The organism is Pseudoalteromonas sp. 2CM28B, assembly GCF_023161935.1.
The window spans coordinates 1-57,671 of record NZ_JALNTH010000019.1 but is presented as its reverse complement, the minus strand read 5'-3'; the positions used below and the strand labels follow the sequence as shown (position 1 = coordinate 57,671).

59 protein-coding genes and 1 riboswitch (1 of these 60 running past the window's edge) are annotated in these 57,671 nt (G+C 40.0%); of the genes, 17 read left to right on the top strand and 42 right to left on the bottom strand.

Annotated features, from left to right (window positions below; all coding sequences use genetic code 11):
* Together MTN96_RS21605 and MTN96_RS21600 are read right to left on the bottom strand one after the other, a co-directional pair.
* Positions 1–142: the 5' portion of a TonB-dependent receptor domain-containing protein gene (locus tag MTN96_RS21605; RefSeq protein WP_248532721.1), read on the bottom strand. Its footprint begins 1,685 nt before the window's first position; 142 of the gene's 1,827 nt are visible here — the first part of the coding sequence; it begins with the start codon at positions 140–142; its stop codon lies beyond the left edge, outside the window.
* A gap of 36 nt (positions 143–178) precedes the next feature.
* Positions 179–344: riboswitch (cobalamin riboswitch) on the bottom strand.
* Between the two features lie 231 nt (positions 345–575).
* Positions 576–1,058 carry a YajQ family cyclic di-GMP-binding protein gene (locus tag MTN96_RS21600; protein WP_008466001.1) on the bottom strand — a complete coding sequence of 161 codons (483 nt, stop codon included), beginning with the start codon at positions 1,056–1,058 and terminating at the stop codon, positions 576–578.
* Positions 1,059–1,209: 151 nt separating this feature from the next.
* On the opposite strand from MTN96_RS21600, the gene MTN96_RS21595 reads away from it, so the two are divergent.
* Both MTN96_RS21595 and MTN96_RS21590 read left to right on the top strand, forming a co-directional pair.
* Entirely contained in the window at positions 1,210–1,560 is a 351-nt protein-coding gene (locus tag MTN96_RS21595; protein ID WP_008113182.1) for a VanZ family protein, read from the top strand.
* Positions 1,553–2,455 carry a ketopantoate reductase family protein gene (locus MTN96_RS21590; protein ID WP_248532720.1) on the top strand — a complete coding sequence of 301 codons (903 nt, stop codon included), beginning with the start codon at positions 1,553–1,555 and terminating at the stop codon, positions 2,453–2,455. The genes MTN96_RS21595 and MTN96_RS21590 overlap by 8 nt, the downstream gene beginning before the upstream one ends.
* A gap of 26 nt (positions 2,456–2,481) precedes the next feature.
* Here MTN96_RS21590 and thiI read toward each other — a convergent pair whose 3' ends face one another.
* Both thiI and MTN96_RS21580 read right to left on the bottom strand, forming a co-directional pair.
* Complete coding sequence (gene thiI / locus MTN96_RS21585; RefSeq protein ID WP_036979733.1) at positions 2,482–3,939, bottom strand: tRNA uracil 4-sulfurtransferase ThiI; 1,458 nt, start codon at positions 3,937–3,939, stop codon at positions 2,482–2,484.
* A 100-nt stretch (positions 3,940–4,039) separates the two neighbouring features.
* Positions 4,040–4,693, bottom strand: coding sequence for a TetR/AcrR family transcriptional regulator (locus MTN96_RS21580; RefSeq protein ID WP_036979735.1), 654 nt, complete (start codon positions 4,691–4,693; stop codon positions 4,040–4,042).
* Positions 4,694–4,871: 178 nt separating this feature from the next.
* Here MTN96_RS21580 and coaD point away from each other — a divergent pair, with 178 nt between their 5' ends.
* Positions 4,872–5,363, top strand: coding sequence for a pantetheine-phosphate adenylyltransferase (gene coaD / locus MTN96_RS21575; RefSeq protein WP_024601870.1), 492 nt, complete (start codon positions 4,872–4,874; stop codon positions 5,361–5,363).
* A 20-nt stretch (positions 5,364–5,383) separates the two neighbouring features.
* Here the strand turns inward: coaD and MTN96_RS21570 are convergent, their stop codons facing one another.
* From MTN96_RS21570 to argC, 9 genes are all read right to left on the bottom strand, one after another.
* The gene (locus MTN96_RS21570) at positions 5,384–5,905 is read right to left on the bottom strand and encodes a hypothetical protein (protein ID WP_248532719.1); all 522 of its coding nucleotides are present in this window, start codon (positions 5,903–5,905) and stop codon (positions 5,384–5,386) included.
* Positions 5,905–6,414 (bottom strand): hypothetical protein, encoded by a 510-nt coding sequence (locus MTN96_RS21565; RefSeq protein WP_024601869.1) that lies wholly within the window; start codon positions 6,412–6,414, stop codon positions 5,905–5,907. The genes MTN96_RS21570 and MTN96_RS21565 overlap by 1 nt, the downstream gene beginning before the upstream one ends.
* A 1-nt stretch (position 6,415) precedes the next feature.
* Positions 6,416–6,949 carry a hypothetical protein gene (locus MTN96_RS21560; RefSeq protein WP_024601868.1) on the bottom strand — a complete coding sequence of 178 codons (534 nt, stop codon included), beginning with the start codon at positions 6,947–6,949 and terminating at the stop codon, positions 6,416–6,418.
* A 14-nt stretch (positions 6,950–6,963) separates the two neighbouring features.
* On the bottom strand, positions 6,964–7,164 hold the full coding sequence (locus MTN96_RS21555) for a hypothetical protein (RefSeq protein WP_008112648.1): 201 nt from the start codon (positions 7,162–7,164) through the stop codon (positions 6,964–6,966).
* A 252-nt stretch (positions 7,165–7,416) separates the two neighbouring features.
* Positions 7,417–9,282 (bottom strand): argininosuccinate lyase, encoded by a 1,866-nt coding sequence (gene argH, locus MTN96_RS21550; protein ID WP_248532718.1) that lies wholly within the window; start codon positions 9,280–9,282, stop codon positions 7,417–7,419.
* A gap of 52 nt (positions 9,283–9,334) precedes the next feature.
* A complete protein-coding gene (locus MTN96_RS21545; RefSeq protein ID WP_036979753.1) occupies positions 9,335–10,537 on the bottom strand; it encodes an argininosuccinate synthase in 1,203 nt (400 codons plus the stop codon).
* The gene (locus MTN96_RS21540) at positions 10,534–11,466 is read right to left on the bottom strand and encodes an ornithine carbamoyltransferase (RefSeq protein WP_248532717.1); all 933 of its coding nucleotides are present in this window, start codon (positions 11,464–11,466) and stop codon (positions 10,534–10,536) included. Before MTN96_RS21540 ends, MTN96_RS21545 begins: the two co-directional genes overlap by 4 nt.
* Positions 11,467–11,473: 7 nt before the next feature.
* A complete protein-coding gene (gene argB, locus MTN96_RS21535; protein ID WP_036979757.1) occupies positions 11,474–12,241 on the bottom strand; it encodes an acetylglutamate kinase in 768 nt (255 codons plus the stop codon).
* Positions 12,238–13,251, bottom strand: a complete 1,014-nt coding sequence (argC, locus tag MTN96_RS21530) for an N-acetyl-gamma-glutamyl-phosphate reductase (RefSeq protein ID WP_069438539.1) — start codon at positions 13,249–13,251, stop codon at positions 12,238–12,240. The genes argB and argC overlap by 4 nt, the downstream gene beginning before the upstream one ends.
* 221 nt (positions 13,252–13,472) lie before the next feature.
* Here argC and argE point away from each other — a divergent pair, with 221 nt between their 5' ends.
* On the top strand, positions 13,473–14,618 hold the full coding sequence (gene argE, locus MTN96_RS21525) for an acetylornithine deacetylase (protein WP_248532716.1): 1,146 nt from the start codon (positions 13,473–13,475) through the stop codon (positions 14,616–14,618).
* Between the two features lie 49 nt (positions 14,619–14,667).
* Here the strand turns inward: argE and panP are convergent, their stop codons facing one another.
* Positions 14,668–16,293, bottom strand: a complete 1,626-nt coding sequence (panP, locus tag MTN96_RS21520) for a pyridoxal-dependent aspartate 1-decarboxylase PanP (RefSeq protein WP_036979765.1) — start codon at positions 16,291–16,293, stop codon at positions 14,668–14,670.
* A 259-nt stretch (positions 16,294–16,552) separates the two neighbouring features.
* Here panP and MTN96_RS21515 point away from each other — a divergent pair, with 259 nt between their 5' ends.
* On the top strand, positions 16,553–18,424 hold the full coding sequence (locus MTN96_RS21515) for a GGDEF domain-containing protein (RefSeq protein WP_248532715.1): 1,872 nt from the start codon (positions 16,553–16,555) through the stop codon (positions 18,422–18,424).
* Here the strand turns inward: MTN96_RS21515 and MTN96_RS21510 are convergent.
* The 8 genes from MTN96_RS21510 to folB form a co-directional block, all read right to left on the bottom strand.
* Positions 18,417–19,085 carry a tRNA (guanosine(46)-N(7))-methyltransferase TrmB gene (locus MTN96_RS21510; protein WP_214552940.1) on the bottom strand — a complete coding sequence of 223 codons (669 nt, stop codon included), beginning with the start codon at positions 19,083–19,085 and terminating at the stop codon, positions 18,417–18,419. The two genes, MTN96_RS21515 and MTN96_RS21510, sit on opposite strands and share 8 nt — an antisense overlap.
* Complete coding sequence (locus MTN96_RS21505) at positions 19,085–19,852, bottom strand: ABC transporter permease (RefSeq protein WP_008466038.1); 768 nt, start codon at positions 19,850–19,852, stop codon at positions 19,085–19,087. The genes MTN96_RS21510 and MTN96_RS21505 overlap by 1 nt, the downstream gene beginning before the upstream one ends.
* Entirely contained in the window at positions 19,853–20,782 is a 930-nt protein-coding gene (locus tag MTN96_RS21500; RefSeq protein ID WP_069438536.1) for an ABC transporter ATP-binding protein, read from the bottom strand.
* Positions 20,779–21,402, bottom strand: a complete 624-nt coding sequence (locus MTN96_RS21495; protein WP_248532714.1) for a flavin prenyltransferase UbiX — start codon at positions 21,400–21,402, stop codon at positions 20,779–20,781. The genes MTN96_RS21500 and MTN96_RS21495 overlap by 4 nt, the downstream gene beginning before the upstream one ends.
* A gap of 1 nt (position 21,403) precedes the next feature.
* On the bottom strand, positions 21,404–22,759 hold the full coding sequence (mpl, locus tag MTN96_RS21490; protein WP_248532713.1) for a UDP-N-acetylmuramate:L-alanyl-gamma-D-glutamyl-meso-diaminopimelate ligase: 1,356 nt from the start codon (positions 22,757–22,759) through the stop codon (positions 21,404–21,406).
* Positions 22,760–22,932: 173 nt separating this feature from the next.
* On the bottom strand, positions 22,933–23,733 hold the full coding sequence (locus tag MTN96_RS21485) for an undecaprenyl-diphosphate phosphatase (RefSeq protein ID WP_138626534.1): 801 nt from the start codon (positions 23,731–23,733) through the stop codon (positions 22,933–22,935).
* The gene (gene folK / locus MTN96_RS21480; RefSeq protein ID WP_138626533.1) at positions 23,730–24,218 is read right to left on the bottom strand and encodes a 2-amino-4-hydroxy-6-hydroxymethyldihydropteridine diphosphokinase; all 489 of its coding nucleotides are present in this window, start codon (positions 24,216–24,218) and stop codon (positions 23,730–23,732) included. Before folK ends, MTN96_RS21485 begins: the two co-directional genes overlap by 4 nt.
* Complete coding sequence (gene folB, locus MTN96_RS21475; protein WP_036979785.1) at positions 24,219–24,578, bottom strand: dihydroneopterin aldolase; 360 nt, start codon at positions 24,576–24,578, stop codon at positions 24,219–24,221.
* A gap of 207 nt (positions 24,579–24,785) precedes the next feature.
* Between folB and plsY the strand changes: the two genes are divergently transcribed.
* Entirely contained in the window at positions 24,786–25,391 is a 606-nt protein-coding gene (plsY, locus tag MTN96_RS21470; protein WP_069438532.1) for a glycerol-3-phosphate 1-O-acyltransferase PlsY, read from the top strand.
* A 23-nt stretch (positions 25,392–25,414) separates the two neighbouring features.
* Here plsY and tsaD read toward each other — a convergent pair whose 3' ends face one another.
* Genes tsaD through MTN96_RS21455 form a run of 3 tightly spaced genes read right to left on the bottom strand, consistent with a single transcriptional unit; the run spans position 25,415 to position 27,421 of the window.
* Positions 25,415–26,428: a tRNA (adenosine(37)-N6)-threonylcarbamoyltransferase complex transferase subunit TsaD gene (tsaD, locus tag MTN96_RS21465; RefSeq protein ID WP_036979790.1), complete on the bottom strand. Its 1,014-nt coding sequence runs from the start codon at positions 26,426–26,428 to the stop codon at positions 25,415–25,417.
* Between the two features lie 44 nt (positions 26,429–26,472).
* Entirely contained in the window at positions 26,473–27,063 is a 591-nt protein-coding gene (locus tag MTN96_RS21460) for a YjaG family protein (RefSeq protein WP_036979791.1), read from the bottom strand.
* A complete protein-coding gene (locus MTN96_RS21455; protein ID WP_374275697.1) occupies positions 27,047–27,421 on the bottom strand; it encodes a DUF2007 domain-containing protein in 375 nt (124 codons plus the stop codon). The genes MTN96_RS21460 and MTN96_RS21455 overlap by 17 nt, the downstream gene beginning before the upstream one ends.
* A 63-nt stretch (positions 27,422–27,484) precedes the next feature.
* Between MTN96_RS21455 and MTN96_RS21450 the strand changes: the two genes are divergently transcribed.
* From MTN96_RS21450 to MTN96_RS21440, 3 genes are all read left to right on the top strand, one after another.
* Positions 27,485–27,934: a DUF2721 domain-containing protein gene (locus MTN96_RS21450; RefSeq protein WP_054201982.1), complete on the top strand. Its 450-nt coding sequence runs from the start codon at positions 27,485–27,487 to the stop codon at positions 27,932–27,934.
* Positions 27,935–28,177: 243 nt separating this feature from the next.
* Entirely contained in the window at positions 28,178–29,056 is an 879-nt protein-coding gene (locus tag MTN96_RS21445) for a LysR family transcriptional regulator (protein WP_138626531.1), read from the top strand.
* 95 nt (positions 29,057–29,151) lie between these two features.
* Positions 29,152–29,772: a 2OG-Fe(II) oxygenase gene (locus MTN96_RS21440; protein WP_069438529.1), complete on the top strand. Its 621-nt coding sequence runs from the start codon at positions 29,152–29,154 to the stop codon at positions 29,770–29,772.
* Here MTN96_RS21440 and ubiA read toward each other — a convergent pair.
* Together ubiA and MTN96_RS21430 are read right to left on the bottom strand one after the other, a co-directional pair.
* Positions 29,769–30,647 (bottom strand): 4-hydroxybenzoate octaprenyltransferase, encoded by an 879-nt coding sequence (gene ubiA, locus MTN96_RS21435; protein ID WP_138626530.1) that lies wholly within the window; start codon positions 30,645–30,647, stop codon positions 29,769–29,771. The genes MTN96_RS21440 and ubiA overlap by 4 nt on opposite strands.
* The gene (locus MTN96_RS21430; RefSeq protein WP_036979802.1) at positions 30,644–31,189 is read right to left on the bottom strand and encodes a chorismate lyase; all 546 of its coding nucleotides are present in this window, start codon (positions 31,187–31,189) and stop codon (positions 30,644–30,646) included. The genes ubiA and MTN96_RS21430 overlap by 4 nt, the downstream gene beginning before the upstream one ends.
* A 250-nt stretch (positions 31,190–31,439) precedes the next feature.
* Here MTN96_RS21430 and MTN96_RS21425 point away from each other — a divergent pair, with 250 nt between their 5' ends.
* Complete coding sequence (locus MTN96_RS21425) at positions 31,440–31,838, top strand: flagellar basal body-associated protein FliL (protein WP_138626529.1); 399 nt, start codon at positions 31,440–31,442, stop codon at positions 31,836–31,838.
* On the opposite strand, the gene glpG is transcribed toward MTN96_RS21425, so the two are convergent.
* The 6 genes from glpG to MTN96_RS21395 all read right to left on the bottom strand — a co-directional run bounded on the left by glpG (position 31,835) and on the right by MTN96_RS21395 (position 37,102).
* Positions 31,835–32,656: a rhomboid family intramembrane serine protease GlpG gene (gene glpG, locus MTN96_RS21420; RefSeq protein ID WP_138626528.1), complete on the bottom strand. Its 822-nt coding sequence runs from the start codon at positions 32,654–32,656 to the stop codon at positions 31,835–31,837. The genes MTN96_RS21425 and glpG overlap by 4 nt on opposite strands.
* A complete protein-coding gene (glpE, locus tag MTN96_RS21415; protein ID WP_138626527.1) occupies positions 32,653–32,970 on the bottom strand; it encodes a thiosulfate sulfurtransferase GlpE in 318 nt (105 codons plus the stop codon). The genes glpG and glpE overlap by 4 nt, the downstream gene beginning before the upstream one ends.
* A 66-nt stretch (positions 32,971–33,036) precedes the next feature.
* Entirely contained in the window at positions 33,037–34,062 is a 1,026-nt protein-coding gene (gene tdh, locus MTN96_RS21410) for an L-threonine 3-dehydrogenase (RefSeq protein WP_013464286.1), read from the bottom strand.
* 52 nt (positions 34,063–34,114) lie between these two features.
* On the bottom strand, positions 34,115–35,311 hold the full coding sequence (locus tag MTN96_RS21405; protein WP_036979809.1) for a glycine C-acetyltransferase: 1,197 nt from the start codon (positions 35,309–35,311) through the stop codon (positions 34,115–34,117).
* A 163-nt stretch (positions 35,312–35,474) separates the two neighbouring features.
* Complete coding sequence (gene gmhB, locus MTN96_RS21400; RefSeq protein WP_248532712.1) at positions 35,475–36,044, bottom strand: D-glycero-beta-D-manno-heptose 1,7-bisphosphate 7-phosphatase; 570 nt, start codon at positions 36,042–36,044, stop codon at positions 35,475–35,477.
* Entirely contained in the window at positions 36,041–37,102 is a 1,062-nt protein-coding gene (locus MTN96_RS21395; RefSeq protein WP_248532711.1) for a glycosyltransferase family 9 protein, read from the bottom strand. Before MTN96_RS21395 ends, gmhB begins: the two co-directional genes overlap by 4 nt.
* Before the next feature lie 123 nt (positions 37,103–37,225).
* Between MTN96_RS21395 and MTN96_RS21390 the strand changes: the two genes are divergently transcribed.
* Positions 37,226–37,948 (top strand): 3-deoxy-D-manno-octulosonic acid kinase, encoded by a 723-nt coding sequence (locus MTN96_RS21390; protein ID WP_248532710.1) that lies wholly within the window; start codon positions 37,226–37,228, stop codon positions 37,946–37,948.
* A gap of 43 nt (positions 37,949–37,991) precedes the next feature.
* Here the strand turns inward: MTN96_RS21390 and MTN96_RS21385 are convergent, their stop codons facing one another.
* On the bottom strand, positions 37,992–39,065 hold the full coding sequence (locus MTN96_RS21385; protein ID WP_248532709.1) for a glycosyltransferase family 1 protein: 1,074 nt from the start codon (positions 39,063–39,065) through the stop codon (positions 37,992–37,994).
* A gap of 175 nt (positions 39,066–39,240) precedes the next feature.
* Between MTN96_RS21385 and MTN96_RS21380 the strand changes: the two genes are divergently transcribed.
* On the top strand, positions 39,241–40,788 hold the full coding sequence (locus tag MTN96_RS21380; protein WP_138626522.1) for a capsule assembly Wzi family protein: 1,548 nt from the start codon (positions 39,241–39,243) through the stop codon (positions 40,786–40,788).
* 66 nt (positions 40,789–40,854) lie between these two features.
* Here the strand turns inward: MTN96_RS21380 and hldE are convergent, their stop codons facing one another.
* Both hldE and MTN96_RS21370 read right to left on the bottom strand, forming a co-directional pair.
* Positions 40,855–42,294, bottom strand: coding sequence for a bifunctional D-glycero-beta-D-manno-heptose-7-phosphate kinase/D-glycero-beta-D-manno-heptose 1-phosphate adenylyltransferase HldE (hldE, locus tag MTN96_RS21375; RefSeq protein ID WP_248532708.1), 1,440 nt, complete (start codon positions 42,292–42,294; stop codon positions 40,855–40,857).
* Entirely contained in the window at positions 42,294–42,884 is a 591-nt protein-coding gene (locus MTN96_RS21370) for an SIS domain-containing protein (RefSeq protein ID WP_008115583.1), read from the bottom strand. The genes hldE and MTN96_RS21370 overlap by 1 nt, the downstream gene beginning before the upstream one ends.
* 233 nt (positions 42,885–43,117) lie before the next feature.
* Here MTN96_RS21370 and waaA point away from each other — a divergent pair, with 233 nt between their 5' ends.
* Together waaA and MTN96_RS21360 are read left to right on the top strand one after the other, a co-directional pair.
* The gene (gene waaA / locus MTN96_RS21365) at positions 43,118–44,401 is read left to right on the top strand and encodes a lipid IV(A) 3-deoxy-D-manno-octulosonic acid transferase (RefSeq protein WP_248532706.1); all 1,284 of its coding nucleotides are present in this window, start codon (positions 43,118–43,120) and stop codon (positions 44,399–44,401) included.
* Positions 44,398–44,946 (top strand): DUF1415 domain-containing protein, encoded by a 549-nt coding sequence (locus MTN96_RS21360; protein ID WP_069438518.1) that lies wholly within the window; start codon positions 44,398–44,400, stop codon positions 44,944–44,946. The genes waaA and MTN96_RS21360 overlap by 4 nt, the downstream gene beginning before the upstream one ends.
* 32 nt (positions 44,947–44,978) lie before the next feature.
* On the opposite strand, the gene MTN96_RS21355 is transcribed toward MTN96_RS21360, so the two are convergent.
* The 4 genes from MTN96_RS21355 to purL form a co-directional block, all read right to left on the bottom strand.
* Positions 44,979–45,308 (bottom strand): YdbL family protein, encoded by a 330-nt coding sequence (locus MTN96_RS21355; protein ID WP_248532705.1) that lies wholly within the window; start codon positions 45,306–45,308, stop codon positions 44,979–44,981.
* A gap of 11 nt (positions 45,309–45,319) precedes the next feature.
* Positions 45,320–45,502 (bottom strand): YnbE family lipoprotein, encoded by a 183-nt coding sequence (locus MTN96_RS21350; protein WP_008115575.1) that lies wholly within the window; start codon positions 45,500–45,502, stop codon positions 45,320–45,322.
* Complete coding sequence (locus MTN96_RS21345; protein WP_248532704.1) at positions 45,495–47,936, bottom strand: YdbH domain-containing protein; 2,442 nt, start codon at positions 47,934–47,936, stop codon at positions 45,495–45,497. The genes MTN96_RS21350 and MTN96_RS21345 overlap by 8 nt, the downstream gene beginning before the upstream one ends.
* A 167-nt stretch (positions 47,937–48,103) precedes the next feature.
* Entirely contained in the window at positions 48,104–51,994 is a 3,891-nt protein-coding gene (gene purL / locus MTN96_RS21340; RefSeq protein ID WP_248532703.1) for a phosphoribosylformylglycinamidine synthase, read from the bottom strand.
* Between the two features lie 211 nt (positions 51,995–52,205).
* On the opposite strand from purL, the gene mltF reads away from it, so the two are divergent.
* On the top strand, positions 52,206–53,669 hold the full coding sequence (gene mltF / locus MTN96_RS21335; protein WP_248532702.1) for a membrane-bound lytic murein transglycosylase MltF: 1,464 nt from the start codon (positions 52,206–52,208) through the stop codon (positions 53,667–53,669).
* Between the two features lie 106 nt (positions 53,670–53,775).
* The gene (locus tag MTN96_RS21330; RefSeq protein WP_008468235.1) at positions 53,776–53,946 is read left to right on the top strand and encodes a hypothetical protein; all 171 of its coding nucleotides are present in this window, start codon (positions 53,776–53,778) and stop codon (positions 53,944–53,946) included.
* Here the strand turns inward: MTN96_RS21330 and tadA are convergent.
* Entirely contained in the window at positions 53,943–54,449 is a 507-nt protein-coding gene (gene tadA, locus MTN96_RS21325) for a tRNA adenosine(34) deaminase TadA (RefSeq protein WP_036979847.1), read from the bottom strand. The genes MTN96_RS21330 and tadA overlap by 4 nt on opposite strands.
* 177 nt (positions 54,450–54,626) lie before the next feature.
* Here tadA and MTN96_RS21320 point away from each other — a divergent pair, with 177 nt between their 5' ends.
* Positions 54,627–55,931, top strand: coding sequence for an inosine/guanosine kinase (locus tag MTN96_RS21320; RefSeq protein ID WP_248532701.1), 1,305 nt, complete (start codon positions 54,627–54,629; stop codon positions 55,929–55,931).
* A 21-nt stretch (positions 55,932–55,952) separates the two neighbouring features.
* On the opposite strand, the gene glsB is transcribed toward MTN96_RS21320, so the two are convergent.
* Positions 55,953–56,876, bottom strand: coding sequence for a glutaminase B (glsB, locus tag MTN96_RS21315; protein WP_028835530.1), 924 nt, complete (start codon positions 56,874–56,876; stop codon positions 55,953–55,955).
* Positions 56,877–57,671 lie beyond the last annotated feature (795 nt).

Genomic DNA, 57,671 nt, shown 5'->3' with positions numbered 1-57,671 from the left:
CATTAACACTGGCAAGTACATTATTGATTGATTGTTCAAATTTATTTGCAGTAACGGTTATTCTTTCAATGGTTTGTTCTGCAGATGCAGAAAAAGACAGCGCAGCAGAAATAGCCACACCCAATGCAGTTTTATTTATCATGATGTTCCCTATCTCTGCCCACCGCAAAGATGTTAGTAAGTAAGATTAAATCAAGGCCGGTCTCCGGACTCAGTTACCATAATTTAATACAGCATAACTTTACCGTTGCGGGGGCAGTGTTGGGATTGACTTCATCAATGAAAACGCACCAACTTCCCGATTATCCTACTAAAAAAATCACACCATTGAAGTGTTTAGCAAGCACCTTGAAAATAGGCAGCTATTGTTATCTGTTTACTAAAAAATGTCAACGGACGTCTAAACATCTACAAATCGGGGTTCGGTGCTCGATGCTCGATGCTCGATGCTCGATGCTCGATGCTCGATAATTATCATAGATTCAAAAATAAAAAAGCCAAACAATATAGCGTGTTTGGCTAAATACATGTTGCTTTGAACTAAGCGCCTATAGTGCCTAGCTCGAAACAATAAATTAATCGCGGAAGTTTTTAAACTGAAATGGCTGACCTAAATCGGCAGTGCGTACAACTTGCATAGCAGCTTGTAAGTCATCACGCTTTTTGCCCGTTACGCGTACTTCTTCGCCTTGAATAGCCGCTTGCACTTTTACTTTAGAATCTTTAATGGCTTTTACTACTTTTTTAGCCATATCTTTTTCGATACCCTGCTTTAGTGCAACGTTACGAAAAACATTTTTGCCTGCGCGAGAAATATCTTGTAGTTCTAGGCTCGCAACGTCCATTCCACGCTTTGAAACCTTCCCAGCTAAAATATCAAACAACTGCATAACCTGAGCATCTGCTTCAGCTTTTAATTTAATTGTTTTATCGTTTAATTCAATTGAGGCATCGACCCCTCTAAAATCAAATCGTGTCTCTAATTCACGATTGGCATTATCAACCGCGTTTTGTGCTTCGTTCATTTCTACTTCAGATACAATATCAAATGAAGGCATGATGTTCTCCTAACTAGCTAATCTTAATTTTATGCGGCAATTATAACGTTAAAATGATAAATCTTTACACTTTTCTGCATCTTGTTCAGGTGCGATACTAATTTAGTTTGATATACTGAGGCTTCTTTTTTATACGATTTTAGGATTCTTCGTGACAAGGCGTGTTTACCAAGCTATTTTTTTGATTAGTATTGTCGCATTTACCTTCTTATTTGCTAAAGAGGTAAAAGGCGCTGCAAACTTATTTCCGCATGTAGATAAAGTGGCGCATTTTGGTATTTTCTTTTTACTTGCCATTATTATGGATAAAGCCTTTAAACTACCTTTATATGCACAAATATTACTGTTAGCCGGTTATGGTGCCGCAATAGAAATTATGCAAGATAGCCTTCCTTACAGACAAGCATCACTGGCCGATTTTGTTGCCGATTTTATTGGTGCGGCGAGCTATTTTTTAGCTAAAGCCCTATTAACACTACGTAAAAAGAAGCGTTATGGCTAACATACTTGTTGTTGGTGATGGTGCTATAGGCTTGTTATTTAGCCATTTTTTAGGTAAATATCACACAGTTTATGTTCTTACCAAAAAAGGCACAGTAAATACTCGCTTTTACAGCCACAGTAACGCTGCGTCTGAAAAAATCAACGCCACTTTTATCTCACAACAGCAATTAGCCCAAGCTCCCGAGTTTGACATTGTTTTATTCACTGTTAAAGCGTTTGCAGTGCAACAAGCCTATGCCCAAGTAAAGCCTTATCTTGGTAATAATACCCATATTGTACTGAGTCATAATGGCATGGGTAATGTTGAACAATTAAATGCACAGTTAACACAGCAGCAATCGTTGTACTTTTTAACCACTAGCATGGCTGGATTTAAGTCAAACCCTAATATTGTGCAGCATACCGGAAACGGGCAAAGTGTATTAGGGGGCTGTAATCAACTGGCTATTCAAAATATTCAACAGCTTAGTGCGCAATTACACACTATTCCGCAATTAATTGTCAGCAACAATATTGAGCAACTACGGTTTGAAAAGCTACTAGTTAATATTGCCATAAATCCATTAACCGCTCTGTACAATATAAAAAATGGCCAGTTACGTGCGCCACAGTTCAATAGCTCAATTATTAATTTATTAACAGAGGCGTGCCATATTGCGACCGCGCTTAAACTTAATATTAAGCTTATCGATGCCCTCGAGCGCGCCTATAAGGTGATGAGTTTAACCGCAGAGAATTACTCATCTATGCATCAAGACGTTTTGCACAATAGGCAAACTGAGATCATGGCAATTTGTGGCTATATAAGTGAGCAAGGAAAACTGCACCATATTGCAACACCTTATAATGACGCCTTACTTGCTAAAATTTTGGCAAAAAAAAGCGCGGACTAAATCCGCGCATCTAATATATTAAGCCATTAAGGACGATATACTCTAACAGTGGTAAAGCCTTCTTCGTGAAGAATAAGCGCTTGTAATTGGCTCATTACTCCTTTTTGGCAATATAAGTAATAATCTTTACCTTTAGGTAAATCGCCAAACTTTGTTGCTAAGCGGAAAAACGGTAAGTGGATAACTTCAATACCTTCAATTTCCAGCGGCGCCGCATCTTCTTCTTCAGGCGAGCGAATATCAACAACAACCGCTCCCTCTGGTAACTCTGTAACTGATTCTGCCTCTTTAAGCTCTTGCTTAGCCTCAACATCAATATCGCGCACATCCATAACACGGGCGTTATCAATAACGGTATCTAACACATCAAAGTCAAACTTTTCTTCTTCTGCTTTAATTACTTCAATTTTGGCTTTAACTGTCGGCTTTTTAGAAATCACACCGCAGTATTCGGGCATCGTCTCTGCCATTTCTGCAGTGCCTATTTGGCGCGCTATATTGATGATTTCTTGCTTATCATGTTGGATAAGTGGGCGTAAAATGAGCGTTTCGGTTACGCGGTCAATCACACTTAAGTTAGCTAAGGTTTGACTAGACACCTGACCTATACTTTCACCCGTAACCAATGCTTGAATATTTAGTTTTTCAGCGACGGCACTACCCGCTCGCATCATCATACGTTTAAGGACAACGCCCATTTGGCTGTTCTCAACATTTTCTAAGATTTCAGCAACCACTGGCTCAAAATCAACAGTAATAAACTTAACTTTATGCGTAGAGCTATATTGTTTCCATAGATAGTAACTCGCTTGTTTAACCCCAATTTCATGAGCAGCGCCACCTAAATTAAAGAATAAAAAGTGCGTGCGAGCCCCTTTGCGGATCATTTGATAACTGGCAACGCCAGAATCAAAACCACCAGACATAAGCGATAATACATCGTCTTGTGTTGGCAGTGGGAAGCCCGCCATCCCTAAATGGGTTTGCGTTACTATGTAGGCTTTTTCGTCTTTAATTTCTAAACGAATAGTCACTTCTGGGCGACTTAGCTTTACTCGAGCCCCTTCAACATGTTGATTAAGCCCACCACCGACGTAACGCTCTAGTTCAGTTGAAGTAAAATCATGTTGACCTATGCGCTTAGCACGCACACAAAAGGTTTTACCAATAATAGTGTGGCCAACTAACGCAATGGTTTTTTGATAAATGTCATCAAGGGTTTTAAAGTCTGTTTCGGTCACTTCAATAAACTGTACGATGCCGGGAATACGCTGCAAGCTATCAATAAAATCAATACGAGTTTGAGCATCGTCAAGTTTTGTAACAACTGAAATGTTATCCCAGTTATTACGCACTTGTACTTTTTCGTCAACACGACGCAATACAATTTTAATGTTATTTTCTAACACTTTGGTAAAGCGTTTACGGACTGAACGGCTTTTGATGGCTATTTCAGGGTGAAGTTTGACGATAAATTTAAGCATAGTTCAACTCTTAGACTGCGGGAATTCGCGCACCCAGGCATTGGGCGCGGCGGATTATAGCAAAAAATTTAACGCCTAGGAACTAACCAACCCGATGGGGCTAAGGATTCTGGGGGGCAGCATTTGCTAAAAGTGCGTACTTGTCTCTTAACTGATTAATTTTATTTGCGCTTTTTTCTGTACTGTAAGCCTTAAATAAAGTCAGTACTTTTACAATGCCAGGGTAAATATCTTGCTCAACCAGCACACCACTTAGTCTTCTTGCTTTCATATAGGGTGTCCAAAAGCTAACCGTTAATTTTAGCGTATGAGCAAGTTCAATGGCATCTTGTTCATCAATGGCAATAATTTCACTATCCCGCAAGGCCAAAATGATGTTACGTACCTGCTCAAGTAATTCCTGCTGAAAATCAATGTACCCCTGTTTTAAATGGCTATCGCGAGCAAGAATATCACCAAGGTTGTCGTAAAAAAAATGATAGCGCCACATTAATTCAAATAGCGAATCTAAATAAGGACCTAGGCGTTCAAAAGCATCGTCGCCTTGATCGACCGGCTTAAAATGGGTGCTTAAATGATCACGATAAAGTGCAAATATATGACGAATAATGTCTTCTTTATTTTTAAAGTGGTAGTACAGATTACCCGGACTCATGCCCAAACTCGATGCGATATGATTAGTAGATATTGCTCTTTCACCATGTTCATTAAACAATGAAATACTGGTTTGAATTATTTTATCCTTGGTATTCATATACTCATTACTCAATTTTCGAAAATACGATGCTGCATTAAAATAATCCGCCTAGTATAAACAAATCATTGCATTTGTAACACTGCGCAGCTGCAGTTATATACAATTTACTTACAAGGCTGCTTTACACACTAAACACTGCTACACTACGGCTAAAAATAATAACACAGTAAATATTATGAAAGTGACCGCAATCTACCCAGGCACATTTGACCCTCTTACCAACGGCCACACTGATTTAATTCAGCGTGCGGCTAAGATGTTTGATACCGTTATTGTGGCTATTGCTCATAACCCAAGTAAAAAACCGTGTTTTACTTTAGAAGAACGCGTTGATTTAGCAAATGAAATTTTAAGCCATTTAGATAATGTAAAAGTCATTGGCTTTTCGGGGCTGCTAGCAGATCTGGCTCGTGACCATAACGCAAATGTATTGATTAGAGGTATAAGAGCGGTTTCTGATTTTGATTACGAGTTTCAGCTCGCGAATATGAACCGTCGTTTAAACCCTGATTTAGAAAGCGTATTTTTAACGCCCGCCGAGCGCAATACTTTTATATCATCTACACTAGTAAAAGAAGTAGCACGCCATAACGGGGATGTGAGTGAGTTTGTTGACACCATAGTAATGAAAGCATTGCAGTCGAGGCTAGGTAAAACCAAGCATTAAAAATAACACCTAGCGTATCATTACATTGCGCTAGGTAGCTTCGCTCTTGCTGGAAACAGAACGTTCTTAAGCCTCACTAAACCTAAAAAATCTTTATTGATAAATAGTGCCAATGCCATTATAAAATCAAAGAGAATAACGCCAAACCCGTATGCAGCCCAATACCACCAGTAATCAATGTTCCCTTTAACTTGAACATCATAATGCATCCCCAAAAATAAACAGGTATTAGCCCCTAACCCCAGCATTAAGTAATAAAAAGCAATAGGCGTGTTTTGCAACGTTATTTTTCGCCACAAAAAAAGAATCAAAATAGTTGTGAGATCAAATATGAAATAATCTTTATAAGTAGAAGTTTCGAGGCTTAAAAATGCACTTAGAAAATACGAGATCATCATTATTAATGAAATATGCAGTAAGCTTTTATCTTGTTTATTAATGCTCGAAGAAAGGTTGAATAGAAAAGCGATTAAAAATAGCCACAATATAAAATTACCTAAATTTTCGCCAACTTTAACAAGCAGCCATAATAGATCTGTCATTATAGGCTTTTAAACTCAGTGCGTGATCTAAATAAACGACCTTTAAGTTTCATTAGCCCTAAAAAGTCTTTATTGATAAAAATAGCTATAATCATCAGTAAATCAACAACATTAACCCCCATGGAGTATAGACTCCATAACCACCAAGGCTCTGAATTCCAGTTTATATAAAGATCTACATAAATAGCATAAGTTAAACATGCATTTATAATTAAACCACTTACAATATAGTTTTTAGCTACAGAGCTTTGAAAACTTGAAACCTGTAATGCTAAAAAAATGATTAGGATTGTGGCAAAATCAAAAAAAATCCAGTTCAAGTAAACGTTTTTAAAAATGTAAAGGAAGTCACTTAGAAGGTAAGAAAAGAACATTATTGAGGCTAAATAGACCAGTAATTTATTAGCTGTATTTATACTCGATACAAATGTGTACAACAAAGCCATTAAAAAGCCCCATTGTATAAATGCATCAATATAATCTGCTAAAAATAAGTCTACATAATACATTCTAAGATATTTGATTAGCTTTTGAAGAAATACAAAAAGTTTGAATTGTGTTTTTTAATTTATTTAAACCAAGAAAGTCACGGTCAACTATCAAAGCAACTATCATTATTAAATCGATTATGTTGACGCTAAAAGTATAAATATCCCAAAAAACCCATGGTTCCGTATTTTTAATCACATATAAATCGTAGTACATTGATAAAAAAAACAATGAATTAATTGATAAACCGGTGATCAAATATGCAAAAGAAGGAGTTGTTTTTTTTATAAAAAAAGCAACTATTAACAAGGCGATAATAGTAAAAATATCATATAACGCCCAATCTAACAGGAAGCCATTTTGTATTGACAACCAAGTGTAAAAATAATCAGATGATGAATATGAAACCATCATAACAAATGAACTGAGTAATAAGGTAGATTCCCTTTTAATTCCAAGTGAAAAAACAAAAGCATTGAAGAAGAATGCCATTAGAAATCCCCACATCATATATGCGGATAAAGAGAATAAACCAAAAAACTCAGTTAAAAACATGCATAACCTTTAAATTACTTAGGCTTGATAGGAGGAACAACTCCACCACCACGTTGAAGATCCGTTCCACTTGCCGCAGCCATCGCCTCTTGAGAGATACTTACTGTATCAGATTGTAGGGTTTTAGGGCTAGCAGTTTGTTCCATTGCAGGCTTTAATTGTTGCGTTTTATTGTATGCTTGCATTTGTACTTGGCTGTTCGCTGAAATTTGCATGTGATTAATCCTTTTGAGTATTAAATTTTTATTATTGGCGTAAATTTAAATCACACCATCTGGAGCAGTTACTAAATAACTGCTGTAACGTATTGCCTTCGTTGGTTAATTGACTCAACAACTCGCTTCAGAATAATAAATGCAAACGATATGCCAACTTTAAATTAATAGCATGTTAATTTAAAAATTATTTTATTTTACTCAAAAAAAAACGCATCGGGGTCACCGTGCGTTTTTTATCCTAGGGATTGCTCAAGCCACGTTTTTACAGGGGATCTCCATGCTATTACTTGGCTTTAACATATATTCCATTGCGACTTCATCACAGTTTTCTTTGCGTAAACATAGCTCGCAATCTTTCATTACTTTTTCAGGTAGGCTCTCTTTATTACAGAAACTAAACCGCTGATTTTCGAAAAAGTCAGGTACACGAGTCAGAACGATGACACGGTTGAGTGCCAATTTTTTGGCTTTCACTAATAAGTGTTCAACCAGTTCTCGTCCCTGCCCCGTTACTGCGCTTTTAGGATCAATACCTAATGAACGTATTTCAGCTAATCCTGTGTCGTAAATATAAAGTGAAGCACAACCCGATACCTGACCGTCTATCTCGGTTACGGCAAACTCATTAATTGAGTGCACCATGTCACTTTTAGCGCGCGGTAAGTTTTCGCCGACTGTTGCCCAGTGTTGTACGAGTTTAGCGATTGCTTCCACGTCATCTAGGTTTGCATCACGAACTGTTATTTGCTGTTTTTTTTTCGCGTCTTTCACCGCTTTACTTACTTGTTCTAATGAGGTTCCACCAAGTGCTTGACGTGCTTTAATACAGGCATCAATTTCAAGTACCGGATACACATCATCTTCAAACACTGGATTTACTGATTTATATTGCTCAAGTGAAAGCTCCTCTAACGTTTTACCTTCACTAATAGCTAATTGCACCAACACCCCAACAATATGATGCCCTTCTCTAAACGGTACACCTTTAGCGACTAAGTAATCAGCAAGTTCGGTTGCATTAGCGTGGCCACCTTTTGCCGCTGCAAGGGTTTTATCTGCTTTCACTTTTATGCCTTTAATACACGCTTGTGCCATATGAATACACGCAAGCCATGTTGGCATGGCATCAAAAATGCCTTCTTTGTCTTCTTGCATGTCTTTATTATAAGCAAGAGGCAGTGCTTTTAAGGTCATCATCATTGCGCTAAACGCACCAAACACCCGGCCAGTTTTACCACGAATTAGCTCTAATGCATCTGGGTTTTTTTTCTGTGGCATCAAAGATGAGCCCGATGTAACATTATCGGCCAGTTCAATAAAGCCAGCTTCTCCCGAGTTATAAAAAATCAGGTCTTCAGACATGCGCGATAAGTGGATCATAGAGATAGACGCACAGCTTAATAGCTCAACCACAAAGTCACGATCAGATACGCCATCTAAACTATTTTTAGTCGCGCCTGTAAACCCTAACCCTTGTGCAAGTGCGTGACGGTCAATCGGGTATGCAGTGCCTGCAAGAGCGCCACTGCCGAGTGGGCAGTAGTTCATTCTTGCTTGGGCATCTTGTAATCGGCTTTCATCACGCTCAAGCATTTCTACATAAGCCATACACCAATGGCTAAATAACACCGGTTGTGCACGTTGTAAGTGGGTATAACCTGGTAATATTGTGCCAAGCTCACGTTCAGCCAAGCGAATAAATTCAGCTTTTAGTTGTGCAATCGCTTTTAAGATATGATCGGCAGTATCGCGACACCATAATCTAAAGTCGGTAGCAACTTGGTCGTTACGGCTTCGGCCTGTGTGTAATTTTTTAGCTAAATCACCCACTTTTTCAATTAGCGCGGCTTCAACATGTGAGTGAATATCCTCAGCACCTGAGGTGGCAACAGCGTGTGGATCTGCTTTTACCTCTTCAAGTAATTCATATAATGCCGATACCAGCTTTTGGTGTTCGTCATTAGATAACACGTTCACTTGTTCAAGTGCGCTAGCCCATGCAACAGAGCCAATAATATCTTGCTCTGCTAATTGATAATCGAAGGGAAGTGAATCGTTAAACTGTTTAAACGCTTCATCTGGACCCGTAGAAAAACGTCCGCCCCATAATGCCATGAAATTTCTCCAAACCCGATAATAGCCCCTTAATTCCAAGGGGCATAAAAAATTACTTTTTAGCTAATGCTGAAATTCTGCTTGATAGTGAGAATAAACGAATAAAGCCTTCTGCGTGCGATTGGTCATAAACATCGTCTTCACCAAAAGTAGCAAAATCTTCGCTGTATAAACTGTTAGGTGACTTTTTCTGAACCGCTGTTACTTGCCCTTTGTAAAGTTTAAGTACCACTTCACCTGTCGCTAACGTAGAAAGCGCTTCTGCACCGGCTAAAATAGAATCTTTAAGCGGCGTAAACCAACGACCGTCGTAGACTAAATGCGAAAATTCACCACCGAGCACCTCTTTCCATTTACGGCTCGCTTTATCAAGAACGAGCTCATCAATTGCTTGCAGCGCAGCCATGATCACTGTACCGCCTGGTGTTTCGTAACAACCGCGTGATTTCATGCCCACTAAACGGTTTTCTACAATATCAACACGACCAACACCATGCGGGGCAGCTATGTCGTTTAGTTTAACTAAACAGTCGTAAGGCTTTAATTGTTCGCCGTTCACAGCAACCACTTCACCTTCTACAACTGATAAAGTGACATGCTCAGCTTTATCGGGCGCTTGCTCTGGTGAATTAGTCCAGGTCCATACTTGCTCACTTGGCTCACACCAAGGGTCTTCAAGCTCGCCGCCTTCGTGGGAGATATGCCATGCGTTAGCATCACGACTGTAAATTTTAGTTGCTGATGCAGAACACGGAATATCACGCTCGGCTAGGTAATCAAGCAATGATTCACGACTTGATAAATCCCACTCACGCCATGGCGCTATCACCTTTAAATCAGGAGCCAGTGCGGCAAAACATGACTCAAAACGTACTTGGTCGTTACCTTTACCCGTACAGCCATGAGAAAGTGCATCTGCCCCCACTTTACGGGCAATTTCAACTTGGGCTTTAGCGATGATTGGACGTGCCATAGAAGTACCTAGCAAGTAGGTTCCTTCGTATATAGAGCCTGTTTTAAGTGTTGGGTAAATGTAATCACTTACCATTTCATCTTTCAAATCAACCACGTAACACTCAGATGCACCCGATGCAATGGCTTTCGCTTCTACGCCTTCAAGTTCTTCTGCGCCCTGGCCAACATCGGCAACAAAGGCAATAACTTCACAGCCGTAGTTTTCTTTTAACCATGGCACGATAGCTGATGTATCAAGACCACCTGAATAGGCTAAAACGACTTTTTTAATTGAACTCATAGGTGTTCCTTAACAAAATTTGGATTTAACAATGTAACTAATAGCGCATTTTGCGCATGCATACGGTTTTCTGCTTGCTGTATAATTTTTGATGCAGGACCATCCATTACCTCAGAAGTAATTTCAAACTCACGGTGTGCCGGTTGGCAATGTAATACCGTAGTTGCACCGGTTTTTTCTAACAATGCCTGGTTTAATTGATAAGGCATGTATTTTTCTTTCACTTGCTCAAGAGGAGTTGTATCCCCCATAGATACCCAGGTATCGGCGTAAACAACATTAGCGCCTACTGCAGCCTCAACCCTGTCACTTACCATTACAGAAGCGCCATTCATAGCTGCTATTTGCTCTGCTTGTTTAAGTATTTGCGAATCAGGTGAGCTGCCTTTTGGTGTTACAGCGACAAAGTCTGTTCCTAAAGTAGCGGCTAATAGCATTAATGAGTGCGTTACATTATTGCCCTCACCTAGGTAGGCAAGCTTTAACTGGCTAACATCACCGTGTACTTCTTGTAGCGTTAAAAAATCAGCTAATGCTTGGCATGGATGATATAAATCACACAAACTATTAATCACAGGAACGGATGAATACTCACCGAGTGTCGTTAACGTACTGTGCTGATTAACGCGGGCAACAATCCCATCGGCCCAAGTCGAAATATTTAAGGCAAAATCTTTTATTGATTCGCGGGCGCCCATTGCACCATTTTGTTGGTCAAGGTAAACCGCATGGCCTCCTAAACGGTTTATACCAATATCAAATGAAAGGCGAGTACGTAAACTTTGCTTTTCGAACAGAGTAACCACTGACTTACCAGCTAACACTTGGCTATACTTTGCAGGGCTTTCTTTAATATCTTGCGCTAATTTTAATAAATTAAGGGCGCCTTGTTGGTCTAATTCTAGACCCGTTATAAAATCTTTAAACATGTTCAACCTATGGTGTTACTTTAGTTCCGACATGCTCGCCTTGCAGCAAAGCAGTTAAGTTTTCTGGCTTTTGCCAGCTGGAAATGTACACACCGCGTCGTAAATGTTGGGCAGCGTGAAGACTGGTCTTAACTTTGACCTCCATCCCACCCACAATTACTCCCTCTGTAATTAAAGTATCAATGTGTTTTGTGTCAAGTTGATGTAAAGGCTGCTTATTGGCATCAAGTACCGCCTCTACGTCCGTCATAAAAATAAGTTCTGCATTTAAATTATTTGCCATTGCGGCGGCTGCTTCATCGGCATTAACGTTGTACCAAAGCCCTTGCTCATCAAAACCGATGGAGCTGACTATAGGTAAACGCCCGCCACTGAGTAATTCATTAATAATAGAATCATTATTACTATGGCATTGACCTACTTGCCCTAGCGCTTTTAATTTTTGTGATGCTGTTATTCCTGCTTCATATAAACTCAAGCCAACAGGTTTGTGCCCAGCAGTCATTGCTTGCGCCATTAATTGTTTGTTTGCTGCTCCCGCTAATGCTCCTACAATATAAGGCATCTGTTCTTTAGGGCTGATTCGCAAACCTTGGTGTTTAGCACTGGCAAAACCGGCTTCTGCTAGCCAATGGTCAACTAATGAGCCACCGCCATGAACAATGACAAATTGTGCATCATGTTGTTCATTAAGAACCTCAAAAAGCGCTTTAGCGGCATTTTCAGTATTGAGTACTGCGCCACCGAGTTTAATAACCCACGTTTTACTGCTCATTTAAACGCTCCTACTAGACCTGTAGTGTGAGGCAAGCCCATTGACAAATTAATGCATTGCAGAGCCTGACCAGCCGCCCCTTTTAGTAAATTGTCAATCGCTGCCATCACTATTAATTGTGAGTCTTGCTGCTGCCACGCAATATCTACATAAGGTTGTTTGGCCACCCCTTTAATCGAGGGGATTTTGCCACCAAGCAATCGAATTAACGGCTCATCCGCTAATACTTGATACGCTTTAGTTACTTGCTCACTGGTCACACCCGGTTTTAGCTGTACATAAATGGTTTCTAAAATACCGCGAGGAAAATTACCTAAATGAGGGGTAAATAATACGTTATGACCAAGATGCTGCTGTATTTCAGGCCCATGACGATGGTTAAACAAACCATAGGGTGCAAGTGATACCTCGCAAAAATGCGTGCCAATACTTGCTTTACGACCAGCCCCTGTTACTCCCGATACAGCATTAATAATAATCCGCTCGTCACTAAGTAACCCAGCTTGCTGAAGAGGCTTTAATGCGTTTAATGCGGCAGTTGGGTAGCAGCCAGCTACAGCAACTAACTGCGCCTTTGCAATGGCCTCGCTATTCCACTCTGCAAGGCCATATGCAGCTTCTTTGAGGAGCTCTGGATGCTGGTGTTCAAAACCATAATAAGTGACGTAATCTTCATTACTTTCAAGACGGTAACCACCAGAGAGGTCAAATACCTTTTTGCCCATCGCTAAAAACTGAGGGGCTAAATCAACACTTACTTTATGGTCAGTGCATAAACACACATAGTCTGCTGAATGAGCTATATCACTCAATGCACTCTCATTAAGTGGTTGCAAAGGTAAGTCAAGTAACCCTAAGTGCTCAGGGTATAATTCACTGAGCAGTTTATGTTTATCTAAGCTTTGCGCTGATACATAACATGCTGATAATGTTAATGCTGGATGTTTGGCAATTAAGCTAGCCAATTCTGCGCCGCTGTAACCGCTGGCACCTATAATTACTACGTTCATTATTTACTCTTTATCTAAAATTAGTGACTACATTCCATGTTATTTACTTACACTAGGTTGCAACCTAGCTAAACTGATTAAATTAATGAGTGATAACTATCGTCGTATTATTTTCATGGCGTAACTTTAATATATTTATGCTTAAAAAGTGAATTGATATTCATCATAAATACTTTTATATTGTTATGCAATTAAATTGAATACTTATTTTGGATTTTTTTATGTCTCTGCCGTCATTTATCTCGATGTATCAGCAATTGATTGCTGCCCCCTCAATTAGCGCTATTGAAGAGCATTTGTGTATGAGCAATAAAAGCGTTATTGAACTACTCGCTCAGTGGTGTGAAAGCTTAGGTTTTACCTGTGAAATAATAGAGTTAGAAGGTGGTAAAGGCCGCTACAACTTATTAGCAAAACGCGGACAAGGCGATGGCGGGTTAATGCTTGCGGGGCACACCGATACAGTGCCATTTGATGATAGCCGCTGGAATCAAAACCCATTTAAATTAACTGAACTTGATAACAAATTATATGGTTTAGGCAGTATTGATATGAAAGGCTTTTTTGCTTTTGTACTGCAAGCTATTAGTGAGCTTGATGAAAAGCAACAAACTCAACCTATTTTAATATTAGCGACCGCCGATGAAGAAACCACTATGGCTGGCGCACAGCAAATTTGTAAGCACCCAAATTTAAAGCCAAGTCGCTGTATTATTGGTGAGCCAACAGATATGACCCCCGTATTTACCCATAAAGGTCATATGAGTACAACAATCAGAGTCGTTGGTCGCTCAGGACATAGCTCTGATCCCGAACGGGGTCTTAATGCCATCGAAGTAATGCATAAAGTAATTACAAAATTACTGATCTTAAAAGAACAACTCAAGAATAAATATTCAATAAATCACTTTAAAATTCCTTATCCAACACTCAACTTAGGCAATATTCATGGGGGTGACAATGCCAACCGAATTTGTGGCTGCTGTGAAATGCACATTGATATGCGCCCTCTCCCCGGTTTAAGCGTGCAAGAGCTTCAAGCACTGGTACTTGATGCAACTTACGATATAAACCAGCAATACCCTAACTCTGTGAGCGTAATTGATTTGCATGAGCCAATTCCAGCATTTACGGGAAGCACAGATAGCGCGTTAGTCAAATTAGCCGAAAATATAGCAGGGCAAAAAGCAGTGGCTGTTAACTACTGTACCGAAGCGCCATTTATACAGCAACTCGGTTGTGAAACCATCGTAATGGGACCAGGCTCTATTAACCAAGCGCATCAGCCCGATGAGTTTTTAGCAATGGAAAAAATCAAACCTTCTCAACAAATTATCAGCAACCTTATAAAGGCGAGTTGCTTTTAATCAGCAACAAAAAAGACGCTTAATCGCGTCTTTTTTATAGCATTTATGGTTACATATATTTTCGTAAATACTTTTTAAATACAGGGTCGGTTTGAGCTAGTTCTTTCTGCTCTTCTAATATCTCTTTTAATATTGCACCTGATGTAAGCGGATTTGCAAGTACCACTCTAAATACCACGGTTGGTTGGTTATCATATTGAACTGGCGTTAAACGTGTACGCGATACAAACGATCGACCTGATTCACGCTGACGTTTTTGCATGCTTGCAGTAAAACGATTAAGCGCGGCAAAAATGTCTAAACGGGTTTGTGCATCAGCTTGGGCTATCGCGTGTTTAATTTGTTTTGGTACATAGCGATAGGTCAGTAAGCAAAGTTCTGGCTCTGATATTAACTCAAAATCTTCATCTGCATTTATCAAATCAGCAAAGTAACGGGCTTTTTTAATACTGCGATCGATAAGCATTTCATAGCCTTTACGACCAATAACACGTAAGCAAGCATGCACTAACATCGCCATTCCAGGGCGACTCCCCTCAAGCGTATGGCTACCTAAGTCTTTAGAGCCTTTACGTAAAATATATTCAGCATGATGCTCTATGGCATCGGTAGCAGCAGGGTCTTTAAATAAGACTAAACCGGCCCCCATCGGCACATACATTTGCTTATGCGCATCAATGGTGATTGAATCTGCATGCTCAATACCTTTTAATAAATGCCTATGGGTATTAGACAGTAAGGTGGCTCCCCCCCATGCCGCATCAACATGAAAGTGACAATTAATTTCTTGTGCTAAATTAGCCATGTCTTCAAGTGGGTCAATATTACCGGTTTCTGTGGTTCCTGCGACCCCAACAATTGCCATCACTTTAATGCCTTGCGCTTCAAGCTCTAGCGCTTTTTCTCGCATAGCATCTACATCTACTTTATTATCAGCCGATGTTTTAATACCAATTAAATTCTCACGGCCAATACCTAGTAAATCTACCGATTTGCCTAACGAGTAATGACCTCGCTCAGAGATTAAAACCGCCAGTCCTTTGTAACCATAGTGGAGCATTCCCGCCACTAAACCTTGTGCAGCAATGCCTTTAAAGTTGCCATCCGCTTTTAATAAGCGGTTGCGGGCTATCCAAAGTGCAGTAATATTCGCCACGGTGCCGCCAGAGCAAAATGCCCCTAACGAAGTTTTTGCACTGTGCATCCATTTAGAATAAAAACCATCACTTTGGCCATAAGCTAAATGATGCATCATCCCTAAAACTTGACGTTCTAATGGGGTAAACGCTTTCGAGGTTTCAATTTTTACTAGGTTTTGATTTAACCCAACCATTAATTTCGATAACGGTAGTAAAAAATGAGGCAGAGCCGATGTCATATGGCCAATAAAGCTTGGCGCTGCGGTATGAACAGAATGAGCAACCAGCTGCTCCATAATATCTTGAGCATAGCAAGACACAAACGTCGGTTCTTCAGGGATTGCCGCCGATTGAAAATCTTTTTCTATTTCATGTAATGGTTTTTCAATTGCCGCGATATTTTCGTTTAAGAAACCTGCTAAATTACTCGAAATTTCAAGCTCTATTTTGCTCAAAGTTGAGTCTGGCGCCTCTGGAACGGTGAATATCCGTTTAAGGCTTTCTTTAGAGGCGACGGCACAACGCTTTTGATCCATCTTCATACCTAGTGTGTGACTAAAACACCTGTTAGTTTGTAAAACACGCTAAATTTAAGTTGTTTTTAAGTAACGGCATTTCTAAAAAATTGCGCTAACTTTACTGCAATATGACAAAAATGTCTCGTTTTAAGCCATAAAAGACAATACTAAATAGATAACATTTCACTATTTTTTAAATTTAGTACAAAGGGTAATTAAAATATTGGGCATTTATAATTTTTAAGTATAATAAAATCAACAAAAATAAGGATAATACATGCTCAAAGGAAATCTAAAATTAACACGGTTGGCACTTGGGACCGTCTTTTTTTTGGTTAGCTTAATCATTTATGGTTACTACACTTACTCTTCCATTCAAAGTGATGTAATGCGCAGCATTGACAATCGCTTAATAAATGCCGCCACCAGCGTAAAGTATATTTTAGGTAGTGATTACCACGACAAAACACCGCAAGAAATCAGCTTTGCAAGCTATCAAAATAAGGCCGAGCAACTTTCTGCTTTAGCCAATGATTTAAATATAAATTCTTTATATTCAATGATATTAATTGATGAAAATATTTATTTTACTGCCTCCAGTTACACCCAAGATGATCAAAATAACGGTAAAGTCACCCAGTATTTAGATCTTTACCCTGAAGCGACGCCAATTAATATGGCGGCATTTTTATCAACGGCCCCTATTTTTGAAGTGTCAACGGCGCATCGAGGTCATTCTAAAACGGTGTATATTCCTCATATAGCAAAAAATGGCAGAACCTATTTAACTGCAGCTGATATTAGCGTCGATAAAATCAATACGGCTTTAATAACACGTTTGAATCAAGCCCTGCTTCATTTTAGTTGCGTACTGTTCATATTGTTACTGGTTTATATTCTTTATTGTTTTGGGGTACGCCGCTCACTAATGAGGGATCATGCTACGGGGTTTGAAAATCATATTGCCTTGGAAAAGCAGCTAAAAAAAAGTAATGAGCATCATCTACAAATCGCGATTATTTTGGTTAACGAAATTGATAGTATCAGTCGCTTTTTTGGCACAAAAACAGCCGATGAAGTGATGAAAAAACTACTCAGTCACTTTAAGCAGCAAAACCGTCTGCAATCACGTATTTATCGTATTGCGACCAACAAGCTGGCCATTTTAACCAGTAAAGAAACACCTTTTGATGAGCTTTACAGCATTATTCAATCCCATAATAAAAATACACCTTTTATTACAGGCCCATTTATTTATATTACGCTCAACGCTGGAGTGGCAAGAGGGAATAAGTCATTACTGCTTAAGAATGCCCACATTGCTTTACTGCAATCAAGGCAAGGCGTTCAACCAATAGTTAACTACTCAGAAGCGATTAACGACGCTAAATCTCTGTATTTATACAATGTAGAAATAGCAAAAGAAATTCGTGAAGCATTTGATGCCCATCGCGTTGTTCCTTATTTTCAACCTGTTATAGATACCAATACCAATGCCATTATTAGGTATGACTGCTCACCAAGAATAGTGACCTCACATGGGGAGATTTTAACCCCTGATACCTTTTCTAATGCAGTAAATAGGCTGCGTATGGATGGGGTGTTAACACGTACCTTATTTACTCAATGCATTTCGCGCTTTCGCAAATCAGCAATCAGCTGGGGGTTAACTGTGTGCGCTGAAAATATTGCAGATCCCACTATTTATGATCACATAGCGTATGAGCTTCATCGCTACCCCAACCCTGAAAACATTACTATTTCAATATTAGAGTCGCAGGTCATTACACACTACTATGAAATAAAATCATTTATTGCGATGGTGAAAAGTAAAGGGGCAAAAATAGTGATGCATTGTTGGGGTAATGAGTTTATTAATACGCTCAATACGTTAAAGATTGAGGTAGATGGCATTAAACTCGATGGTGCGATCACCAAGCAGCTGGTGAATGATGAAAATACGTCGCCATTTATTGCCTATATTGCTGATATAGCCCAGCAGCTTGAACTTGAATTGGTTGTTGAAGCGGTAGAAAATAACACGATTGCCGAACTACTTAATAAACTAAATGTGACGCTGATGCAAGGTAGTTACCTTGGTAAACCAACGCCACATGTGACTCACTTTAAACAGCAATTAGCTATTTAAGATTTATAACAAGCCGGTGGCTTTGCTGGCCACTGGCCCAGTACTTACGTTCAAAAGGGGTAATTGCTTCGTCTGACTCAAACAATTCGGTTTGACATGGATGCCCCGCTAATTCAAGCGCTCTGGCAAACTCTTTAACATAAATATCCCAATTACTGCGCACCTCAAGTAAACCGCCTAACTTTACAATAAATGGGAATATAGCCGCCCCATGCCAGCGCCTCTGTATGTGTTTAGACTTAGGCCAAGGGTTAGGGTAAAGCAAATAGTGATGCGTAGGCTGCCAATTAGCAGCCACCGCTAAACGCCAAAAGTCATTTAAGTCAGCTTGCACTAAAATGTATTGACCACTTTCACTTTGTTTATATTCAACATCATGCTTATCAAGTCGATGAGATGACTTATCAATGCCTATGACTAACGCTTCAGGATGACGTTTTGCTAAATTAGCGGTGCTCTCTCCGACCCCACAACAGGAGTCTAAAATAAGCGGCCCATTAAAGGCTTGCACTTTAGCATTAACTTCATCAAATGCGGTTTGCGTATGCGTTGCAATTGGCTTTTTAAACTCAGCCTGTAAGTGTTTATTAACTATTTCATCAAGCTTTTCATGAAGTCCCGCTTGATTAGATACAATACTACGTGAATTTGCATCGCTCATTAGTGTCTTAGCCCCACACCTTTTTTAATTAGCGTCAGTGCTAAAGTAAATAGGACACTGATAAACACTAACAACACACCCATTGCGACCGATAAATCTACATCCGAAACACCTAAAAACCCATATCTAAATGCGTTAACCATATAAATAATTGGGTTTATTTGCGACACCATTTGCCAAAAATCAGGCAGTAAAGTGATTGAATAAAACACCCCGCCTAAATAGGTCAACGGCGTTAAAATAAAGGTCGGGATAATACTTATGTCATCAAAGCTGTTTGCATAAATAGCGTTAATTAACCCGCCTAAGGCAAACACCGCCGAGGTGAGAATAACAGTGGCTATAATCACAAAAATATTATGTATTTGTATATCTACAAAAAATAAAGAAACGCACGTTACGATAAAACCAACCATAATGCCACGGGTCATACCTCCGCCCATATAACCCAGTACAATGATGTAATTAGGCACAGGTGCAACTAATAACTCTTCAATACTTTTTTGAAACTTAGTTGAGTAAAAGCTCGAAGCCACATTCGAGTAAGAGTTTGTTATAACTGACATCATAATAAGGCCAGGAACAATAAACTCCATATAACTAAAGCCGCCCATATCGCCAATACGCGAGCCAATTAAATTCCCAAAAATAACAAAATATAAACTCATAGTAATCGCTGGCGGCACTAAGGTTTGCACCCAAATACGCAAAAAGCGAATACACTCTTTAATCCAAATACTTTTTAAGGCTACGCCATATTTAAACATTTATTCGCCCCGCCCTTGCTCTAGTAATCCTACAAATAACTCTTCTAATCTGTTTGCTTTATTACGCATACTCAATACAGTATTACCTTGTTCGGTTAACGCGCTAAATACAGCATTGAGCCCTTGTGATTTAGCCACCTCAACTTCAATGGTGTGATCATCAGTCATGGTGAAATTATACCCTTCAAGCGCCACCGGATTGGTAGGCTGTTTTAAATCCAATACAAAGGTTTCTTTGTCTAATTTAGCTAACAAGGCTTTTATGGTGGTATTTTCAACTATGCGACCGGTATCAATTATAGCGATGTTTTTACACAGTAATTCGGCTTCTTCAAGGTAGTGAGTGGTTAAAATAATGGTCACACCTTGTTCGTTAATTTGCCTTAAAAAGTCCCACATTGATCGGCGAAGCTCTATATCAACCCCCGCTGTTGGCTCATCTAAAATAAGTAATTTGGGCTCATGCATTAAGGCGCGTGCAATCATTAAACGGCGTTTCATACCACCAGACAAGGTACGCGCTTGCTTATCTTTTTTCTCGATTAATCCAAGCTGCGCTAAGTATTTATCTGCACGTTTATGTGCTTCGCCGCGAGGAACACCATAATAACCTGCTTGATTAACGAGTATTTGGCTCAGCGTTTCAAACTGGCTAAAGTTAAACTCTTGCGGCACTAAACCTAAGTTAGCTTTCGCTGCTTCTAGGTCGGTATCAATATTGTGGCCAAATACTTCAACTTTACCTTTGGTCTTATTTACCAGTGAAGAAATTACCCCAATAGTGGTTGATTTACCCGCTCCATTCGGGCCCAGTAATGCAAAAAAGTCACCTTCGTGAACTTGTAAATCAACGCCTTTTACTGCCTCAACCCCATTTTTGTAAACCTTGGTAAGGCCTTCAATATTTAAAGCAATATTTTGCTTATTCATTTTTTACCCTCACCATAACCCCAGCGCTTTGTGAGGTTATGTTCAATATTTAAATGATCTAAAATTCGCGCCACCATAAAGTCAACCAAGTCTTCTATGCTTTGTGGTTGATGATAAAACCCAGGTGCTGCAGGCATAATTGTTACACCTAAACGCGATAATTTAAGCATGTTTTCTAAATGAATTTCGCTAAATGGCGTTTCGCGTGGCACTAAAATAAGCTGGCCTCGCTCCTTTATCACCACATCGGCGGCGCGCTCTAATAAATTATCTGATGCGCCGACTGCAATCGCAGACACAGATCCTGCGCTACATGGACATACTATCATTTTTTTCGGTGCTGCTGAGCCCGAAGCCACAGGACTAAACCAGTTATCTTTGCCAAATACCTTTAACTGCCCGGGTTTTGCGTTATATAACAGGCTTAATTGCTCTGTGGCCTTGTCTTCATTTGCTGATAGTTTAACATTTGATTCGGTATCAAAGACTACCCGCGCGGCACTTGAAATAAGCACATACACTTGAAACTGCTGCTCAAGCAACACCTCTAATAACCTTAGTCCGTAAGGCGCGCCTGATGCACCACTAAATGCTAAGGTGATTTTATCTTTAAATTGCACATTATTCTCCGCTGTATTTATTGGCCAAGCCATCAACAAGTTGTTGATGAAGGCCATTAAAACCACCATTACTCATAATTAAAACATGTTGATTTGGCTCAATACTTTCAAGCACTGTTTCGATAATGGCGATTGTAGAATCAAAACACTGCATACCGGCTTTTTCTGCTTGCTCCTTGAGCGACCAGCTTAAGTTTTCTGGTTCAAACAGTAGCACCTCATCCGCATCGCGTAATGAGTCTAGCAATGTAAATTGATGAACTCCCATTTTCATGGTGTTAGAACGCGGCTCTAAAATCGCAATAATTTTGTCATTGCCCACTTTGGCGCGCAGCCCCGCAAGCGTTGTTTGTATCGCGGTAGGATGATGGGCAAAATCATCATACACTTTAATGTTATTTATATCCGCTTTAAGCTCCATACGCCTTTTTGGGCTGATAAATTCGCCTAAAGCCGCAATACTGTGCTCAATAGCAATTCCTACATGGCGCGCTGCTGCAATGGCCATCATGGCATTTTTAACGTTATGCTCACCAATTGCCTGCCAGTTAACTACACCTTGCAGCTGAGTGTTTAATAACACATTAAATTGAGAACCATCCGCTTTAAGTAGCTGATAATCCCAATCATTGCCTAATGTTTCGCTCTCGCTCCACAGCCCTTTTGCTATAACATCGCTCAGAGCCTCATCATCTTTTGGCCACAATACTTTCCCGCTTTGCGGTAGTGTACGTATCAAATGGTGAAATTGTTTTTTAATCGCATTTAAATCTTCAAAAATATCAGCATGATCAAATTCTAAATTATTTAAAATCAGTGTACGCGGCAGGTAATGAACAAACTTACTGCGTTTATCAAAAAATGCAGTGTCGTATTCATCGGCTTCTATTACAAAAAATGGCGTTTCACCGACTCGAGCAGACAGGCCAAAATTTTGCACAATACCACCAATTAAAAACCCTGGCTTTAAGCCCGCATATTCTAATATCCATGCAAGCATACTTGCTGTGGTCGTTTTTCCATGAGTACCTGCTACAGCGAGTACCCAAGAGTCTTGTAATAAGTTATGTTTTAGCCACTCAGGTCCTGAAGTATAAGGCAGGCTCTTATCGAGTACATATTCAACACACGGGTTACCACGGCTCATAGCATTACCAATAACCACCATATCAGGCGTAGGCTCTAACTGTTTTATGTCGTAACCTTGGGTTAGCTCAATGCCTAACTGTTCAAGTTGAGTGCTCATCGGTGGGTAAACATTTTGATCTGAGCCTGTCACTTTATGACCAAGCGATTTAGCAATGGCCGCAATACCGCCCATAAAGGTGCCGCAAATGCCTAATATATGAATATGCATAACTTTTTAATCCTTTGGTACTTCGCACGTCTGTGAAGTTTAATGGCGTTATAATGCCAAATTTTAGGCTTGATGACTATGTGCGTCTCGTCAATTCATTGATGCTAAAACAGCGCTAAAAAATAAAAAAGCCCTCCTACCTAAGTAGGAGGGCTTGCTGGTAATAAGCTAAATTACAGCGTCAAAAATACAATTAAGCCAACACCAAGTAAAAGTCTGTAAATTACAAACGGCAGCATACCCATTCGTTCAATCACTTTTAAGAACATGAATATACAAGCGTACGCTGATAAAAATGAAAGGACGACACCTAAAATTAAAGTGTTCCAATCAACTACATGGTCGCCTAAAGCCAACTCTATTGTGTAGTAAAGACCCATCATAGAAATAATAGGGATTGCGAGTAAAAACGAAAAGCGCGCAGCGCTTTGTTTATTCATGCCCAGCAATAAGCCCGCTGTCATGGTAATGCCTGAGCGAGACGTTCCTGGGATCATAGCCACCGCTTGAGCAAAGCCAATAAGCAACGCTGTTTTCCAGTTAAGCTGGTAAATTGTTTTCATTTGCTTACCTTTGGCATCAGCGTACCAAAGTAATAAACCAAAAATAATAGTCGTAGCAGCTATAACCCAGGCACTGCGCAGGTACAGCTCAACAACATCTTTTAGTAATAAGCCTAATAACGCTGCAGGTACAGTGCCCAGTATAATCCACCAGCCTAGTTTGCTGTCATCTGTTGCACCTTGTTGGCCAAATGATTTAAACCACGCACTCAATATATCGACAACTTCTTTTCTAAAATAAATGACAACAGCGATTAAAGTGCCAACGTGCACTGCGACATCAAAGGCTAAACCTTGATCTTGCCAACCTAAGATTTGTGAAGGAAGAATTAAGTGGGCTGAACTTGAAATAGGTAAAAACTCTGTAAATCCTTGTATCAAGGCTAAAACAATTATTTCTATAATACTCATGGGTTAGTAAACTCCACCTTCCATAGTTTTTGTTGAGGGTTGTTATATGCATTCCATATTTGGGCAATCGTTTGTTTTGCTACCGGATGATAAAAATCAGGAGCTACCTCTGCTAAAGGCTGTAATACAAAGGCATTTTTGGTAATTTCGTTACGTGGTAGTTGAGCTGGGCTCTCGCAAATGACATCATCGTAAAAGAGTAAATCGAGATCCAAGGTGCGCGGGCTAAATTTTTTATCATTTGCTTTGCGACCATTATCGCGCTCTATTTGTTTTAATAACGCACACACATCTTCAAGCGCCATATCGGTAGTGGCAGCAAGTACGGAGTTGTAAAAGTTATTACCGGCAAAACCCACCGCTTCACTTTCAAATACCGAAGAATGTTGGGGATTTTTAAAGTGTTTATTTAACGCCACTAAAGCACGCCTGATATGCTCTGCTTTATTAATATTTGACCCTAAACTAATAAATATTTGCGCCATTTAAGCAATAGCCTTGTTACGCGTTATTTCTACACCGACGGTTTGCGCTTGTGCAACTGCAGCGGGCTTACTTACTTTTATTGTCACTTGCGGGGTATTAAATTCGGTTAAAATGATTTGCGCTAATTGCTCTACCAGTGTTTCTAAAAGCTCTACCGGTTTAGCCGTACTGTGTTCGATAACACGCTCACTTACCTTAGCGTAATCCAGTGCCAAGTTAATATCGTCGTTTTGCGCTGCGGGCTTGATGTCGCTTAGCATTTCAATATCAAAGTACAGGCTTTGTTTACTTTTCTTTTCAAAATCATACACCCCGATAATCGTTTCGACATGCAATTGTGATATAAATACCTTGTCCATTGATACTCCAAATGACTGTAACAAGTCACTGAGTTAATTACATATTGTATCAATCAAATTAATACTGTATATACTTTAATCAGTGTTTAAATATACTAAAATTACTTCTACAATAGAATAATTACAAAATTGCGAGTAATTTAAGAAGCCCGTAAATTTTGACGCCAATAATAGCTTAAAAGTAATGATTAAAAAATAAGGAAGCGCGTGTTAGTCATTTTAATGTTTGTTTTAGCCTATTTGCTCGGCTCGATTTCATCGGCCATTTTAGTGTCGCGGCTATTCAAACTCCCCGATCCACGCACGCATGGCTCCAATAATCCAGGGGCAACCAATGTTTACCGCTCAGGCGGGTCACTTCCTGCATGCTTAGTTTTAGTCTTCGATATTTTAAAGGGCACAATCCCTGTTTGGGGCGCTTATTTTTTAAAACTTGAGCCATTAGAGCTTGGTTTAATCGCCGTTGCAGCATGCTTAGGGCACATGTACCCGTTATTCTTTAGTTTTAAGGGCGGTAAGGCGGTTGCAACTGCATTTGGCTCGTTACTACCGATAGGGCTTTCTTTAGGAGGGTTATTGATTGGTACTTGGTTGCTGATTGTCGCAATTACTCGTTACTCATCACTTGCCGCGTTAGTGGCCGTTACGCTAGCCCCTTTATACACATGGTGGATAAAACCGTTATATACCTTACCGGTAACCTTTATTACGCTACTGATCATTATTAGGCATCGCACTAATATTGTGCGTTTATTTAAGGGGGAAGAACCAAAAGTAGGAACTAAACAAGCCCCTACAGATGATAAGAAGTAATAAATAACCTAAGTTCTGGTTAACTATATTGCTTCTAGGCTATCGATTGGCCAGCGCGGTTTAGTTTTCATATCAAGCGAAGCAAACTGCCCTGCTTTTAAACGCTGCATACCAGCATAAGCAATCATTGCACCATTGTCAGTACAAAACTCAGTACGAGGGTAATACACTTCGCCCTTCATACCTTGCATCACACGCTCTAGTTGCAAACGTAGTTGCGTATTAGCACTTACACCACCGGCTATTACTAAGCGCTTAATACCGGTTTGTTTTAATGCGCGCTTACACTTAATTACTAAAGTATCTATAACGGCTGTTTGAAATGCATGAGCAATATCTGCTTTAGTTTGCTCGTCACTGTCGTTTTCACGAATAGCAATTGAAGCGGCGGTTTTTAGGCCACTAAAGCTAAAATCCAAGCCAGGTTTGTCTGTCATCGGACGCGGAAAAACAAACCGCTTAGCAACACCCTGTTCAGCCATTTTAGCTAAACGAGGACCGCCAGGGTAATCAAGCCCAAGTAATTTAGCCGTTTTATCAAATGCTTCACCTGCAGCATCATCTACCGACTCACCCAATACTTCGTATTGACCAATACCAGCAACTTTTACCATCATGGTATGACCGCCAGAAACCAGTAAGGCAATAAATGGAAACTCGGGGACGTTTTCCTCAAGCATTGGCGCTAATAAATGCCCTTCCATATGGTGCACTGCAACCGCTGGGATATCCCAGCCATACGCTAAAGATCGACCAATTGAGGTACCTACTAACAAAGCCCCTACTAAACCTGGCCCTGCCGTGTAGGCAATACCGTCTAAATCTTCAGGTCCACAACCCGCTTGTGCAAATGCCGCATCAATAAGCGGCAATGTTTTACGTACATGATCGCGAGATGCAAGCTCAGGTACTACACCACCATAGTCTGCATGTACTTTTACTTGGCTATATAATTGATGGGCTAGCAGCCCTTTTTCGTCATCATAAATAGCAATACCAGTTTCATCGCATGATGATTCAATGCCTAAAATTCGCATTGTTGATTCTCCTGCCACCTAACAAGGTGTTTAAAACAAATAACTTAAAGTGCTAAACCAATGTTAGTTTGGCCATCAGCAAGGACATGCTTTTTCAATGCTTTTACATTTTCAGCAGTAATACGCCCCATTGCCTCTACAAAATCAATTAGTTCACCTAATACCTCTATTTCGTATTGCATTAGTGGGTGTTCACGCACTGCTTTATTATCAGCAACATCCCCTTCAACCGTCATTTGATACTCAATAAAGCGAGCCACAGTAGCCTGCGATATTTTACTCACATTAACAAACTCTTGCTCATCTTGTGCTAAAAGGCCATGCATTAAGCTCAATAATGAAGTTGCAGCGTCAATGGCAGGGTAAGTACCAAACATATCAAAATCAGCAAGTTCAGGTACATTAGGCTCTATTTTTTCAACTTGCTTTTCTAAGTCAATTTTACTTTTAGGAAAGAGTATTTTTTCCCAACATACATTTAAAGCATTGCGTAAAATAACCTCATCGCCAAAGCCGGTAGCCTCACTAAATAGCCCATAATTAGGCAACATACGCTCTATTAACGCACTGGCCAATACCGCTTTTTGTAGGTAATTTAATTCTCTAATACGCTGAAAATTATTCGCTTTTGTCATTCTTTAAAGTCCCACATGACCAACAAAAATCAAATGTTGATCCATTATGCTCATTACAGTTAGGGCACACCCAATCTGGAGCGGATTGTTTTACTTGCTGATAGTTTACCAATATTTCACGTGCATGGCGCTCTTTTATCGCATAAACCTGCACACTTACTTGTGTTTGCTCAAACGGGATCTCGCCAATAGCACCCTGCAGCATTTCACCTTTAATTTGACACTCAATTCCCGCATTAAGAATCAGTCCTTTTATTATATTGGCCTCTAAACTATTTTCTGCGTTATAAAGCGTAACCCAATCAAATGATGTTATATTTGAATCGCTATTATTAATATTTTGCAATATCCACCTCATTTACTTTATGTGTACAATTTGCCTGCGTAACCTAAAGCAAATAATATGATTTAAGGACACATTATGACGCTAACTACCCCAGGTTTACTTTTTCCAGCAATCTCGTTGTTGTTACTCGCCTATACAAACCGATTTTTAGTGCTAGCGCAACTAATACGAGAACTGAATGCCCGTGAAGGTGAGTCTATTCGTCCTGTTGTGGTGGCGCAAATAACCAACCTTAGAAAGCGAATAAAACTAATAAGGACCATGCAAGTATACGGAGTGGCTGCTTTTTTATTATGTACGCTATCTATGTTTGCATTATTTATAGAATTTAATACCACGGGTATTATTTTATTTGGGGTCAGTTTAAGCTGCTTGAGCTTATCTTTGCTTACTTCATTATTTGAAATTCATATTTCTTGTGATGCCATAGAAATTGAATTACAAAACATTGAAAATAAGCCTTTAAGTAACCGAGTTAGTAAAAACTTTATTGAGCCTAACCCTAAAAGCAAAAACAGCAATTAACCAATCGAGACTTTAGTAAAGTTGTTATAAAATTGCATAAACTTGGTCAATAATAAAACCCTACAGTTATTTAACATTACCCAAAGGTATAACAACTTTTAGCAACTATTCTCTTTAAATACGATGAAAAGAAAGTTAATCTAAGGAGGTGGTTAAAAACATTATTTCAACTGATCTGTAGGGATATAAAGTCAGTATTTAATCTGCAATTCCCCTAGCTTACCTATAAAAAAGGACTGTATAGTGAGATTTGAACAATTAGAACAGTTTGTAGCGCTTGGCCTACTTCGTCATTTTAGGCAAGCTGCAGAACAAACCCAAATTAGCACATCTGCGTTAACTCGTAGTATTCAAACTCTTGAAACAGAGCTTGGCTACGAACTTGTTACCCGCTCTACTCGCTCGGTTAAATTAACTCAAGCAGGCGAACTTTTCCTCGACTTTGCAAAAAATACCCTCAATGAGCTAGAGCAAATAAAGCATCGCGCTTTTCAGTCAATTAATGGCACTGAAGAGAAAAAGTTAGTTATTGGTTACACCACAACAACCAGCAGCATAGTACCAATTACCTGCGGTGAATTTTTAAGCCAATATCCTCACATTAAAATCGAAATGCAGCTACAAAATAAAACTGAGCTTCATAGAAAGTTACTTCAAGGTGAAATAGACATTAGTGTATGCTCGCAAATAGTCAATAGTATTGGTAGCGACATACAATTACCTGATCAGCTTATTTTATTTTGTTCAAAACAACATCCTTTAGCAAATAAAAGCGATATTAGTAAAAAAGAGCTCGAAAGCTATCCAATGTTCAGTTGTTTTTCACAGTCAAAACAAGTGCAATCAATGCTTAATGAAGTAATAGACTCGCTAAATAAAGCTTCAACGATTAAAGTAGGTAGTATTGCTCAGGTAATGGCTGGACTTGAAAAGTCAGATCATTTTGCCATTGCCGGTATTGAACACACCAGCTCTGTGGCAGAAAACCATAACTTAATCCAGCTTAAAACGAATAACGATATTAGCCATGAACAACTTGTGGTGCAAACAAGCCAGCAGATAGAGGCAGGTGAGCATGTTGACCACCTACTCTCGCTAATTAAGAAAGTTTCTAGAGCATAAAAAATGACTCCATGCGTTTTATAACAACTATAAATTAGTGGCATTAAAGTTTTTTTTCACTACACTAACGCTCCCTTATATTATGACTAGCGTTAATGAAAAACTTTACAGCTGCTGAAATTTACCTAGAGCACATTGAAACGCATGGCTATGCCATTATTGAAAACGCCATTGATAGTGACTTAATATCCGAGTTGATGGCTGATTGCTATAGAATAAATCCTCACTTTAGCCTTGCCGGTATTGGACGATTAAACAATTTACAAATTGATGACTCCGTTCGTAAAGATAAAACCTACTGGTTTGATGGCAGCTCAAATGCACAGCTTAGCTATCAACAAATAATGGAAGCTGTTCGCACTACCCTTAATCGTAACTTTTTCATGGGCTTGTTTGATTATGAGTGTCACTATGCAAAGTATACGCAGGGTGATTTTTACAAAAAACATGTAGATGCGTTCAAAGGTCGTTCAAATCGAGTTTTTACCACCGTATTGTACTTAAACTCTCCTAAGAAAGGCGGGGAGCTGGTTATTTACAAGCCTAAAAGTAAAGAAATAGAAGTGGTTATAAAACCCACGGCAGGCACTTTGGTATTATTTGAAAGCGAACGCTTTGTGCATGAAGTACTTCCGGCTTTTGATAACCGCTATTCGATTGCTGGTTGGTTCAGAAAAAATGCGTCAATTAGTGGTATTATCGACCCACCCCGTTAAGAAAAAACGGGGTAAGAAAATAATAAGCCTATAAATACAGTAAGTCCCACATAATGATTATTCAAAAACGCTTTAAAACAGGCATCTCGTTGACGTAAATGAATCAAACGCTGTTGATACAATAATAAAGCCGCAGCAACCGCTAACCCTAGCCAAAAGCTTGCTCCAACTTGGTTAATAAAGCCGATCAATGTCATTAATACTAAGAATATAATGTTAAGCAACCCAATAATATGGCGGTCATAACTGGCGAATAAAATAGCGGTTGATTTTACTCCTATTTTTAAATCATCATCTCTATCAACCATGGCGTACATAGTGTCGTAAGCCACCGTCCAGCAAATATTGGCAATAAATAGCAGCCATGCCTGCACAGGCAACGAGTTTGTTGATGCCATAAATGCCATAGGAATTGCCCAACCAAAAGCAGCCCCTAATACAACCTGTGGAAGTTGTGTGTAACGTTTCATAAAGGGATAACAAAACGCGAGCCCAAGCGCCCCAAACGATAACAAGATAGTATTGGTATTTAGCATTATTACTAAAATAAAAGCGATGCTAACCAGCAGCAAAAACAAACTAATTGCTTCCCCACTACTCACAGCCCCAGTTGCTAAAGGGCGCTGACAGGTTCGTTTTACTGAGCCATCTATTTTTCTGTCAGCAAAATCATTGATAACGCATCCTGCGCTGCGCATAACTATTACCCCAAGGGTAAACACAATGAAGTTTGTTAGGCTTGGTATCCCCTCATTTGCTATCCACAGCGCCCAATAAGTTGGCCAAAGTAATAATAAGGTGCCTATGGGCTTATCTATTCGCATTAACTGAACGTAATACGGTACATGGTTTACCGATAAAGGGGCTAGTTTCATGAGTATAAATAGGCTCCTGGTAAAAAAACTTCACAAACTAAAAATTTGTAGTCATGCAAAGAGAACACGCTTCGTCGCCCTAATAATATGTGTATGGGTAAATTAAGTTCGCTCACCAGTGATTGCAATGAGTGGTTATCATCAAAGCGAGCAATTTCAATATCAGTACGCTTTAACGCAGGGTCTTGAAATATAACATCACCCAACGGACGTTCACCCATATTATGCAGCTGATTATTTGTATTGTTGTTTGATATTGGCAACCAGCTTTGAGCATATACAACCGGTTTGTCATCACACAACAATAAAACTTCACGGTTAAGTACAGTGTTCACCTCATTACTTAATAAAGCTTGCTGAGGTTGCGAGAGGTTAACTTTTTGCTCACTCAACACTTTTACAGCAAAACGCTGAGACTGGCTTTTTAATTTAGCCGTTAAAGAATGCGGTTCAAATAACCACTCTTGCTCAGCGCTAGATAAGCCACTGACTTGAGCGGTACTCTGCCAATCAGCAGATAAAGAAAGAGGAAACGTAATCACAATAGCTCTACTTGATAAAAATCAGCAAGATCATAACATTGCTAAGAGATTTGAAAAAGCGCGATTTACTTACTACCAAGCACACCCTGTTATTATAAAAAGCTAATCAACATTTGACTCTCGCTATTGCCTATCCCAAACTTGAGTATAGAGGGCCTTTACATAGCTCAACAAATAACAGCATCTTGCTGTATCTTATTTATTAATAAGTATAAACTATTTGTAACCAGTTTACGGAAACGCTTTTGAAATGAAAAAAACAGTATTTACAGGCCTTTTTATTCTTTTAGTCAGCCTAACTAGCTTATCAGCACGTGCTGAGTCTACTGTGGGTTATTTTGGGTTTGAGCCAGACATTATTACTAATTACATTGGTCCATCGAGTAAAAAAATGGGTTACGTTCGCGTCACGGTAGATTTAATGCTAAATAAAACATCAGATATTGCAATCGTGGAACACCACACGCCGTTACTTCGTGATGCGTTAGTTGAGATATTATCTAAAGAGCATGAAAACAAAATAAAGTCTTTAACAGGACGCGAGCAAATACGCCTTAAAAGCGCAGAAAAACTAAAAAGCTTACTTAAGGAAGAAACAGGCCAAGAAATAATCCGAGACCTGTTATTTACTAAATATTTATATCATTAGGCACTTTTTGTTTTAAAAAGCTGAGCGGTATAGGCAAAAGCCATACCGCTAACGAGCCCACCTAAGTGTGCCCAATTAGCCATTCCAACAAATAATACATCTGCAAAACCAAGTACTAACCATACCAGCATAAATCCAACAATTGCGGTTGTAACCAGTGCAGGCTGTTTAGGGTTAAGGGTGCTGTAAATCCAACAAAAGCCTAACAACCCATATACAACACCGCTAAGCCCACCAAAGTTAGGACCGACCATTAAGTACTGTGCCCAATTACTTATTAAAGCGGTAACTAAAAAAAGTCCGATTAGACTCGATTTACCACATTGCTTTTCAATGTTATCACCCAGCGATACCCACCAGATTAAGTTAAACACAATATGCATAGCGCTAAAATGCACAATAGCAGGTGTTAACCAGGTAAGTGGTGACGCAGGATTGAACTGCAACGCCATATAAATAGGCTCAAACGCACCAAATAAAAAGGCAACATAAACAACGATACTGAGAATACTAATACCTTGATTAAGCCAGCTTAAGGCTTTAAAACGGGCAACTAAATTAAGCGACTGCCCTTGATACTTTAACGGTGACTGCGTAGTACCTACTTGCCATGATGCTTGTTGATAACGTTCATGATTAGGGTTTTTAGCAAATTCGTTCCATAAAGGCTGCACTGCATGAAAGTCTTCAGGTGCCACACTAATAACAAGCGTATGGCCATCCTCAGTACGAATTTGCCCTGAAAGCCCTTGGCTTTTTAGGTAATCTATAAAGCCCTGTGCAGCACGGGGGTTAGTTAGACTGCCTAGCTCTATCATCGTGCTACTTTATCCTTGTAAGCGGCTTCCCATGCAGTAAAACCACCATCCATGCTGTAAACATCTTCAAAGCCTTGCTCTACTAAGTAGCTGGCAGCACCTTGTGAACTCATGCCGTGATAACAAACAATAATAATCGGCTGGTCAAACTCTTTTTCCATCATAAATTGGGCGATATTTGCATTTGAAAGTGCTTCAGAACCTGGAATGTGCCCTGCCTGATACGAATTAGGATCGCGAATATCGGCAATCACTACATCCTCTTTGTCTAGTAGTTTGAGGGTTTGTGCGATTGATATATGTTTAAATGCCATAGTACTCTCTTATAATTACAAAAAAGGCGACAAATGCCGCCTTTAATTCTCTTAACAAGGGGATAATTAATCCCAGTTAAGAATTACTTTACCCGATTGGCCTGAAATCATCATATCAAAGCCAGCTTGGAAGTCATCAATTGAATACTGATGAGTAATAATTGGTTTTAAATCAAGTCCTGATTGAATCAAGCTGGCCATTTTGTACCAAGTTTCAAACATCTCACGACCGTAAATACCTTTGATCACTAAGCCTTTAAAAATTACTTGATTCCAATCGACCGCCATATCTGAAGGTGGAATACCTAACATGGCAATTTTGCCGCCATGATTCATGTTATTTAACATGGCATTAAATGCACTAGGAACACCTGACATCTCTAAGCCAATATCAAAGCCTTCGGTCATACCTAGATCTTTAGCTACATCTTCAAGCTTTTCATTTGCAACGTTTACAGCACGCGTTGCGCCCATTTTACGCGCTAAGTCTAGGCGGTATTCATTTACGTCGGTAATAACCACATGACGTGCACCTACATGTTTAGCTACAGCTGCAGCCATAATACCAATAGGGCCTGCACCGGTGATTAATACATCTTCACCCACTAAATCAAACGATAAAGCCGTGTGTACTGCATTACCAAACGGGTCAAAAATAGAGGCAAGTTCATCGCTAATGTTATCTGGAATTTTAAATGCATTAAATGCTGGGATCACTAAGTACTCAGCAAATGCACCTTCGCGATTAACACCCACACCGGTTGTATTACGGCATAAGTGAACGCGTCCAGCACGACAGTTACGACAATGACCACAGGTTATATGACCTTCACCCGAAACACGGTCGCCAACTTCAAAACCGCGAACTTCTTGGCCCATGTCAATTACTTCACCCACGTATTCGTGGCCAACCACCATAGGCGTAGGAATAGTGTTTTGTGCCCACTCATCCCACTTATAAATATGAACATCGGTACCACAAATGGCTGTTTTACGAATTTTAATTAACAGATCGTTATGACCCACTTCAGGCTTTGGCGCATCTGTCATCCAAATGCCCGGCTCTGCTTTTAACTTTGATAATGCTTTCATAATCCACACTCAATTAAAAAATCGCGACTTTAGCCGCGATTTAACAAGAAAATTAAATAACACCAATCTCTTTACCAATACGGGTAAAGGCTGCAATGGCTGTATCAAGCTGTTCCTTGCTATGCGCTGCAGAAATTTGGGTACGAATACGTGCCTGACCTTTTGGTACAACAGGGAATGAAAAGCCAGTTACATAAATCCCTTCGGCCAAAAGCTTATCAGCCATAAGTGACGCTACTTTGGCGTCTCCCAGCATCACAGGAATAATCGCATGATCTTTACCTGCACAAGTAAAGCCTGCCGCTTCCATCTGCTCGCGGAAGTATTTAGCGTTTGACCATAGCTTAGCGCGAAGCTCACCGCCATTTTCAAGCATTTCTAACACTTTGATTGACGCCGTTACGATTGAAGGCGCCAATGAATTTGAGAATAAGTATGGACGTGAACGCTGACGAAGCCACTCAACAATTTCTTTTTTACCTGAAGTGTAACCACCAGAAGCTCCACCAAGCGCTTTACCTAAGGTACCGGTAATAATATCGACACGGTCGAGTACATTACAGTACTCAGGTGTACCTTTACCATTTTCGCCAACAAAACCAACGGCATGTGAGTCATCAACCATAACAAGCGCGTCATATTTATCGGCTAAATCACACACGGCTTCTAAATTACAAATAACGCCATCCATTGAGAACACGCCATCAGTAGCAATTAGTTTAGTTTTAGCTCCAGCTTCATCGGCTGCAATTAATTGCTTTTCTAAATCTGCCATATCATTATTTGCATAACGGAAACGCTTTGCTTTACATAAACGTACACCATCAATAATAGAAGCATGATTTAATGAATCAGAAATAATCGCATCGTCTGCACCTAGAATAGTTTCAAACAAGCCCGTATTCGCATCAAAACATGATGAATACAAAATGGTGTCTTCAGTTTCTAAAAATTGACTGATTTTTTTCTCAAGCGTTTTATGAATATCTTGGGTACCACAAATAAAACGCACAGACGCAACACCAAAACCATGGTCATCTAAGCCTTGTTGGGCAGCTGCAATTAGCTCTGGGCTATTAGCTAAACCTAAGTAGTTGTTAGCACAAAAGTTAATAACCTTATCACCTGATGCCACTTCAATTTGAGCTTGCTGCTGTGAAGTGATAACACGTTCATTTTTGTACAAACCTTCCGCTTTAACGTCTTCGATTTGCTGTTGTAATTGGCTAAAAAAAGCAGATGCTCTCATCTGTGATCTCCATTTGGTTGAACGGGTTAAACAGCAGACACGTTGCTGCTATTTATAATGCGAGTATTGTAAAAGTTTAAGCGCCAAATTGCACTGTTTGTCATTCGTCGTAAATTAGCTAACTGGCAGGAAAAGCTGCCAGTTTACGGGCATGAGGTATGCACTAAATCAGACCAGCAAGCAGAACAGGAAGCTCCTTGATTGAATCACAAACATAGTCAGCAGACTTTACGGCTTGCTCATCAACTGTTTTCCCAGAACGTACCAATATTTTAGTCCGTATATTGGCGCTTATAGCAGCTTGCATATCACCTCGTTTGTCCCCCACCATCACACTAAGTGCAGGGTCAATATGATGATCTTTTATTCCTTGCAGTAACATTCCTGGCGCTGGCTTTCTGCAATCGCACTCTTTTAAATAATCTGGTAATGCATTTTTAGGATGATGAGGACAAAAATAAACATCAGTAATTTCAATTTGATGATGACTAAACTGCGCTTTCATCCATGTGCTAAGGGCAAAAAAATCAGCTTCTGAGTAATAACCTCGACCAATACCTGATTGGTTGGTTACAACAATTATTTTATAGCCCGCGTCATAAAATACTTTACACGTTGAAAACACACCCTCTATAAATTCAAACTCTTCGCTTTTAAATACATAGCCATGATCAACATTTACTACACCATCGCGGTCTAAAAAAAGCGCCTTATTTGTGTGTTTATCATTCATAATAACGACTCTTTTTTAACAACATGGTCAAACATTTCTTTTACTGCATCCATAGTTATTTGACTCATTAAATCATCGCCCTTAACCCGAGTGCCCCAAGGTAATTGCTCGGCGGTTTTACCAGTTTGCTTTAATAAGTTTTGGTGATAAACCTCAACCACGTAATCTTGGTATAAATAGGGCCCCGTTCGCGCTGGGTTTGAATGCGCATATAAGCCAATAACCGGTGTGCCCACGGTCACCGCCATATGAGCTGGGCCTGTGTCAGGTGCCAGTACTAAGTCTGCACGCTTAAGTACGCACAATAATTCTTTGAGTTTTGTTTTACCCACCAAGTTCAGAATGGGTGAATCAGAGTGTTTAATGATGTTATTTGCTAAATTAATTTCCAGCTCAGTAGGCCCACCGGTTAGCACCACTTTAAAACCTTGCGCATTAGCATAATCCGCAAGCGCAGCATAGCGTTCGGCTAACCAGTTACGCTGTGCTTTACTTGCTGCTGGCGAAATAACAAATAGCTTAGTTGATAAATAATCGTCACCTAACAGCTCATCAGCTTTAGCTTGATCTTTGTCGGTGTAGGGCATATTCCAAACAGGGACATAATCATCAACACCAATCGCTTGAGCAAAGCCTTTAAAACCCTCTAAAACATGCGCCTGAGATTGGGCTTTAATACGTTTATTAATAAATAAACTATGCAGTTCTTTTGAACGAGCCCAATCAAAACCAATTTTAACTTTGGCAGGAATACAGCGAGCGACAAAACCAGCTCTTAAAGCCACTTGCATGTTAAGCAGTACGTCAAAACACTGCCCTTTAAAGGTTTGCTTTAACTGTTTTAGTGCCGCCTTACCTTGTTTTTTATCAAATACAACAAGCTCAACGCCTGGTAAGTCAGCTAACAGCATCGCCTCGACCTTCCCTATCACCCAAGTGATCTTAGCATTTGGATGCGCTTTTTGAATTGCTTGTACCGCACTCACTGCATGGCATACATCACCAATAGCAGAAAGACGTAAAATACAAATTGATGTGTAAGTAGGCGCTGAAGTCACACGTTTCCTTGGGAGTAAAATAGTTAAACCCGATCTTAAATTATAATCGCGTCATTGCAAGTACTTATCCTTAGACTTAAAACACGTTAATATGTGCACATATTAAAGCGAATCCTATGAGCTATGTTTAATCAACACGTCAAAAATAACCATGTCATTTTGAGCCATCCTCAATATAGCACCGAAATAGAGTTAGATTGGTTTAACCCCGACTTCTGGCAGCAACAGCAAAAAATTGTTGGCGCTAAAAAGGGGCGTGCAACTGCTTGGTTTTTTAAACACGCAGATTTAACGGCTGTATTGCGCCATTATTGGCGTGGCGGCCTCATAGGCAAGCTACTTAGTGACCAATATTTATATTGGGGACTAGAGCATACGCGTGTTTATAAAGAATTTAGCTTAATGACGCAATTAATAGAGTTAGGTTTAAATGTACCAAAGCCCATTGCAGCTAAAGTGAGCCGACATGGTTTTATTTACCGAGGTGATATTATTACTGAAGCAGTAAGCGGCGCTAAAAGTGTATTAGATGTTCTGATTGAGCGCCCCATAAGTGATATTGAGATAAAAAAAGTAGCACAAACCATTGCCCAGTTTCATAATAAAGGGGTGTATCACGCTGATTTAAATATTAATAATATTTTATTTGATGACTCTGGCGACGTTTATATTATCGACTTTGACCGTGGCGAAATAAAAGTGCCCAATAAAAAATGGCAACAAAGCAACATGTCTCGCTTACAACGCTCCTTTTTAAAAGAGCAAAGCCGCAATAGCCACTTTCATTGGCAGCAAAACGACTGGCAAACATTACGCAATCAATACAACCAAAAGCTCGAATTCTAAAAAACTTGTTAAATCAAGCTCCTAAAAACTAAATTATTAATAACTAATGAGTCTTATTAAACAACATGTTTTTCAAACCTTGTGTAATAATGTCAAAACTGTGGATTGTTTCTAAAGTAGAATACTTATCAATAATATATTTATAACGAGACTCTGTAAGTAACGTTTGCACTTTTTCACTTATATCAACAATATCAAGCTGTGCCTGATAAGCCACTTCAGTGCGAGTACAACGGGTAAGACGCTCACCTTGATCTTTTGAAATAGCACACGCAATTGTGGGGGTTTGCAAGGCAATAGCTTGGAGTAAAGTATCACCCGCGCTTAATAATGCAACCTTGGCCTGACTTAGTAAGGCTAAAAATTCAGCTCCCCCTTGGCTTGGCAAACAAATTAACTCATCGCTTTTAGGTAACGATTTAGTGTAATTAGGACCAAATACCACTACACCTTTTAAGCCTGTTTGCTTAGCAATAATAAGCCCTGCTTGAAAATATAAATCTGCGCAATTCACGCCATTAACTGTATGCCCACCAGAGCCCGCGTTAACAATAAAGAATTCTTTCTCTTTCAAGTGATAACGGGTTAGTGCATCGGATTTTTGCTGTGCTGATGCAAACACTGTAAACGGCCCAACATTAGCAGGGTGAGCCAGGGGCAGCATGCTCAATTTTAGCTTTTCATACCACGAAAGAGGGTCAATACAGTAATCAGGCTGAACAACCCAATGAGTATCAATAAGGCCCGCTCTATTAAGCTTTAAACCTTTTGCTCGCTTTTTTGCATGCTGTGAAATAAAAACAACTTTAGCACCCACTTTTTTTGCCGCTTTCATTTGTTCGGCTCGTCCTGCGCAATCAAATAGCACCATATCTGGTTTGTATTGTTCAATGAACTGACATACATGCGTATTTTCTTTTGTTGCCGATTGATTTAACAATAAGGTAGGAAATGGGCAGTTTTTAGCATAAGCCGTGTGCTTATTTAAAATGAAATGAATATCTAACGAATTGCCATACTCCGAGGTAAGGGTATTAGCTAGCTGTAACGAGCGCATATATTCACCAATACCTTCGGGCGATGACACGGGAATAAATAAAAGTCGTTTGTTGCTCATTACTATCTCTTTTTTTTCTTTGCAACGAGTATATCAACGAGATCATTTTTCCGATAGAGCTACAATGTTTTAATCTATAGTGGTATTTTAAATTTATCTTGGCTGATTTAATTACTGCAATAAAGAGCGTAGATTGCTAAACTTGTTGGCAATTTCAATCATAAGGATCTGAGCTTTGCGAAACAAAATTTTTATACTTTCTTCGCTTTTTTGTGCCGTAACGACAACCGTAAATGCTGAACCTTGGGTAAAGCCTGATGACTATGCTCTTAGAGCAGATATACAACAGCTTGCCGATGCAGGTATAATTTTAGCGCCAGTAACAACATATCCATTAATGTGGAAAAGCTTTATTAATGATGTTAACAATACTTCGTTAGAACAATTACCCCCTCAACTGCAAGATGCGTTATTACGTGTAAAACATCGTTATAAGTCAGAAAATAGCGGTTCGCATAGTGTACAGCTTTCGGCATTTGCCAGCTCAGATCCTCTTGTAGCCACTAGCTTTGGTGCCACCAATAGCCAAGAATCAGAGTTAACTGCTGCCTACGCTTATTTAGGACATAACTTTGCAGCTAAAATAGCGATTAATCATCGTAATGATGGCAAAAACTGCTTAGTCGACGGTAAAACAACTGATGATATAGCTCAAAACGAGCAAGCACTAACTGACTGCAATGATACCTCTCTAGATGACAGCTATTTAGCATATCGTATGGGTAATTGGATTGTAAGAGCGGGCGCCGTTGAGCAATTCTGGGGGCCGGGTGTTGATAACAGCTTAATTATGTCTGGTAATTCAAAGCCACTTCCCGCAATAAGTCTCAGCAGAGAACAAAGTAGCGCGTTCGAAACGCCTTGGCTTAGCTGGATTGGTCAGTGGAGCTTTACTGCACAAATGGCTAAGCTTGAATCAACCCGAGTTGTACCTGATGCATTATTATGGAGTACTCGTTTAAATCTTCGTCCAATTCAACAATTAGAAATTGGCTTTAGTTGGTCAGCACAATGGGCTGGCAAGGGACAACCCAGTTCAGCAGGCGACTTTTTTGATTTAATAACCGGCGGAGGTGAATGTGTTGATGGCACTAATGATTGCGATGGCGAGCTCATTACTCGTTTAGGTAATCAACTCGCGGGTTTTGATATTCGTTGGTCGGACACTTTGTTTGATCAACCTTATGCGGTATATGCAAGCACGATTGGTGAAGATACCAGTGGCGGTATTAAGCCAGTAGACAGAGGTTATCTTGGTGGAATACAAACCACGACTCGCATTTATAATCAGAATATTTTATTTAACCTAGAATACACTGATACCGGCGTAGCGTGTTCTGCCACATCAGCAACTGAAAACTGCTTCTATGAGCACAGTATTTATAATTCAGGGTATCGTTACCATGGTCGCCCTATCGGCTCTACCTATGATAATGATGCGCAATCACTGGTATTAACCGTACTTGGGCAACTCTCAAGCGGAACTGACTGGCAAGTAAAATTACGTGATGTAGACTACAACAGCGACAACCGTGATAGATCCCCAAATAACCCAGACTTAGGTAACTCGATTACCAAAACAGCATTTAGCTCTAAACAGCTTGAAGTACGTTACAGAATGCTTGCCATGGGGGGGCGCTTAACCCTTGGCGGACTTGCCTCTAATAACGATGGAGCAGAAAACGATACGTCTGCATTTGCAAAGTTCGAATATAACTTTTAGTTTTGCAAGTATTAAAAAAAGGGGGATAAACCAAAGTTTATCCCCCTTTTTTATTTCACTAACTAGCTAGCTTTTTATTTTGCTAATCACTTTTGATGTAGAGCAACCATCTAAAAACTCAAGCACTTCTACTTTTCCGCCATGACGCAACACATGCTCGGCACCAGCGATTTGCTCAACGGTGTAATCACCACCTTTAACAAGAATATCTGGGCTAATTTGTTCAATTAACTTTGCCGGTGTGTCATTTTCATCTTCACTGCCAAACGGAATAACCCAATCAACAGAAGCTAATGCACTTAGTACCATAGCACGCTCATCTAATGGGTTAATTGGGCGCTCAGGACCTTTTAAACGGGCAATAGATTCATCGTTATTTAAACCAACCACTAATCTATCACCACGCGCTTTAGCTTGCGCTAAATAGCGCACATGGCCTGCATGCAAAATATCAAAACAACCATTAGTAAATACAATGGTTTCTCCATTTTGCTTTGCAAATTCAATATGCTGTAATACATCATCAAATGGGGTTTGATAATGCTCGCCAGTGGTTTGTAAGTATTGACCTAACTTGCGGCTCAACTCTTCAGGAGAAACAGTAGCCGCTCCCAATTTACTTACTGCAATACCGGCTGCTAAGTTTGCAATTTCGACTGCATCTTTGGCGGTCATACCCGCACCTAGCATTACTGCTAATGTAGCAATAACAGTATCGCCCGCACCGGTTACATCGCTTACTTCAAGTTGTTGCGCTGCAAAGTCATGCTTTTGCGTTGCATCAATTAGCGACATCCCCTGTTCTGAGCGCGTTAGTAGCATGGCGTTTATACCCGCATCACTAATCAGGGTACGCGCGCTGCTAGCAAGCAACTCTTCTGAACCAACCTGACCACCTGCTAATTTAAATTCATTTAAATTAGGTGTTATATAATCAGCACCGCGATATAACTGTAAGTCCGATGATTTAGGATCAACAAGCACGGTTTTTCCTGCTTTTTTAGCAACCGAAATCATTTTTTGGATTAGCGCGAGTGAGCCCTTGTTGTAATCAGAAAATACAATAAAGTCGTAATCACTCAGCACCAGCTCTAATCGATTTAATAACAACTGGCTATGAGACTCATTAAAAGCCTCTTCTAAATCTAAACGTACCACTTGCTGATGACGGCTAATTACACGCATTTTAGAAATAGTCGGCAAATCGCATACACTCACAAGCTGTGAATTTATTTTTTCGCCCTCTAGAATGTTTTCTAAAATTTGTCCGCTTTCATCCTCGCCAATTAGGCCAAGTAAACCCACTTTGCCATCTAGTCGGGCTATATTTTTAGCTACATTAGCGGCACCACCAGCTTTGTCTTCAAATTTACTGACTTTTACAACGGGTACCGGTGCCTCCGGCGAAATACGGCCAGAATCACCATACCAGTAGCGGTCGAGCATAACGTCGCCAACCACTAAAATACGCGCTGCTGATAAGTTTTTTAATAGCGATAAATCCATTACTGCTGCTCCGCAACAACCATATCCATGGCTTCACACAGCCAATGGCCAATAAACATGTGCGCCTCTTGAATACGGGCTGTTTCATCATTTTTAATAATAATAGGTAACTTGGCGATGTCTTTTACCTTACCTCCATCGCGACCTGTAAATGCAACAGTGAATGCTCCTATTTTATTAGCGGCTTCTAACGCTAAATTAATATTATTACTGGTGCCCGATGTGGTTAAGCCAATTACAATATCTTCAGGTTTACATAGCGCCTGTACTTGGCGTTCAAATACTGTGTCAAAATGATAGTCATTACTGTGCGCTGTTAAAATAGAGGTGTCTGTGGTTAGAGCAATAGACGCTAACGGTCCTCGCTCTAACTTATAACGTACCACAAACTCTGCAGCCAAATGCTGAGCATCAGCTGCACTGCCGCCATTGCCAAACCAAACAACCTTACCACCAGCCTGTAAAGCACTATGACATGCTTCTAACAACTGCATTACCTCTTGATGATACGCCTCCATGGTTTCGAACAATACTTGGTGGCGATTTAAACTTTCTAGGTAGCTAGTTGCCACTGAATCTATAATTGACATGAGATATTCCTCTTGGAACTGAAATGGCAGGAAAAATTAATTTCATTATTCCATAATTTTATAGCCAAATCACCTCTATATAACTAAATTAAAGCACGGGCAGAAAGTTATTATTCAGATAAAGAAGGGTTTTATCGTTGTTACCTTTTCAAGTGGCTATTTTATATTTGTGTATTTAGAAAAAAACGATTTCACGCTAAACTAGCGCCACTTTCATTTACATAAAGCACAGTATGGCACGCATTTTTTATTCACTCGCATTAATTATTATTAGCCCGCTGATCGTATTTTACTTATATGTATTAAGAGGTAAGAAAAACGCGGGATATCGCGCTCACTTTAAGGAACGTTTTGGCTTCATAAACCGCGCTTTATTTTCAAACAACAATAAACCGGTTGTATTTCATTGTGCTTCTGTGGGCGAGGTGTTAGCTGCCACCCCTTTAATCAAAGCCCTACAACATGAGCAACCGCAGTTAAATATTTTAATTACCTGCAATACCCCAACAGGACGAGAGCAAGTTACCGCACAGTTTAAACAAAGCGCTGCTGTTAGCTATTTACCCATTGATTTTCCTATGGCCACCACTCGCTTTTTAAAACGAGTAAAACCGCAATTACTCTGTATTTTAGAAACTGAACTCTGGCCGAACTTAATGGCTAATGCGCACAAACAAAATATACCTGTATTGGTTGTTAACGCACGGCTATCTGAAAAGTCACAACAGGGCTACGAAAAAGTGGCCCAGCTAACTCGCAGTATTATGCAATCAATTACCGCACTTGCAAGTCACGACAAAACCGATGCAAATCGCTTTATTGAATTAGGACTACCCGCTGAAAAAAGCCATGTAACGGGATCTATAAAATTTGATATTACCCCAACCACTGCGCAACTCAATAAAGTCGCCTCTTTACAGCAAGATTATAAAAAAGCAGAACGCTTTATATGGGTTGCAGGTTCTACACACCCTATAGAGCATGAGTTTATTTTAGCAGCCCACCAGCAAATACTAGAAACACATCCTGACGCTTTACTGATCATTGCGCCACGTCATCCCGAACAATTTGATAAAGTTGCAGAGTTGCTGACTCACTCGAATCTAAGCTTTAGTCGTCGCAGTCAAAAAAGTTACAACAATGAACAAGTTGTATTAGCCGACACATTAGGTGAATTACAATATCTATACGGTGCCGCTAATATTAGTTTTATCGGTGGCAGTTTAATTCGTCGTGGTGGCCATAACCCATTAGAGTCGGCAGCTTTTTCAGTGGGTGTACTTACAGGCCCTCATACCTACAACTTTGACCATGTTTACCCTGAACTTATTAAACTCAAAGGCGCCCATGTGGTTGAAAATACTGACGAACTGGTGCTTGCATTGCTTCGCTTAATTAAAAACACCAAAGCGTGTGATATTCTTGGCAGTAAAGCAGCTCAGTGCGTTGCTAAAAACCAAGGCGCTATTGCCAAAACGCTTGCCATTATAACTCCTTATTTAGAGCCAAAATCGTGACCAACTTAGCTATATCTCAAACCCGTGAATGGGTAAGCGCTGTGATTGTAAAATACAATTTTTGTCCATTTGCTCGTAAAGAAGTTGAAAATAACTGTATTCACTACACTATTAGTAATGCCTCAAAAATTGATGATGCTGTAATGGATATGCTTGAGCAATGTACTCAGCTTGACCGGGATCCTCAGCGTGAAACCACTTTATTAATATTTGATAATGGCTTTACTGATTTTGAAGATTTTTTAGACCTTGTTGACTTAGCCAATGCGCTATTAGTTGCACAAGGATTTGAGGGAAAGTACCAAATTGCAAACTTTCATCCTGACTATGTTTTTGCTGATAGTGATGAAGATGACGCTGCAAATTATACTAACCGCTCGCCCTTTCCTACTTTACACTTAATACGTGAGGCAAGTATGAGCGCGGCACTAGATGAATACAATGAGCCAGAGTCAATTCCTGAACACAATATCAACTTAGCGCGCCGAAAAGGCATTCACTTTTGGCAGCAGCTACTTGAAAATTGCAAAAAACCGAGCGCATAAGCTCGGTTTCTGGTTTTTAATAATGCACAGAGTTATTTTTTAACCCACTCACCATTAACTTCAACGAAATGCCCTGCTTGGGTTTTTTCAATGGTTTTTGCCGCCGCTAATGCTTCTACTTGAGCAAGTGACAAGTTATTCTTTTTAGCTAATTTTAAGTACTGTGCCTTACGTTTTTCGTTAACGTCATCAACAACCGCTTTTGCTTCTGTATTTTGTACAACTAATCCAAGGTAGCCTGAGCTGTTTTCACCAACTAAGCCTTGGCTTTTAGCTTCATCTAAACTCATAGCCCAAACTGAAAATGACATACAAACGGCACTGATTAGGGTTACTATGTTTAATTTATTTTTAATATTCATATTCTAGCTCCTTAAAATAACTCACTGTCATCGCTAAATAAATCATCTAGCTCTTTATCAACCTTTACGCGAATTTCATGATCAACCTTCACATTTAAATTAATGGTGATAGGCTCTTTCGCTGCCACTTCAACGCGGTGCGTACATGCACTAAGCAACCCCAGTGCTGTAAGTATTATCAGCCATTTAGTCATTTTTAGTTCCTTTTGTTGAATACTCTTGTTCAACTTTTTGAGTAATTTCATCACTTAAGCGCAATGCTCTTAAGAGTGTAAAAACATTTTCTTCATGGTTGTAATTAAAGTTAACTTGCTGCGCCTGTTCCTTATTGTATCCCTTTAAGTTTACACCTAAATAAAGCCAACCGTCAGGCTTTAAGTCAACACTACTGTTTAAGCTCTGAATGTCTAAATCCTCTAATAAGCTTAAAATCGGGCCCAGCTCTTGTTGCTGAGCTTTAACTGCATCAAAAGCAGCATTATCAGTAATAACTAGCTTACCTGTCCCTTGGTTAGATAACTCACCGGATTTTACCGAAATACCTTGTTGATCTATGTAAACGGGTAAGCGGCCATTCACTCGACCTGTTAGTGTAATGCCTGATTTATCATCTAAGGTAATAAGTTTACTCGCATCAATATTTTCAAATGTGGCCAATGAACGCTGCGCTTTTTCCGTCACTTTGTAGCTATCCAAAGCAAAACGACCACCCAGTACATCTGCAGTTATTCTTTCAGCGCGAGCAATAGAGTTCTCAACACTAAAATTACCGACAATGTTACTCACAACAGCACCTGCTCGTAGCTCATTTAATTCAAATGTAGTAGGAGCCACATTAAGCTGGCCTGAATTATAAGAGCCCGTTAAGCGACTGCTAAAATGCTTAGCTAAATAATCGTTGTATAAGCCACTTACTTGTTCTACTTGAAATGTAAACTCAGCCTGCTGTAAATTAACATCTCCGCGAACAACCCCATTAAAGCTACCGTCGGTCAGCGTGGCTAATGGTTTAAACTGCTGTAAAACAGGGTTAAATTTAGTCACAGCTTGATCTGCAACTGTTATCTCAAATGGGTGTTCCACAGCAGATATGTGGTGACTGGCTACCAACTCAATACCATCAATAAATACATGGTGTGAGGCTTGAAGCGCCCGACTTTGCAAGCCTTTAGAGCTTATGCGAATATTACTTAGGTTTAAAAAGTCACTGTTAAGTTGGGTAAGTTTAGTTTCACTGTTTAAATCGACAAATAATTCGCCAACAGCCAAACTAGAAAATGCTGATAATTGATTATTTACGCCACGCACTTGGTATTGCTCGTAAGCCACTGAGCGTAATTGGCTATTTAGGCTAGCGTTGATATTTTGTTTATCATCAAGCTCAGCACTAAACTGCGCCTTGTAGCCCTTTACTGTTAATTTATCAAAACTAAGCTCAGCAAAGGTCATCTCGCTAGTTATTTTTGCATTTTGCTGACGTTGTAAAACATCCGCTATTTTAAATTGACCTGTGCTTACTACCTTTTTAGCTGATGCAGGTAAAAAGTCTGGCAGCTCATCGACGTTTAATTGGTAGTTGCCATCTACAGCCAAATTATTTAAAGCTGCCTCTATTTCTATATGCTTAATACCTTCGCTGATAAACAATAACTTAATATTGCCTTTAGCATACTCTAACGGTTGCTGAACATTAATTGCTAGGTTTTTCAAGCTGAGCTTCGTTTGACTATTTTTAGTGTTTAATAGCATTGACGGCATAACAAGTTGTCCGTTTTCAAACTTTACCGCATCACTAAGCATCAATTGCCACTTTAACGGCAGCTGCTTGGCTATAAATTCACGCTGTGATTGATTGTTTATAAGCGCCAAACAATCGCTATCAAACGTTACCAAACTGCTTAATTTCTGTGCATTTAACAAAGCTTTTTTATCGTTAAAATGATAGTACATATTCATATTACCAAAAGCACTTAGCGTTACTGGGCATTTACTAAACTGCTGTGTAAAATCAGCATCTATGTTTGATTTTATATCAACGGATAACCCATCGAAGATGAAATCATGCTCACTGTTTAGTGAAAGCGCGGGCATCGGCTTTATCTTTGTTAATATTCCATCAGCTACCTTAAAATGACCAGTAACTTTATGATTGCTGACTGTTATCTCGGCAATTGCATCACCTGAAATCACAAATGTATTTAACTTCTCTTCACCAATGCTAAAAACTAGTTCATCATGAAGTTGTGGGTGGGTAATTAACAATCTTTTGATATCAATTTTAGGCCGTTGCTTGGGTAAATTAAGTGCCAGCTTTTTGAAGGAATTATTACTTGCTGAGACACTCTCGCTATCATTTAAACGAAGATTAGCGCGGCCAACTGTTATTTTTTTTGTATCAGCCACAATGCCACCAAGCTCAATTTGATGGCCTTGGTAAGCCAAACATAATCGGTTTACCTCTAAGCTAATATTTGAGTTTAGTGACCAATCTAAACAATGTAGTTCAACACCAGATTGGCTCAAAGATGACGCTATAGCCCATTGAGTTATAGGCATACGAAATACATAACCCAGTGTTAAAACACTCAGAAATAAAAACACGACTCCCCATGCGATGCGTTTGATCATACTATCCTTAATTTGAACCTTGAACCTTGAACCTTGAACCTTGAACCTTGAACCTTGAACCTTGAACCTTGAACCTTGAACCTTGAACCTTGAACAGTCTAAACAAAAAAGGCTGCACAAGGCAGCCTTTTTTATTTTACATCCAGATCATGAATCTAGTGTGTATATTAACCTACATTTTTACGCGCATTACGGAACATACGCATCCATGGGCTATCCTCTTTCCACTCATCTGGGTGCCAAGAGTTAGCAACAGTACGAAATACACGCTCTGGATGTGGCATCATTACAGTTGCACGACCATCTGTTGATGTAATACCGGTGATACCTTCTGGCGAGCCGTTCGGGTTCGCTGGGTATTGCGTTGTAGGGTTGCCGTAGTTATCAACAAATTTAACCGCTATAGTACCACTTGCAAGTGCTGCTTTTGTTGCTGCTTCGTTTGCAAACTCTGCATGGCCTTCACCATGAGATACCGCAATTGGCATCCGCGAGCCCGCCATACCATTAAAGAATACCGATGGATTCTCTTGTATTTCAACTAAGCTAAAGCGTGCTTCAAAACGCTCTGACTTGTTCGTTACAAAGCGTGGCCAATGCTCAGTACCTGGGATCAACTCTTTTAATGTTGATAGCATTTGACAACCGTTACATACCCCTAAGCTAAAGGTGTCTTCACGGTGGAAGAAACTTTGGAATTGATCGCGTGCCATGTCATTAAACAATATTGACTTAGCCCAACCTTCACCCGCACCAAGCACATCACCGTAAGAGAAACCACCACACGCCACTAAACCTTTGAACTGTTCAAGCGTTAAACGACCTTCTAAAATATCGCTCATGTGCACATCAACCGCTGCAAAGCCTGCACGGTTAAATGCAGCTGCCATTTCTAAATGAGAGTTTACACCTTGCTCACGTAAAATAGCCATTTGCGGTTTAGCACCAGTTGCAATATATGGAGCTGCAACATCTTCATTTAAATCAAAGTTAAGTTTTACATTTAAGCCAGGATCTTTTGCGTCAAACTTAGCGTCAAACTCTTGCTTAGCACAATCTGGGTTATCACGACGCGCTTGCATTTGATACGTTGTTTCGGCCCAAATTGTACGAAGTTCAGTACGAGTATGATTAAGTACTGTTTGCTCACCACGATTAAACACTATGTTATCGTCGTTATTTAGCGAGCCAATCACATGACTAATTGCGGCAACTCCATGCTGCTCAAATACCGCATTTACAGCCTCTAAATCGCTATTCGCTACTTGAATTACAGCACCTAGCTCTTCGTTATAAAGCGCTTCAATATCAGAGCCGGTCAAAGTCGCTAAATCAACGGTAACACCGGTGTGACCGGTAAACGCCATTTCAGCGATAGTGGTAAATAAGCCACCGTCTGAACGGTCATGGTACGCAAGCAACTTGCTATCAGCGACTAGCGCTTGCATTGCGTTGTAAAAACCTTTTAGTAGCTCTGGGCTATCTACATCAGGTGTTGTATCACCTAATTGCTTATAAACCTGAGCAAGGCTTGATGCGCCCAGTCGGTTTTTGCCCGCGCCTAAGTCAACTAAAATAAGCGATGTATCGCCTTTATCTGTTCGTAACTGTGGGGTCACTGTTTTACGTACGTCTTCAACACGACCAAACGCAGTGATAATAAGCGATAACGGGGATGTTACAGATTGCTCTGTAGCATCATCTTCGTTCTTCCATGTCGTTTTCATCGACATAGAATCTTTACCTACAGGAATTGTTAACCCAAGTGCCGGACATAACTCTTCACCCACCGCTTTTACTGCTTCGTATAAACCGGCATCTTCTCCTGGGTGTCCCGCTGCGGCCATCCAGTTTGCAGATAACTTAATATTTTCAAGAGAGCCAATGTTTGCACAGGCAATATTCGTTAACGATTCTGCCACGGCTAAACGCGCTGAAGCGCCATAGTTAAGTAGTGCTGCAGGCGTACGTTCACCCAGTGACATTGCTTCACCATGGTAAGTGTCATACGTTGCTGCGGTTACTGCACAGTTAGCTACTGGTACTTGCCATGGGCCTACCATTTGATCGCGTGCTACTAAACCTGTTACCGAGCGATCGCCAATAGTAATGAGGAAGGTTTTTTCAGCAATGGTTGGTAAACGTAATAAATGTTCTGCAGCATCAGCAGCACTGATATTTTCAACGTCGAGTGCTTTACCTAACACTTGTTGTGATGTTACATCACGATGCATTTTAGGTGCTTTCCCTAATAAAACATCGAGCGGTAAATCAACAGGATTATTTTCAAAGTGACTATCAGCCACCGTTAAATGAGGCTCTGCAGTTGCTTCACCAATAACCGCATATTGCGCTCTTTCACGCTTACAAATAGCTTCAAAACGATCAAAATCTTCAACAGCAACAGCGAGTACATAGCGCTCTTGCGATTCATTACACCAAATTTCGTGTGGTGCCATGCCCGGTTCATCATTTGGGATATTGCGAAGCTGAAATTTACCGCCACGTCCACCGTCACTAACAAGTTCAGGGAATGCGTTAGATAAACCACCTGCACCCACATCATGAATAAACGCAATTGGATTTGCATCACCTAGCTGCCAACACTTGTCGATGACTTCTTGGCAACGACGTTCCATTTCTGGGTTTTCACGCTGTACAGAGGCAAAATCTAAATCTTCATTTGATTGACCCGACGCCATACTTGATGCAGCGCCACCGCCTAAGCCAATGTTCATTGCAGGGCCGCCTAGTGCAATGAGTTTTGCACCAACTGGAATATCGCCTTTTTGAACATGATCAGCACGGATATTACCTAAACCACCGGCAAGCATAATTGGCTTGTGGTAACCACGCACCTCTTCACCATTGTGACTGGTCACTTTTTCTTCGTAAGTACGGAAATAACCTAATAAATTAGGACGTCCAAACTCGTTATTAAACGCAGCACCACCTAATGGGCCTTCAGTCATAATATCTAGGGCATTAACAATACGGCCTGGTTTACCAAAATCACTTTCCCAAGGTTGTTCAAAACCAGGAATACGTAAATTAGATACAGTAAAGCCCACTAAACCCGCTTTTGGTTTTGAACCACGACCAGTTGCGCCCTCATCGCGAATCTCACCGCCCGATCCTGTTGCCGCACCAGAGAAAGGAGCAATAGCCGTTGGGTGGTTATGGGTTTCAACCTTCATTAAAATTTCAATGTCTTCTTGGTGATACGCATATTCACCTTGTGCATTCGGGAAGAAGCGACCCGCCTTTGAGCCTTTCATTACGGCTGCATTATCTTTATAGGCAGATAATACATTCTCAGGATTATGCTCAAAGGTGTTTTTAATCATTTTGAACAACGACTTTGGTTGTTCAATGCCATCGATAGTCCAATCAGCATTAAATATTTTATGACGGCAATGCTCTGAGTTCGCTTGAGCAAACATAAACAGTTCAATATCGTTAGGGTTACGCCCTAACTTAATAAAGTTTTCAACTAAATAATCAATTTCATCATCAGCAAGCGCAAACCCTTGCTCTATATTTGCTGCGGCTAATGCTTCACGGCCGCCACCTAAAATATCAACTGATGACATTGGACGAGGTGCATCGCTGCGAAATAACTGCGCGGCATCTTCTAATTTACTGTGAGTAGCCTCAGTCATGCGGTCATGAAGAAGTGCTGCAACTTGTGCTAACTGTTCTGCACTTAAATCACCTTCAATATAGTAAGCAATACCGCGCTCTACGCGATGAACTTGTTTAAGCCCACAGTTATGAGCGATATCTGTCGCTTTTGAAGCCCATGGCGAGATTGTACCAGGGCGAGGCGTTACTAATACCAACTGACCTGCTGGCGCATGCTCAGCAATTGTTGGGCCGTAGGTTAATAACTTTTCAAGTTTGGTGTGCTCATCAGTGTTTAATGGCGATGTTAAATCGGCAAAGTGAGCGTATTCGGCATATACATTGGTGACAGGAAGTTGCGATTGTTGGCAACGCGCTAAAATTTTATTAACTCTGAACTCTGAAAGTGCTGGTGCACCACGAAGGATCAACATAAGTAATTTCACCCGGGGTTAGGGATTGAACGATATTTTAGGCGCGTATTATAGTCCAAATTACTCTCAGATTTAACTCAAAAATGCGCTTTTCATTAAATTAACTTTTTCTTTTTGTTTACACCTATTTTTTACTCACTGCGATTAAACGATAAGTGACGTAATCAGTAAGTTTTGTTATAACAGGAGATACGATGCTAAAGAGGCGAATATGTTGAAGATAAAGCTAATAACAATCATTACGTTAGTCATACTTTTGTGTGCATGTAATACACAAGAGCAATCAACACAGCTTGCCCAAATCAAATCTGAAAACAAAATTCGTATTGGTACACTTGCCAGTGCAAGTAATTACTATCAAGCCGTTCAAGGGGAGCAAGGATTTGAATTTGAGCTCTCTCAAGCGTTTGCAGACTACTTAGGGGTAGAGCTTGAAATTGTACCCTTTTTTAATTTATCCGAAATGTTTGCGCGCTTGGACAGTGGTGACCTCGATTTAATTGCCTCAGGGCTTACCTACAATAAAGTACGTGCTGAGCGCTATCGCTATGGCCCTACATACAGAACAATTAGTCAAAAATTAGTCTTTAAACAAGGCCGTGAACGCCCTCGTGATTTTGATGATTTAACCGGAAACTTCACCGTTATCGCTAAAAGTAGCCATTCATTAACATTAGAAGAAATTCAACAAACCAACCCAAACTTAAGCTGGAATGAAACCGAAGAGTTTGATGAAGAAGAATTACTGCAAGCAGTTATTGACGGCGAAATAGATTACACCTTAGCGGATTCTCATACTTTAGCGCTATTTCGTCGCTATCACCCTAATTTAAGTATTGGCTTTTCAGTTACCCGAAATGATTCAATTGCATGGATACTAAGAAAGTCGAATGATGATTCTCTATACGCATTATTAGTCCCCTTTTTTGGTGAAGCAAAACAAAATAATCAACTTTATGTGCTCGAAGAAAAATACTTCGGTCATGTCCGCCAGTTTAATTACGTTAATACCTTGGCCTATATAGATGCAATTAAAGAAACACTGCCTAAATATCAACCTTGGTTTATGCAATATGCAGGTAGCCTAGATTGGCGCTTACTGGCGGCATTAAGTTATCAAGAGTCGATGTGGAACCCGCGTGCTAAGTCACCAACCGGTGTGCGTGGTATTATGATGCTAACAAGACGCACAGCAAAACAAGTCGGTGTAACAAACCGCTTAGAACCAGAGCAAAATATACGCGGTGGTGCACAATACTTAGCAAAATTAATTAAACGCATCCCGGATCGAATCCCTCAACCGGATCGTACTTGGCTTGCACTTGCCGCCTATAATGTAGGTTGGGGACACGTTAACGATGCCCGTATTATTACCGAGCAACAGGGAGCTAGCCCTGATAAATGGGCTGACGTTAAAAAGCGCTTACCATTGTTAGTAAAAAAACGTCACTATCGTAATACCCGTTATGGCTATGCTCGCGGTGATGTAGCTGTGACTTACGTTGATAATATACGCCGCTATTACGATGCGCTTGTTTGGCTTGATGAAAATAATGCAATGGCGCCGATTACCTCAACAAATGAAACAGAAGATAAAATCGTTAAACCAGATGATTCAGAGCAACGTACAAGTAATTCCGCTGAGGAAAAAATAAATACGCTGCTTAGTAATTAACTTAACATCAGAAAATCAAATAGTTGTTTACTTGTAATCAATTATTCAATAATCTGGCTTAATTGTATAAAATTTTGTGTCATTACCAAGCACATAAGGATAAGTCATGCTTAAACGTAGACGTACACATCAACTTAAACGTTGTATAAAGCACTCAACCGCCACTCGTCGTCGAGTGATGTTAAGAAATTTACATAAAAAAATAATTTGGCGCCGCCGCATGTTTGCTATGCAGCAAATGGCTGAATTAGACGCCTTAATAGCAGCAGCTGACTAATCGCTGTTACTATTACGAGCGGCCTGCTTTGCCGCCTTTATTTGTGCTCGGCGACGCTTAAAAAAACTAGAAATAGTCTCTGCACATTGTGTTTCTAATACCCCACCCGTTATTTCTACCTGATGGTTTAAACGAGGTTCTTGTAAAAGGTTCATAATTGAACCAGCAGAACCCGTTTTAGCATCGGCTGCACCAAATACTAAGCGTTTAATTCGGCTATGTACTAATAAACCTGCGCACATAGAGCATGGCTCTAGCGTGACGTAAAGAGTACAGTCAATTAAGCGGTAATTATTAAGTGCTTTTCCGGCTTCACGTACCGCTATCATCTCAGCATGAGCCGACGGGTCATTATCAGTAATTGAGCGATTATAGCCTGCGCTAATAAGCTGATTATCTTTAACAATTATAGCCCCTACCGGGATCTCATCTAGCTGCTCCGCTTGTTTTGCATACACAAGCGCTTGTTCCATCCAATATTGGTCGTCAAATGGCTCTATCATTATTATTACTTAACTATTTTTTATGCCGTAATTATACCAACTTAGCGCAATAAAATGCGTCATTGATCACTTAATTGCAAAAATAAAACAAATTTAAGTGGTTTGTCATGGCTCATAAGGCAGGATTTACGCTATAATCTCACGCTTTTTTTATTTAGCTCACAACACGGGTAGCAAATGAAATTTCCTGGACGCCGCAGGCATAAACATTATTTTCCAGTGGAAGCCAAAGATCCACTGACCAATCAACTTAACGCCACTGAGCGATTATACCGCAGCTATATTACGGGGATCGATCAAATCGTTGTTGATATAGAAGCTAAGGTTGACCAAGCTTTTCTCGATGAATTTCAATTGCGCCGAGGGATGTCGCAAGTTATAGATAATGACATCACCAATGCTTTATACGATCGCTTAAAACTAAACGACATGGTCGATTACGAATTCGCAGGCGGAACCGTTGGCAATACGATGCACAACTATTCCGTACTTGCTGATGACCGTTCGGTGCTTTTAGGTGTAATGAGTGAAAACATAAAAATAGGCAGTTATGCTTATCGCTTTTTATGTAATAACTCAAGTCGCGTAGACTTAGACTACTTACAGCCTGTAGATGGTCCTATAGGCCGCTGTTTCACATTGATTGATGAAACGGGTGAACGCACCTTTGCCATTAGTGCTGGCCTGATGAATTACCTAAAGCCTGAGTCAATTGATAAAGAGCTAATCGAAGGCTCATCAGCATTAGTCATCAGTGCTTATTTAATGCGTACTCAAGGCGATGAAACCATGACCGAAGCGACCATGCAAGCAATCAAGTATGCTAACGATGCAGATGTACCGGTTGTATTAACACTCGGTACTAAGTTTCTTATCGAGCAGGATCCGACATGGTGGGCTAACTTTGTAGAAAAGCATGTTGATATCCTTGCTATGAACGAAGAAGAAGGCCAAGCAATTACTGGATTTGAAGATCCATTACTAGCTGCCGACAAAGCATTAGACTGGGTTGATTTAGTAATTTGTACTGCCGGTGAAAAAGGCTTATTTATGGCCGGTTTTGTTGATGACAGTTTCAAACGCGAAACAGAGTATCCACTTTTGCCTGGTGCTATCCCTGATTTTAATCGTTATGAGTTTTCACGTGCAATGCGTAAAGTTGACTGTGAAAACCCAATAAAGGCATATAGTCATACTGCTCCGTTTATGGGCGGGCCTGACTCGATTAAAAATACCAACGGCGCTGGTGATTGTGCTTTAGCCGCTGTATTACATGACTTATCAGCGAATGTTTATCATAAGCTGAACGTTGCTAATTCAGCAAAACATCAGCAACAAGCGATTACCTACTCTTCGCTCGCTCAAATCAGTAAATACGCCAACCGTGCAAGTTACGAAGTGCTGGTTCAGCATTCTCCTCGCTTATCACGTGGCTTACCAGAGCGCGAAGATTGTTTAGAGCAAGTGTATTGGGATCAATAAAATCCCAAAGCACTCAGCGTACTAAAATATAGATATATCAAGCTTTTTAGATAGCAGCTCTAATGCTGCTATTCCTGCCACCGAGTTACCAAAAGAGTTTAATCCTGGGGAATACACTGCCACAGTAAACCTATTCGGTAATACCGCCAATATAGTCCCAGAAACCCCTGATTTTCCAGGCATCCCCACTCGATAACCAAAATCACCCGCCGCATCATATAAACCACTAGTGAATAACAACGAGTTTAGTTGCTTATTTTGACGGCTAGAAAGCACTCGTTTAGAAGAGCTGTAGTCTATCCCTTTATTAGCTAAAAAGTTGTAAGCCTTAGCAAGTTCAATACAATTAAGTTCTATGGCACAAAAATTAAAGTATGACCAAAGCACATCATCCACTTCATTCTCAAAGTTGCCGAATGATTTCATTAAGTGTGCCATTGCCGCATTTCTATGCCGAAACTCATATTCTGAGTTAGCCACTTGCTTATCAATTACGATACTTCGATTACCTGATAAATCGCGAAATGTTTCAAGCATAGAGTGCATTGGAGCTGATAAACGACTATACAAAGCATCACAGGTAACAATCGCTCCCGCATTAATGAACGGGTTGCGTGGTATACCTTTTTCAAACTCAAGCTGTGTCAGTGAATTAAACGCTGTTCCTGAGGGCTCTTTACCCACTCTACTCCATAATTCATCGCCATAACGTTGCAGCGCTAATGTCAGAGTCATTACTTTAGAAACTGATTGAATAGTAAAACGTTGTTCGCAATCACCCGCGCAAAATATCTCCCCCTCAGTGGTGTAAATGGCAATAGAAAACTGCTCAAGATCAACTTCAGCAAGAGCAGGGATATAATCAGCAACCTTACCTTGGCTCAATAAAGGTTTAACCTCTTGAGTTATCTCATTTAGCACTCGTTGATAATCACTGGTTGGCAATAGACACCTCAATAATATGCAAAGTTAAAATCAAATTTTAACACGTAGGATCTATAACTGCATGAGAATGTTAAGTCTATAAGTTATTAGTAATCTGATAGGAAGCATATACATGATGAGATTAGCGGACAGTCTATTTTTTAAGATATTAAGTAATTTATCTTTAAATTTAAAACAATAAAAAACAGTATTTTGCTGTAACGTGGTTCTGTTATTTGAAGCCAGTGCGCTAATTTATAGCGACAATACAATAAAACATCCCACTATTCTGTTTAGATCCAAGCTGTTTTGTTTGATGTATAGTAATACGAATGCTATGGAGCACAGGATATGCAAGAGCGGCCACTACTAAGTTCCATATACAGTCTTGGCTTAATGTTTTACTTTATCTCAGACAACAAAAAACCCGTTACATTGCTGTAACGGGTTTCTCTTATTTGGATCGTGGTAATGTCATGGTGCCCACAGCAGTAGAAAGTCACATAGCAAATGCGACAGTGGCCTTGTGCGGGGCTTGCCTTCGAGCTGTTTAGGAATACGAATGCCGTGGAGCACAGGATGTACGAGAAAGGCCACCACTGAGTTCGGCATGGGCTCTTGGCTATTTATTAAATCCCAGGCAGCAAAAAACCCGTCACATCGCTGTAACGGGCTTCTTTAATTGGATCCTGGTAATGTCATGGTGCCCACAGCAGTAGAAAGTCACATAGCAAATGCGACAGTGGCCTTGTGCGGGGCTTGCCTTCGAGCTGTTTAGGAATACGAATGCCGTGGAGCACAGGATGTACGAGAAAG

Coding starts and splice junctions, on each gene's coding strand:
- MTN96_RS21600 (WP_008466001.1), bottom strand. CDS start 1,058: ATGCCTTCATTTGATATTGTATCTGAAGTAGAAATGAACGAAGCACAA.
- MTN96_RS21590 (WP_248532720.1), top strand. CDS start 1,553: ATGGCTAACATACTTGTTGTTGGTGATGGTGCTATAGGCTTGTTATTT.
- thiI (WP_036979733.1), bottom strand. CDS start 3,939: ATGCTTAAATTTATCGTCAAACTTCACCCTGAAATAGCCATCAAAAGC.
- MTN96_RS21580 (WP_036979735.1), bottom strand. CDS start 4,693: ATGAATACCAAGGATAAAATAATTCAAACCAGTATTTCATTGTTTAAT.
- coaD (WP_024601870.1), top strand. CDS start 4,872: ATGAAAGTGACCGCAATCTACCCAGGCACATTTGACCCTCTTACCAAC.
- MTN96_RS21570 (WP_248532719.1), bottom strand. CDS start 5,905: ATGACAGATCTATTATGGCTGCTTGTTAAAGTTGGCGAAAATTTAGGT.
- MTN96_RS21565 (WP_024601869.1), bottom strand. CDS start 6,414: ATGTATTATGTAGACTTATTTTTAGCAGATTATATTGATGCATTTATA.
- MTN96_RS21560 (WP_024601868.1), bottom strand. CDS start 6,949: ATGTTTTTAACTGAGTTTTTTGGTTTATTCTCTTTATCCGCATATATG.
- MTN96_RS21555 (WP_008112648.1), bottom strand. CDS start 7,164: ATGCAAATTTCAGCGAACAGCCAAGTACAAATGCAAGCATACAATAAA.
- argH (WP_248532718.1), bottom strand. CDS start 9,282: ATGGCATTATGGGGCGGACGTTTTTCTACGGGTCCAGATGAAGCGTTT.
- MTN96_RS21545 (WP_036979753.1), bottom strand. CDS start 10,537: ATGAGTTCAATTAAAAAAGTCGTTTTAGCCTATTCAGGTGGTCTTGAT.
- MTN96_RS21540 (WP_248532717.1), bottom strand. CDS start 11,466: ATGTTTAAAGATTTTATAACGGGTCTAGAATTAGACCAACAAGGCGCC.
- argB (WP_036979757.1), bottom strand. CDS start 12,241: ATGAGCAGTAAAACGTGGGTTATTAAACTCGGTGGCGCAGTACTCAAT.
- argC (WP_069438539.1), bottom strand. CDS start 13,251: ATGAACGTAGTAATTATAGGTGCCAGCGGTTACAGCGGCGCAGAATTG.
- argE (WP_248532716.1), top strand. CDS start 13,473: ATGTCTCTGCCGTCATTTATCTCGATGTATCAGCAATTGATTGCTGCC.
- panP (WP_036979765.1), bottom strand. CDS start 16,293: ATGGATCAAAAGCGTTGTGCCGTCGCCTCTAAAGAAAGCCTTAAACGG.
- MTN96_RS21515 (WP_248532715.1), top strand. CDS start 16,553: ATGCTCAAAGGAAATCTAAAATTAACACGGTTGGCACTTGGGACCGTC.
- MTN96_RS21510 (WP_214552940.1), bottom strand. CDS start 19,085: ATGAGCGATGCAAATTCACGTAGTATTGTATCTAATCAAGCGGGACTT.
- MTN96_RS21505 (WP_008466038.1), bottom strand. CDS start 19,852: ATGTTTAAATATGGCGTAGCCTTAAAAAGTATTTGGATTAAAGAGTGT.
- MTN96_RS21500 (WP_069438536.1), bottom strand. CDS start 20,782: ATGAATAAGCAAAATATTGCTTTAAATATTGAAGGCCTTACCAAGGTT.
- mpl (WP_248532713.1), bottom strand. CDS start 22,759: ATGCATATTCATATATTAGGCATTTGCGGCACCTTTATGGGCGGTATT.
- MTN96_RS21485 (WP_138626534.1), bottom strand. CDS start 23,733: ATGAGTATTATAGAAATAATTGTTTTAGCCTTGATACAAGGATTTACA.
- folK (WP_138626533.1), bottom strand. CDS start 24,218: ATGGCGCAAATATTTATTAGTTTAGGGTCAAATATTAATAAAGCAGAG.
- folB (WP_036979785.1), bottom strand. CDS start 24,578: ATGGACAAGGTATTTATATCACAATTGCATGTCGAAACGATTATCGGG.
- tsaD (WP_036979790.1), bottom strand. CDS start 26,428: ATGCGAATTTTAGGCATTGAATCATCATGCGATGAAACTGGTATTGCT.
- MTN96_RS21460 (WP_036979791.1), bottom strand. CDS start 27,063: ATGACAAAAGCGAATAATTTTCAGCGTATTAGAGAATTAAATTACCTA.
- MTN96_RS21455 (WP_374275697.1), bottom strand. CDS start 27,421: ATGAGGTGGATATTGCAAAATATTAATAATAGCGATTCAAATATAACA.
- MTN96_RS21450 (WP_054201982.1), top strand. CDS start 27,485: ATGACGCTAACTACCCCAGGTTTACTTTTTCCAGCAATCTCGTTGTTG.
- MTN96_RS21440 (WP_069438529.1), top strand. CDS start 29,152: ATGAAAAACTTTACAGCTGCTGAAATTTACCTAGAGCACATTGAAACG.
- ubiA (WP_138626530.1), bottom strand. CDS start 30,647: ATGAAACTAGCCCCTTTATCGGTAAACCATGTACCGTATTACGTTCAG.
- MTN96_RS21425 (WP_138626529.1), top strand. CDS start 31,440: ATGAAAAAAACAGTATTTACAGGCCTTTTTATTCTTTTAGTCAGCCTA.
- glpG (WP_138626528.1), bottom strand. CDS start 32,656: ATGATAGAGCTAGGCAGTCTAACTAACCCCCGTGCTGCACAGGGCTTT.
- glpE (WP_138626527.1), bottom strand. CDS start 32,970: ATGGCATTTAAACATATATCAATCGCACAAACCCTCAAACTACTAGAC.
- tdh (WP_013464286.1), bottom strand. CDS start 34,062: ATGAAAGCATTATCAAAGTTAAAAGCAGAGCCGGGCATTTGGATGACA.
- MTN96_RS21405 (WP_036979809.1), bottom strand. CDS start 35,311: ATGAGAGCATCTGCTTTTTTTAGCCAATTACAACAGCAAATCGAAGAC.
- gmhB (WP_248532712.1), bottom strand. CDS start 36,044: ATGAATGATAAACACACAAATAAGGCGCTTTTTTTAGACCGCGATGGT.
- MTN96_RS21390 (WP_248532710.1), top strand. CDS start 37,226: ATGTTTAATCAACACGTCAAAAATAACCATGTCATTTTGAGCCATCCT.
- MTN96_RS21385 (WP_248532709.1), bottom strand. CDS start 39,065: ATGAGCAACAAACGACTTTTATTTATTCCCGTGTCATCGCCCGAAGGT.
- hldE (WP_248532708.1), bottom strand. CDS start 42,294: ATGGATTTATCGCTATTAAAAAACTTATCAGCAGCGCGTATTTTAGTG.
- MTN96_RS21370 (WP_008115583.1), bottom strand. CDS start 42,884: ATGTCAATTATAGATTCAGTGGCAACTAGCTACCTAGAAAGTTTAAAT.
- waaA (WP_248532706.1), top strand. CDS start 43,118: ATGGCACGCATTTTTTATTCACTCGCATTAATTATTATTAGCCCGCTG.
- MTN96_RS21355 (WP_248532705.1), bottom strand. CDS start 45,308: ATGAATATTAAAAATAAATTAAACATAGTAACCCTAATCAGTGCCGTT.
- MTN96_RS21350 (WP_008115575.1), bottom strand. CDS start 45,502: ATGACTAAATGGCTGATAATACTTACAGCACTGGGGTTGCTTAGTGCA.
- MTN96_RS21345 (WP_248532704.1), bottom strand. CDS start 47,936: ATGATCAAACGCATCGCATGGGGAGTCGTGTTTTTATTTCTGAGTGTT.
- purL (WP_248532703.1), bottom strand. CDS start 51,994: ATGTTGATCCTTCGTGGTGCACCAGCACTTTCAGAGTTCAGAGTTAAT.
- mltF (WP_248532702.1), top strand. CDS start 52,206: ATGTTGAAGATAAAGCTAATAACAATCATTACGTTAGTCATACTTTTG.
- MTN96_RS21330 (WP_008468235.1), top strand. CDS start 53,776: ATGCTTAAACGTAGACGTACACATCAACTTAAACGTTGTATAAAGCAC.
- tadA (WP_036979847.1), bottom strand. CDS start 54,449: ATGATAGAGCCATTTGACGACCAATATTGGATGGAACAAGCGCTTGTG.
- MTN96_RS21320 (WP_248532701.1), top strand. CDS start 54,627: ATGAAATTTCCTGGACGCCGCAGGCATAAACATTATTTTCCAGTGGAA.